Source organism: Nakamurella lactea DSM 19367 (assembly GCF_000426645.1).
GTDB lineage: Bacteria > Actinomycetota > Actinomycetes > Mycobacteriales > Nakamurellaceae > Nakamurella > Nakamurella lactea.
In genome coordinates this window covers 1-57,671 of the sequence record NZ_AUFT01000011.1, presented here as the reverse complement: position 1 = coordinate 57,671, position 57,671 = coordinate 1, and the positions used below count along the sequence as shown (strand labels likewise).

Sequence of the window (57,671 nt, the reverse complement as noted above, 5' to 3'; positions counted from 1 at the left end):
GGGGTGACAGCATCGCTACCGGCGAGTGGCTTCACCTCCCTGCTCGGACCGTCGGGATGCGGGAAGTCGACGCTGCTGCGGGTCATCGCCGACCTGTTGGATCCGAGCACCGGCGGCGTCGACGTTCTCGGCGCGACCCCGCACCAGCGGCGGTTGGGACGGGACATCGGATTCGTCTTCCAGGATGCCGCGCTGTTGCCCTGGCGCACTGCCGTCGAGAACGTCCGGCTGCCGCTGGAGGTCGGGGGCGGGGTGCCACAGGGTAGGCAGGCAAACTCGCCGGAGGACCTGCTCGCGTTGGTGGGGCTGGCCGGCCGCGAACATGCCTATCCGCACGAACTTTCCGGCGGCATGCGCCAGCGGGTGGCGATCGCGCGGGCGCTGATCTGCCAGCCAAGGGTGCTGCTGATGGACGAGCCGTTCGGCGCGTTGGACGAGATCACCCGCGACCGGCTCAACGTCGAGTTGCTGCGGATCTGGCAGGAGACGGGCACGACGGTGGTGTTCGTCACCCACTCGATTCCGGAGGCGGTGTTCCTGTCCCAGCAGGTGGTGGTGATGTCGGCACACCCGGGACGGATCCGCGAGATCGTGGATATCGACCTGCCCTACCCGCGGGGGTCCGAAACCCGCGATCTACCACAGTTTTCCGCCCTGGCCAGCCGGCTGCGGCATCTGTTGGAGCAGTCATGACGAGCGCAACCGCGGAACTCTCGCATCGATCGCCGACGTCGACGCCGCCACGGCGGCGGAACATCCTGCGCAAGGCGGTGCCACCGGTGGCCGCGATCGTCGGGCTGGTGGCGCTGTGGTGGGTGATCGTCGCGGTGTTCTCGATCCCGAAGTACATCGTTCCCTCGCCGCTGGACGTACTGGGTTCCTTCCAGGACGACTACTCGACGTTGCTGGCCAACCTCTGGCCGACGGTGCTGGAAGCGGTATTCGGGTTCCTGGCCGGCAATATCGTCGCCATCGCCCTGGCCGTGATCTTCGTGCATTGGAAGACGGCTGAGCGCGCATTCTTCCCGGTTGCGGTGTTCATTCGGACGGTCCCGATCGTGGCGATCGCTCCCATTCTGGTGGTGATCCTGGGGTACGGATACTCTCCGAAGATCATTATCGCCGCACTCATCTCATTCTTTCCGACACTGGTCAACATGGTGCGCGGGCTGCAGGCCGTCGACAAGCAATCGCTGGAGCTGCTCCGGGTGCTGTCGGCAAGTCGTCGTGAGGTGTTCTTCAAGGTGCGCATCTTCGCATCGTTGCCGTACCTCTTCTCGGCACTGAAGATTGCGGCGACCTCCTCGGTGATCGGCGCCATCGTCGCGGAATGGGTCGGATCACAGCAGGGTCTCGGCTACCTGATCATTCAGGCGACCTACAACTTCCAGGTACCGCTGCTGTGGGCAACCATGATCGTCGCGTCAATCTTCGCGACCTTGTTCTTCGCCGTCATCGGAATTATCGAAAAGCTTGTTGTGACCTGGGACGCCAAGGAGGCCGCGTGAATGCCATCACTGACGCAGACGACGTCGTGGACGAGAACACCGAGGCGGTCGCTGCCGTCACGGCGGTGACGCTGCCGTCCCGCGACGTCCCGGTGGTGGCGGAGTCGGAGGTCATCGTCGTAGGTGGCGGGCCGGCCGGGGTGAGCGCGGCCGTCGCAGCCGCCCGGTCCGGCGCCTCGGTCACCTTGCTGGAGCGCTATTCCTCGCTCGGCGGGCTGGCTTCCGGCGGCATGGTGCTGGTGCTGGACGACATGTGCAACGGCAGCGAGATCACCGTGACCGGCATCGTTGCGGAGTACGTGGAGCGGCTGGAGAAGTACGGTCTGGCGGTGAGCCCGCCCGAGTCGGAGCGGTTCTCCTCTCCGGAGATGTGGGCGAAGTGGGGCAGGTGGGGGACGTTCGACTTCCAGTCGCACGTCACCCCCAAGCCCATCTGCTACGCCGTTTCCTTCGACCCGGACGGCTGGAAGCGGGTGTCCAACGACCTCGTCCAGGACAGCGGGGTGAACCTTCGCCTGCACAGCTGGTTCTCCCAACCCATCGTCACCGATGGCCGGATGACCGGCGTGGTGGTGGAAACCAAGTCCGGGCCGCAGGCGATCCGCGGTGAGGTGGTCATCGACACGACGGGCGATATCGACGTCGCGTCGCGTTCGGGTGCGGAGTTCGTCCACGACAAGTACCTGGTGACTCTGGTTTTCCGGCTGGCGGGAGTGGACACCGACGCCGCCGAGGCCTACGAGCAGGCCAACCCCCGGGAGACCCGGGCGATCAACCGGAAGATCAAGCGGCTGCTCGGCGGGGCGTGGGAACTGTGGTGGCTCAAGACGCCGTCCCCCGGCGTGGTGTGGTGCAACTGCCCGCACCTGACCGGATTCGACGGCGCCGACCCGGTCTCGCTGACGATGGCCGAATTCGAGGCGCGGGAACGGATCGCGTCCGCCTTGGAGTTGATCCGGCAGGATCTGCCGGGATTCGAGAACTGCTACCTGCTGGATGTCGCGCAGCAGATCGGGGTCCGGCAGACCCGGTTGCTGCAGGGAGAATATGTCGTCACCAAGGAGGACATCACCACCCGGCGGCACTTCGCGGATTCGGTGGCGCGGGGCCGGGACTACTACACGCCGTACCGGGCATTGCTGCCGCGCGGTGTCGACCAGTTGCTGGTGGCCGGCCGACACTATTCGGCCTCGCCGCAGGCGCAGCGGATGTCCCGGGAGATCCCGCCCTGTATGGCCATGGGGCAGGCGGCAGGCATCGCCGGCGCCCTGGCGGTGAGCTCCGGGGACCTGGTGCGCGACGTCCCGGCATCGCTGGTCCAGGCCGGGATGCGCGAGCAGGGGGCCGACCCAGGGGATGTCCCGTCGGCCAACGCGACGATCGATGAGGAATTGGAGTTGGGTTCATGACCGAGCAGGTGCAGCCGCTGGACGGTGTCGTGGTGCTGGACTTCACCCAGGTGATGCTGGGGCCGTGCGCCACGCAGGTGCTGGGAGACTTCGGCGCCGACGTGATCAAGATCGAGAAGCCGGGAAGCGGTGACCTGTCACGCACCTCGTTCCGGGCGGACGGCGGGGAACATGATCCGATCTTCTGGTCGCTGAACCGCAACAAGCGATCCGTGGTGCTGAACACCCGCGACGAGCAGGGCAAGCAGGCCGTGCTGGCACTGGCCCGCAAGGCCGACGTGGTGGTGTCGAACTTCCGGCCCGGGGTGATGGAGCGGATGGGATTCGGCTACGAGGCGCTGGCAAAGGAGAACCCGCGGCTGATCTGGGCGCAGGGCACCGGGTTCGGCGACAGCGGGCCGTACCGGCACAAGGGCGGCCAGGACATTCTCGCTCAGGCCTATTCGGGAGTGATGTACCGCAGGCCCGACCCGGACGACGAATTCAAGATCTATGCCACCACCATGGGCGACTTCTCTGCCGGAATGCATCTGGTCCAGGGCATCCTGCTGGCACTGCTGGCCAGGGAGCGCTCCGGTCGCGGGCAGAAGGTCGACGTATCGCTGTACGACTCGATGCTTTCGGCGCAGATGCAGGAGGCCTGCATGCAGCTGAACCGAGGCTTCGAGGTGAACTGGGGAGCGATGCCGCTGTCCGGTGTGTTCCCGACGACCGACGGCGCGTTGGTGATGGTCGGTGCGTTCAAGGAGAATCCCTTGCGCGACATCAGTATTGCGCTCGAACTGACCGAGGATCTCTCGGAGCGACCGGATCTGGCGACGCTTGAGTTGCAGATCGCGGCGAAGCCGGAGTTGCAGCAGATCTTCCGCGAGCGGTTCGCTACCAACACCACCGAATACTGGATGGCGCGGCTGGAAGGGCAGGACCTTTTGTCGGCGCCGGTGCAGCAATTGGCCGAGGCGCTCGCCGACGAGCAGACAGCGGTCAACGGCATGATTGTCGAGATCGGTTCCGATCCGCAGGGTCGGCCGATGCGGGCCGTCGCCTCGCCGGTGCACCTGTCCGCCACCCCGGCCCGGGTGCGGCACCGGCCGCCGCGGCTGGGTGAGCACACCGATGAGGTGCTCGCCGAACTGCTCGGTGAGGGTGACGCTGACGGCGGCGCCGGCCCGGCCGGTGGCCGGGAACAGGTGGCCGACGCGGCGGCGCGGGTATGACGACAACCACCCCGACCGGCGTCCGGTACGTGCTGGACGGTCACGTCGCGCGCATCACGCTGGACCGACCGGCCGTGTTGAACGCCCTGGACTCGGCGGCCGAGGCGGCGCTGACGGACATCTGGCAGCAGATCGAGGGCGACCCGCAGGTGCACGTCGCCGTGCTCACCGGCGCCGGCGACCGATCGTTCTGCACCGGCGCGGACATGTCTGCGGCGGCCGTTGACCGCACCGGCCTGGAGTACTGGGCCGCCAGAAGCCCGGACGGTTTCGGTGGGCTCAGCATGCGAGAGTCGTTGCCTGTCCCGGTGATCGCCCGGGTCAACGGGTACGCCCTGGGCGGCGGGATGGAGATGGTGCTCGGCGCCGACATCGTGATCGCCGCCGACCACGCGCAGTTCGGGCTCACCGAACCGCGGGTGGGCCGGTTGCCGCTCGACGGTGGGATCGCCCAGCTGGTCCGACGGGTACCGCACACCCAGGCAATGGGCTTGCTGCTCACCGGCCGCCGGGTGCCGGCCGCGGAGATGTACCGGATGGGTCTGGTCAACGAGGTGGTGCCGGCCGCCGAGTTGGATGCGGCGGTGGATCGCTGGGTCGCCGACGTGCTTGCCTGTGCGCCCACGTCGATCCGGGCCATCAAGCACATGGTCGCGACCACCAGCCACCTGACTGCCCGGCAGGCGCAGTCGCAGCGGTCGGTGGAGCTGATGGCCGCATTGGACAGCGCGGATTCCGTTGAGGGACTGCTGGCATTCCAGCAGAAGCGTGCTCCGCAATGGACCGGCCGGTGAACGCGACAATCCAGCCGGCCGGCGAACGGAACAGACAGGTCATGACGCGAGAGGCCGTATCGATGAGGAAGAACCGATGGTGACGTCGTTGCAGCCGGGGGTGTGGGGCGTGCTCGCCACCCCGTTCACCGGCTCGGTCCTGGATCTGGACGAGTCCGGGCTGGCCAGGTTGTGCGAGCACTACCAGTCGATCGGGGTGACGGGGCTGACGGCGCTGGGCGTGTTCGGCGAGGCCGCCCGGCTGACCGAGCAGGAGCGCGCGACCGTCCTGGAGATCGTCACCGACACCTGCGAGCTGCCGATCGTGGTCGGCGCCACCAGCCTGAGCACCCGCGTCGTCATCGACGAGGTCAACCAGGCCGTCGAGATCGTCGGCGACCGGATCGCGGCGGTGATGGTGCAGGTCAATACCGCCGCCCCGAGCGCCCTGACCGATCACCTGGCCGCGGTGCACGACGCCACCGGGCTGGGCATCGTGGTGCAGGACTACCCGGCCGTCAGCGGCGTCAGCATCCGGCCGGAGTCGCTGGTCGCCGCGTTGAGAGGGCAGCCGTTCTGCGCGGCGGTCAAGGCGGAGTCCCCACCTACCGCGGTCGCGATCCACGCGCTGGCCGCCGGTCTGCAGGTCCCGGTGTTCGGCGGGTTGGGCGGCATCGGGCTGTTGGACGAACTCGCCGCCGGCGCCGCCGGCGCGATGACCGGATTCTCCGCGCCCGAGGGCCTGTTGGCCTGCGTGCGGGCCTGGGAACAGGGCGGGTACGAGGCTGCGCGAGAGGCGTGGCTGCCGTACCTGCCGCTGGCCACCTTCGAACAGCAGGTCGGCATCGCACTGGGCATTCGCAAGGAGGCACTGCGGATGCGTGGGCTGATAGCCGAATCGGGGGTGCGGCTGCCCGGCCGCGGCATGCCGGACGAGCTGTCCGAGCAATTGGGCAGGCACCTGGACGCGGCGAAATCGGCGGCCGCAGCAACGCTCTAGCAACGCCCTGACCGCCGCACCGAAATCGGAAGGAAACCCAAGGACATGACGTCAGCCGTAGAGCTCCGTCACCTGATTGGCGGGGAATGGGTCGGCGACCCGGAAGTCGAGCGCCGCAACCCCTTTGACGACTCACCGGTGGCGACGGTCGCCAGCGGCGACGCCGACACCGTCGCGGACGCCGTCGCGGCCGCCACCGCGGCGCAGCCGGGGTGGGCAGGAAAGCCATGGCCGACCCGCGGGGCGATCCTGCTCGATGCGGCGGAGATCCTTCGGTCCCGGCACCGCCCGGTCGCCGAAGATCTGGTCAGGGAGGAAGGGAAGACCCTGGCCGAGGCGATGGGCGAGGTGCGTCGGGCGATCGACGTCCTGCGCTTCTTCGGCTCGATGGGATGGCAGGCCACCGGTGACGTGCTGCCCAGCGCCACCCCGGAAACCATGGTCTACACCCGGCGGGAGCCGCTCGGCGTGGTCGGCCTCATCACGCCGTGGAACTTCCCGATCGCCATCCCGGCCTGGAAGATGGCCCCAGCACTGGTGTCCGGCAACACCGTGGTGATCAAGCCGGCCGACCTGACGCCGCTGTCGGTGCACAACCTGGTGACCGCGTTGACCGACGCCGGCCTGCCGGCCGGGGTGCTCAACATCGTCAACGGCAAGGGTTCGGTGGTCGGCGAGGCGCTGTGCGCCCATCCGGACGTGGCCGCGGTCTCGTTCACGGGTTCCACCGCGGTGGGCGAACACATCCGCAGCGTGGTGCAGTCGCGCCGCGGGCGGGTGCAACTGGAGATGGGTGGCAAGAACGCCCTGGTCGTGATGGACGACGCCGATCCTGCGGTCGCTGCCAGGGTGGCCGCGGCCGGTGGATTCGGCCTGACCGGCCAGGCCTGTACGGCGACCTCCCGGGTGCTCGCAATGCCCGGGGTTCACGACGAATTCGTTGCGGCACTGGGCAAAATCGCCGCCGGCATCACGCCCGGTGACGGGCTGGCCGAGGGAACCGCGATGGGTCCGGTGGTCTCGGACGCGCAGTTGGCCACCGACCTGAAGGCGCTGGACCGAGCCCGTGCGGACGGCACCCTGACCGGCGGGGACGGCGACGGGCGACTGCTGCGGCCGGCGGTGGTGACCGGGCTGACGGCGGATCATCCGATCGTCACCGACGAGGTCTTCGGCCCGCTGATCGCGGTGTTGCCCACGGAGGGGTTGGACGGGGCGATCGAGTCGGTGAACAGCTCGGTGTACGGGCTGGCCGCGGGCATCTGCACCACCTCGCTGGCATCCGCCCAGCACTTCGCGGCCCGGGTCCAGGCCGGTGTGGTCAAGGTCAACCGGCCCACCACCGGGCTGGATCTGAACGTGCCGTTCGGCGGTGTGAAAGCCTCCAGCACCAACACGTTCCGCGAGCAGGGTGCCTCGGCGCTCGAGTTCTACACCTGGTCCAAGTCGGTGTACCTCGGCCATGACCTCTAACGGCCCGGCACGCGCCGAGTTGCACCTGCACCTGGAGGCGTGTCTGCGTCCGGCAACCGCGCGCGAACTCGCCGAGCGCAGTGGGCTGCCGCTCCCGAAACAGGCGCCGTACCAGGACTTTGCGGAATTCTCGCCGCAATACGAGGCGGCCCGCGACCTCGTCCTTGACCTGTCCGTGCTGCACCGGGTGGCGGCGGAGTTGGTGGCCGACCAGGATGCCCGCGGAGTCACCTTCTCCGAGGTGAACCTGTGTCCGGCGTCCTACGGCGGCCGGATCGGCGCCGATGAGGAACTGGTGGACGCGGTGCTGGATGCGCTGCCGCGGGACAGGTGTGGGTTGATCCTGGGGATCCAACGGGCCGAGGGGCCGCAGGCCGGCTGGCGAACGGCGTCGCTGGCCATCCGATACGCCGGCCGCGGCGTCACCGGGCTGGGTCTGGTCGGGCCGGAGCCACCGGGACCGGCGCACTGGTACGCCGATCACTTCGCGGCCGCCCGGGACGCCGGGCTGATGTCCGTCCCGCACGCGGGAGAGACCAGCGGTGCGGAATCCGTCCGCGCCACGCTGGATCATTTGCAGCCGCACCGAATCCTGCACGGCGTGCGGGCGATCGAGGATCCGGCTGTGGTCGCCGACCTCGCCGACCGCCGGATCTGCCTGGACGTCTGCCCGACCAGCAACGTCAACGTCGGCGTCGCGCCGGACTACGCCGCCCACCCGCTGGCCGCGCTGGTTCGCGCGGGCGTGCCGGTTTCCCTTGCCAGCGACGGAACCTACCTGTTCGACACGGACCTGGACGCCGAGTACCGGCACGCAGCCGATGACTGCGGTCTCACCGTCGCCGAGTTGGAGTCGGTGGCCGCCACGTCGATGGAGTTCTCTGCGCACGGTTGAGCTCGCGCTCGGCCGCGTGCCGATCGGAACGGCGGCCGCGTTCTCCATCGCCTGCGCAACCCACCTGATCGGGTCATTCCTTTCGGGTGAGGTGAACGTTGGTGAGGCGGGCTTCGATGATCTTCATGAGCGACATTGATGCCGTCACCGGTCCCTACTCGTTCACCGGTGGATTCCCGGATGAACAGACGATCCAGCGCGCTTACGACGACGCCGATCTGAACCGGGCGGTTCAGGCGTACCGGTTCTTCTTCCCTACCGTGTCGGGGGCGGCGATGTTCCGCGGCAACGAGCAGGTCGGGGTCTACCTCAACAAGTCCTTCGGGGTGCTGGACACCCAGCCGCGTCAGGTCGGCTTCACCCTGAACTCCGATACCCCTTACGGGCCGGTGGGACTGGACCTTCGACCGGGCCCGCTGGTTGTCGAACTGCCACCGGGGCCGCTGCTGGGTGCGGCGATGGACATCAACCAACGGTGGATCGCTGATCTCGGCGTGCCCGGCCCCGACGCCGGTAACGGCGGGAAGCACCTGCTGCTGCCCCCGGGCTGGGACGGCGACGTTCCGGACGGCTATTTCGTGGCTCGTGCGACCAGCTATCGGGTCATTGTCGGGGTGCGGTCGCTGCCGGTGGGTGGCGATATGGCCGGGGCCAACGAGCGGCTGCAGACCATCGTGGTGCATCCGCTGGATCCCGACCAGGACTGGACCCCTCCGACGTGGGTGGACTTCACCGACCTTGACCAGGACATCACCCCGCTGACGTGGGAGACCAACCTTGGCTATTGGCGGGCGCTGCACCAAGTGGTCGATACCGAGCCGCATCTGGAGGCCTTCGGTCCGCTGTACGGCGAGCTCGCGGTGCTGGGCATCGCCAAAGGCCGGCCGTTCGAACCGGACGAGCGGCAGACCCGGATCCTCGAGCAGGCGGCTGTGCTCGGCAGCGGTCAGATGCGGGTTCAGGCGTTCGCCGACCGCCGCCCCGACCGAGTGGTCTGGGACGACTCCCAGTGGCAGTGGGCGGGACTGCGGCCGGAGAACGGTGACTTCTACACACCCGACTACCTGGACGTTGATGCCCGCGAGAAGTGGTTCTACCAAGCCATTGCCGCCTCGCCGGCCATGTTCCGCCGCCAAGAAGGCGCCGGCTCGCTCTACTGGCTGGGACTACGCGACTCCACGGGCAGCTACCTGGACGGATCCCGCGCCTACCGGCTGCTGGTACCGCAACCCGTTCCCGCCCGGCTGTTCTGGTCGATCACCGTCTATGACGCAGAGACCCGCAGCCAGATCGCCACCGATCAGAATCGGGCAGCGCTACGGTCGCTGTTCGAGCTGGCCGACGTCGACCCCGACCGGCCCGTCGAGTTGAGGTTCGGACCCGACCGAGGGGACGGCTTCGAAGGACGCTGGATCCAGACCATCCCTGGCAAGGGCTGGTTCGTCTACTTCCGGATCTACGGACCTCAAGGGCCGGCGTTCAACGGAGACTGGGCCCTCCCGGACTTCCAGCAGGTCTAGCCGGATCAGGTGCAATGACGGCGAATCCGCGACCGGAATTCGGATGACAGCCGGCAATTCGGCTACCAGACTCTCCGGGTGAATCCTGACAAGCCGGGGACACCGGCCGACCTGATCCGGCCCGAGCGCTACCCGCGTTCCTCGACCTACGACCCTGCATGGTTGATGTCGTTGGACATGGGTCCCAACCCGCTCTGGCAACTGGAAGACCTGCTTCCCGACCTGGCGCTCCAACCCGGGCAAAGGGTGTTGGACCTGGGTTCCGGAAAGGGCGCGACCTCCGTGTTTCTGGCACGAGAGTGCGGAGCGACGGTGGTTGCGGCCGATCTGTGGGTGAGCGCGGCAGAAGCCACCGACAACTTCGTGGCGGCCGGGGTCAGCGACCTGGTGACTGCGGTCAATGCGGACGTGCGCAGCCTGCCCTTCGCCGACGGCGAGTTCGACGCCGTGGTCAGCATCGACGCGTTCGAGTATTTCGGCACCGACGTCCATCTGTTGCCAACCTTGCTGCGGGTGCTCAAACCCGGTGGTCGCCTGGCGATGTCAACGCCCGGTCTGGCCACCGACCCGTACGACGGACCGCTGCCCGACTACGTGCGGGAACTCGCCGGCTGGGAGGCTGCCTGCTGGCACTCACCGCAATGGTGGCACCGTCATTGGGAACTCAGCGGCCTGGTCGGCAACATCCGGAGTCGCTGGCAATCCGGTGGACGTGATGACTGGCTGCTGTGGGCGCGATCAGGCGGCGAGAAACATGGCCCGGTCGGCGCGGATCCGGTGATCCGCATGCTCGAGCAGGACGTCGACGAGCAGCTCGGCTTCACCCTCATCAGCGCGACGAAGAACTAGCCGCGGATGGTGCGACCGCGCCACCGAAGGCCGACGACGACCCCGGAGGCTCTGCGGACCAGTGAGACATTGTGCCGTTGCCCGTGGTCGAATGTCCGGGTGCCGTCGCCGACGGACGGAGCATGGGCCGGACGCTGGAATCCTGCCAGGTCAGTGGCCGTGCGGGCCTCGGGCTCGGCCGGGGTTTTGTGAGCCCGGGAGGCTGGTGGCGAGGTAGCCGAGGACGTCGTCGGTCGCGGGTACCGGACCGAAGTTGAGTCCGTTCCAGGACACGTGGTCGCCGAAATCCCAGATCGCGGTGCCGATGTAGCGCGGGTCCCGTGGCGCATTGGTCGCCTGGATAGCTGCGACTGCCGCTCTGGTGTAGCTGATCATCGGATAACCGCTCGCGCCGGTGCTGTCCGGGATGCAACTGCCGATCGCGTCCGCGTCGGCCGAGCAGGTAGTGAACTCGTGCGCCGATGCCGAGGCCGGAATGCCGTAGCCGTAACGGATGTGCAGCCGGTTGGCCCACAGCTTGGCATTCCCTGCTTCACGCCGGACGGCGTCGGTGTAGCTGTCGAGGCCGTTGAGGGTGCCGGCCGGCGCGCTGCTGAGGTCGTACAGCGAGTCCAGGAGGTAGCCGTTGTTGTACGCGTTGAGGATGTCTCGCACGTTCCCGGCCGACGGGGTGCCGGGCCGGATCGCCTCGGCAAAGGTGAACACCGAGTAGAACCTGCCGCGAGGATGTGTGGCATCGATGCAGTCGTACGGGTCATGCGCCGGGTTGCCGGTGTGCTGCCCCGCGAAGTTCTTCGCCAACTGCAGGTAGAAGTGGTATTGCCCGTTCTTGCTGGACACGTCGAAAGGCTCGAGGTCGAACTGGATGCCGTCGATGTGCGGGTCGGCGCAGACCTGCGCGGCCACCTTGTCGGCGAACCCCGCAGCCAGGGCCGGGCTGAGCTCGTTGAAGCCCTGCAGGTAGCCCTGGGAATCGGTGCGCCCGTCGATGATCGGCGCGATGGTGAAGGCGCCGGGATCGGCGGCGACGAACGCGTCGTAATACGCGGCAGTCCTGTCCCAGCCGCTGCTCCCAGGGGTGTAGAACGAGTACAGATCGTCTGCCGTGCACCGTGTCCCGTCGTTGTCGGGGCAGTACATCTCCATATCCGTGGCATAGCTGTACACCTGGTTGAGTTCGTGCCCCGGAGTCGCCGCTGCGTTGTAGGCAGCGATCGCGTCCACCCAGGTGCCGGGCGTCGCGGTGTCGTACACCCACGCCGAATTCGCCTTCGGTGGGAACGCCCCGTCCGGATCCGCATGCGCTACGGCTGACGACATGCTCGTCGCGAGCGCCAGTGTCAGGGTGGCTGCGCCAGCCAGCGCCAGCATTCGTCCACGGCGATTCTTGCGTCCGATCAACATGCCGGCACTCCTTATCCTGGTCACAGGACTCAGGCATACCAGAGCTTTTGCCGGACGGACAAGACCACCTCGACTTATTCCTGATCGCGGCTGAACGCCGGCGGCGTCGGGATCCGCCCCAACTGCGACGCCGTCATCCTCCTGATCGGCGCTGTCCTTGCCGAGCAACACGGGCGTTTCGTCGTTGCTCTCCCCGGGGATGACGAAACGGCTACGCCTGCAACGGTTCCGGTGCCCTCCGGGTAGCGGTGCCGTCTGTTGCGACGGTGGCGTCCACGGCGGGTGCTGCTGCCGCGGCATCGTCGGCGTCCCCGGATCGCAGCGCCGCCGACCGGGCGAGCGTCCAGGACAGCACGCCGCCGAGGACCAGCACCGCGGCGGCAACCAGGCCGGCCCAGGGCTCGGTGCTCCATCGTCCCTCGAGCAACAGCAGTGCGGTGACTGTGCACGACGGCACGCCGAGAAGCACCAGGAACCAGCCGGTGAACCGGCTGAGTTCGCTGCGCCCCAACGCCATCAGGGCGAAGAACAGCGACCACATGATCGCCCAGGTCAGCCACATCACGGCGAACACCGGGTCGCTTCCGACGCTGCTGATCGCCTGGTACAGCACGATCACCGCGACGAACGAGCTGAACCAGCCGAAGCCCTCCGGCTCCAGGTTCAGGTAGATGCCAAGGCCGTAGTACAGATAGGTCATGCCGAACAGGTATGACGGCCAGGTGGCGTTGAGCACCGCCGGATCGGTGCCGCCTTGGATCAGGATGATCGTCGGCAGCACGACCTGGGCCGTCCCGACGAAGATATTCAGCATGGCAGCGCTGCGTGGCGGCACCACGTTCAGGATCACCAGGCCGTTCACCAACAGCACGGCACCGACGAGGAGCAGTCCGACGTTCCCCATCAGTCGGTCCCGAGCAGTTCGAGGAACGTGTGCGAGGAGATGACCGGGGCGAAGAAGTTGTTGATCCGCTCGAAGGCAGCCGGCTCCTGTTCCGGTCGCTGGGCGCCGGTGGCATCGCCGATGACGATCGGCAGCAGGCCGTGATCGCGGGCTGCCCTGGCGTTGCCCTCGATGCACCAGTCCAGGTGGATCCCGGTCAGGATCAGCACCTCGACCTTCTTGCGGGCCAAGGTGATCGGCAGATCCGTTCCGGTGAAGGCGGTCTGCAGTGCCCGTTCGTTGAACTCGCTGTCGCCGGGCTCGACCAGTTCCTTCAGCTCGTCGACCAACGAGTCGTCCCAATCCCGCTGCGCCGAGGTGGCGTCGATGTGCCCGGTCCAGGAGTTGTACTGGGCGGCGTCGAAGGCGGTCTGCGGGTACTGATCCCGGAACACGCTGTAACCGATCCAGTTGAACGACACGAAGTTCGGCGCGGATCGCGCTGCCTTCGCCACCCGAACGGTGGCGTCCAGGCTGCCGCGATGCGCATGCCCCTCGGCGTACTGCACACCGCCCTTGCGGTACAGCGAGTTGGACTGGCTGATCGACAGGAATGCGGCCGGCCGACGCAGGATCTCGCGCAGGTCCAGGCTCTGCCAGTGCGGCGCCAACGGCGGGATGACGTCGAGGTTGTTGGCCGGGTAGTCGCTCGGATCGAGGTCGATCGGCGGCAACGGACTCGGCCGTTCGGACGTGGTGGTTTCCAGCTGGATCGTCATGAGGTTCCTTGATGGTCGGGAGGCAACCCCGGCCGTGCCGGGGGAGGGAAACCGTCCGCGGATTGCGGATGGGTAGGAGAAAGCCGAGCGTTGGGGTGTCGGCCCCTCGGCTGGGGACGTGGCCGGGTGAACCGGTCGGATCGCTGAGCAGTGCCGGAGGACCAGGGGTCGGTCAGCCGGCGTGACTACACGCCATGGATCGCACGAGGCAGTTGTCGATGTGTCGCCGAGAAGCCCATTGTTGGGTCAGTGCCCGGCAGTGGCTCCGTGCGCGCGAAGCGGGATCCATCGTTGGTCCTCTCATCGTCCCCGGCATTAGCACCCGCGTCCGCAATGGACAGGTTGCTGCGGCGTCGACGAGCCAGGACTCTCGGCCGCTCTTGATGAACAGGTGGAGGCTAACACCGCTGGGTGGCGGGTGTGGATGCGGGCCGGCCCCGGTTCGCGCACCCCGCCATTGACGGTCCCGCCCGGCGGCACTGCAGGGCCACCGGGCGGCGTCCGAATCGGCCGCAATGGTCGTGAGTCGAGGGCTGTCGTCGGCCGGGCGCAGCGAGTGGTCGGACGGCCCGACGTCGCGCTTTGCGTCGCGGGCTCGCCGCCAGGTATCGTTGGCTCTCGGTAGCCTCCTCACGGTGGCACTGGGTTGAAGCATGACCCGAGGAAGCGTGCCAGAGCGGCCGAATGGGACACACTGCTAATGTGTTGTGCTCGCAAGGGTACCGAGGGTTCAAATCCCTCCGCTTCCGCGCTGGACCTGCGGCCAGTCATGGCCGCGGGACCAACGAGCAGTACAACTGAATAGCACGCGCCCGTAGCTCAACGGATAGAGCATCTGACTACGGATCAGAAGGTTGGGGGTTCGAATCCCTCCGGGCGCACCACGTGATCAGAGCCCCCGAACGGTGTATGCCGGCGGGGGCTTTGACGTGCCTGGACTGCATCGCGCATGAGGTCGACAACATCGATTCCGAGCAGATCGCAGATCGCGCTGAGCTCATCGACGTCGAATGGGACTGCACCCGTGAGTCTGCGGCTGACCCACGGTTGCGGCTTTCCCAGGTGACGTGCAAGGGCCGCTCCGCTGAGCCGAACCCGTGCGGTCGCCGCGCGAACTTCTTCGGCGATCGCTTCACTCATGGTCAGCTCGATGAGCTGTTCAGGCATTGCCATGCCGCTCATCGTATGGATGTCGAGGCCGGTAGGTCAAGTACCGACTCAGCGACACGCTAATTCGCTCATCGACTAGCTGATGCTTGACATCGTTGGCCCAAGGCCGCTAGAACATGAGTATGGACGATCAATCAATCGATGAGCGAATAGCTTCACGCGTGCGGCAAGCGATGGCCGCCCGGCGGATGAGCCAGAAGGACCTCGGAAACCGGTTTGGCCAGTCCCAGGCCTGGATCAGCCGCAGGGTTCGGGGCCAAGTCCCGTTCAGCGTCGCAGAGCTTGCGACGGTCGCGCGGGTGCTCGCGGTTCCATTGGAGTTCCTCGTCGGCGCGGTCGGCGTGGCCTCTACGGACCTCACTCCGGTGGTTGCGTCATGACCGCCTTGGACATGAAGTGGCCCGCCGCGTCCTTAGCTTGGAGGCAACAGACGCGGCGGGCCGGGGCCGAAGGCGTCGGGGGGGACGCGCCATCGGACACATCAGTGTCGCACGCACTCCCCCGTTGGTCGAGGGTTGGCGTGCGCGAATTGTTCGCCAAGCTCGACCTGGATCCTGCTGGTTGGAACGGCGCGGCCGGTCGTGAGGCAGTCGCGATCATCACCCGGCTCTGTCGTGCGGAGGCCGGGAACTGGGTGCGGCGCGCCGGTCACCTCGGCGACGTCGGTGTGGGTCCGGCATGGGAAGCCATGGATGCCTGGCGCCGCACCGATCGGTCTGTCGATCCGATGGCGATTCTGCGGCGGACGATCCAGCGTGTGTATGCAGCGGAGGCCGGCGCGGTCGAACTCGGCGCGGGCGACCCGGTGCGCCGGCCGAAGGAGATCGTTCGAGCCGTACGAGAGCCACACGCCTTGCGTCGCGCGGACGTTGATCTGAGCCTGCGGCCCGTCGCCGACGATTCGGAATCCCTTGCGGGACCGGAGGATCGGCCCGCATGGCTCCAGGTCACGGCCGCATTGCTGGTCGCGGCAGGTTGGCAGTGGCCGCAGCCGGCGGGCGAGTGCCTGGCCGCGATGGCCGCCGAGACGAGTCAGTCCGGACGACGGTCGGCGACCACGCTGGCGCGCCGCGCGACCGGAGTGCCGCCGGCCACCTGGTCCGCGTTGGCGCTGCTCGCCGCGGGGTCTGGTCCCGGTTGCGCGCCGGAGCGCATGTGGCCGGGGGTCCCGGCCATTCACCGAATCGGCGGTGCCGAGGCTGTCCGGGAGAACCTCGAGGTGCGCCGCATTGTGCGTGGGGCGGTCGCCGGTCGGCCGGTGCGCTCGGGCCGGGCTTGGCTGGTGTCCTCATGACGGAGCCGCTGGTCGAAGTTGGTGTGCGGGTGACCACGGCGGACGGCAGGTCAACCTCATTGATCGCCTCGAACATGCAGCTTGCGGCGACCGGCTCGGATGACGGGCCGAGCGCGCTTACCCGGGCTGAGGCCGCGGAGCTGACCGCGCGGATTACGAACTCCCTGGACCACGCGGAGGTGTTGATCGCGCAGGCGTACCTGCGTCGGGCGTGGGAGCCGTTGGGCTTGCCGTCGTGGAACGCCTACGTAGAAGCCCATTTCGGTGATCGGCCCCTTCTCACCGTGCCGCGCCAGGATCGACGGGAGGTCGTTCGATCGCTCAGCGAGTCCGGTCTGCCCGGGCGTGCGATCGCCCGAGCGATCGGCGTCAGTGAGGGCACCGTGAGGAACGATCTCAGCGAGGACGGTGCGCAAAATTGCGCACCCGAGGACGCAGCGGATGATCTCGTCGAGGTGCTGTGCCCGACCTGCGGGGAGTCGCATCCGGCCGACGTTGGGACCTGCCCATACCTGGATGACGCGTTCGGCACCATCATCGACCTTGACGCCAACGCCAACCCGGACAGGCGGTTCGGCCCCGGACCGAGCGCCGGCGGCGGCTCGGACGTGGCCGAGGATCGGGAATCCGAGCCGGACCCCGCCGACGACATCGACAGCGAGAACGATCCGCTGCCCGAGGAAGACCCGGCCCCCGGACGTGATGCAGAGGCGTCACGACGAGCACGACGGATCCGCAACGCGATAGAACGCATCGCGGTGCTTCGAGACGACCTCGACGAACTGGATGGCCTCCTGCGTGGCATGGATCGAGATCTGGGCGATTGGCCTGAGGGTGCCTCGACCACACCGCCAGCCGATCTGGCCGAGCGACTGCGAGTGCAGGTCGCCGCGATTCGCCTTGTTCTGCCGGACCTTCCTGGCCGTCTGGCATCTGCCGAGCACCTGTCCGCTGTCCTGGAAGGGACGCGGCGGTGACCACATCCCGCCAGCCCCTGTCCGAGTCCTCCGCCGTTCTTGTGAGCCGCGGCCGGGTGCCGTTCGCGATGATGCCGAAAGCATTGCTGCGACAGTCCGGTCTGTCGGCGCAGGCGGTGAGGCTGTGGGCCGTCCTGAACAGCTACACCTACGACGACGAAGCCGCGCCAGCTCCATCCAGAGCGCAGCTCGCCGCGGACTGTGACGTCCGATCAGTCCGTTCGATCGCGCTGTACTTGAGGGAGCTCCAGGACTCTGGCTGGCTAACGATCGAGCACCAATTTCGCACTGCGGGAGGCGGACAGGCAGCGAGCCGGTACTACCTGGAGTGGGTGCGAAATGAGAAGGTGCGGTCGCCGGATCGTCCGGATCCGGACCCTACGGCGGTCGACATTTCCCCAGGTCAGCACGGTAGGCAAGATTCTGCCCACCGTGCAGCAAGCGAGGAATCGGCGGTTGTGGATAACTCCGTAATCGCAGGTCAGCACGGTAGGCAAGATTCTGCCCACCGTGACGGGGGGAAAGATATTGCCTACCCCCCCAGGAAAGATTCTGCCCACCCTAATAGGAACGAGAATCTAACCACCAAGAAAACATCCACCACCATGGGTCCAACGCCCACCGGCGATTCCGGTGGAATCGCCCCGAGCGTCGATGGTGGTGGTGGATCTGATGCCGACCCGGTGCGGGAGCTGATCCGGGCGGTGCGCGAGTCGCTGCCCGATGACGTCGCAAGGCAGCTCACGTCGTCGGTGCTGCACCGGCGGTGCCGGCTGCTGGTCGGTGCCGGCTGGGATCCGAAAGCCGTCCGGTCGGCGGTTGCCGCGCGATCCTGGTCCGGAGCTGGACCGGGCGCGGTGATCCTGCACCTGGACGCGATGCGCACCGATGGCCCACCGGACGCCGAGTCGCCGATCCGCAGCCGGAGGCTGCCGTGGTGCGGGACCTGTGATGACGAGCGGACCCGGCACATCCGCCTGGAGGACGGCCGGATGGGCCGCTGCCCACGTTGTCACCCGCTGAACGTCGCCACGGGCCCGGCAAACGGCCGAGAGCCGCACCATCCGATATCAGAGAACGCCGGCGCCAGCTCCGGCGCGACAACGAAAGCGAGTTCGTGAAATGGGACGGCTGACGGAGGTCCGGGCGCAGTTGGACGAGTTGTGCGCGGTGTCGACGCCCGGCGGCTCGTGCCGGATCGTGGTGTGGGGCCCGAAGGGCGGCTCGACCAAGACCACGACGGCCGCGGCATTGCTGAACGAGCTGTCCGGACGGTTGGCGGGGTTGCTCGTCGGGGTCGACGCGAATCCGGATTTGCGGAACCTGACCCAGCGTCTCGGGATGCAGCAGTCGCGCGTGCCTGGTCGGCTGTACACGCTGGCCCAAGACCCGTCCGCCATCCGCTATCTGGCGGACTGGGCGCCATACCTGGACCGAGTCGGCCGAATCCACCTGTTGCACAACGACAACGTGCCGAATAGGGAAGTGCAGGCGCTCACCGAGGCGCAGTACACGGCCGCGTTCGACCTACTGGCCAGGTACGCCGAGGTGCAGATCATCGACCTTGGGCAGAGCGGCTGCCACCCCTCCTCCACGGCGGCCTTTCGCAGCGCGGACCAATTGTTGATCGCCCTACCGGCCGATGCGGGAGTACTGCGATTGGCGACGAACGCGCTCACAGAGTTGGTCGACGCCGGCCATGGCGAACTACTCTCCCGTGCAACGGTTGTGCTGACGGTGACCCAGCCGAGATTCCAGAAGGATCTCTACAGGGCTGCCGACCAGTACTTGAACGGCCGCGTGGGCGACATCCTGGTTGTTCCATACGACCGTCACGTTGGCGCGAGATGCGAGACCAGCGTCTTCGACAAGCTCACTGCCCCAACGAGACTCGCCTACGCAGCAATGACACGGCATGTTCTGGCCAGCATCCGTCAGCACGGCGCGACCGATCGCCTGGTCGATACAGCCGGCGCACCCAATGCGCACTCGACAGCCACCGGATGCGTACCAGAGTGGAAACAAGGATGGTCCGTGCCCATAGCCGCGCCTGTACGCGCTCGACACGAGCTCGCGGCCACCGGGCGCTCTGAAATGCAGCCCGGCGTTGCCCCGTCGCTATCTCCGGAACCTTTGCCCACGTGGGTTACTCGCACAAAACTCCCGGGCGCGGGCCGATGATCGCCATCGGCACCGATTCAGTCCTCAGGGCACCGCGGCGGATACAGCTATCCCGTGCACGAGGCTGGCGCATGCCTGGCGGTGCTCGAAAGGTGGATCGAACGACACGATGGGGAAATCCGTGGCGGATATGGCAGGACCCCATTGATAGGCTCTGGCGCCTCGACTATGGGCCACTCGACGGTGGGGTGCTTGCGTTTCGAACCCGCAACTTTGCCGCAGAAGAGGCTGTCCGACTCTATCGTCTGTGGGTCATCGGTCGAGGCATCGACTACACGCCTCTAGCCGGCTGGAACCTCGCATGCTGGTGTCTGCTGCCGGAACTTGGCTATCCTGACCGGTGTCACGCGGCGGTCCTGCTTGAACTGGCGAATCCGACGTAATGGAAGCTCCGCGTTGCTGGCGTGATCTGTCCACGGGCCGGTTCCGATCGGAGTCGCAGTTTCAGATCATGGAGTGATGCCTACGCCTGGCCGACTGTTCAGGTTCTGGATGTTCGCCTGCATGCGGGTTGTAACGTGGTGCAGGACCGTCGCCTGGTTCGGCAATGCGTAGACATCCCAGTTGAAGTCCAGATTCGGCCATGCATCTTCGGCATCTTCAAGAACACACTCGGCGTTCAATGTAGGGTCCAGGTCTCCGCAGATGACGATCTGGGCTTCGGCTCGAAGCGTGGCATCCGCTACGGCCATCTCCTGGAGAATGAGCAGCAAGTTGTTGGTGTGAAGTTGACGGGGCCTGTGCAAGTTGAAGGCCAAGGTCTCCGGCACGGCCATTCCGGCGAAACTTTGGAAGACTTCAGCAGTGTCTGCGCGGACTACGACGACGAATCCGTGGGTTCCGTATCTGATCCGTACCAAGCACCCGGCGGCTCGCCCCGCATTGACCGCAGCGGCGAGGTGCCCCCCGGTCGCGGTGACGGAGCCTCCGTCGTTGCGGGCCGCTGCCCCATGAGCAACTGGCGCACCACCCGCCGTGAACAGATCTGTGAGCGCGGCCGCCGTCTGCAGGCAGGACGCGACAGCGTCGGGGGTCTGCAGGTAGAACTGAAGAATCTGATCTTCAGCGAAGTCGCCATCGGCGAAGACCGTCTGGATCGCCGCCGACAGCACCGTGTCGTTCGTGAAGCCGAGTTGTGCGGCACGAGCTAGCAGGATTGTGGCGAAGCTCTGCGCCGGGGGGGCCGCCACCTCCTCCATGATCTCTGCGGCTCCGTGTAATTTGAGGTCATTGTTGCCGTCAAACGTGTACCAACCCCCGGCCTTCTGGGTGAGTCGACCTTCCCGGAGGCCGCGCAGGCGATATCGGTAATACCTGCCTTGGTGGACCTGGTTTGCGGGCATGCGTCGGATGGTCGGCTCAGGAGAGCGGCGCAGGGCCGGCGGGACCGAGCAGGAACGTGTATCACCGGTGGCGTCGGTGGACGTTCCAGGCAGTCCGAGGTGTCCCATCTGCCGCCGCTGTGGATCCACCCAGCGGCGCAGCGCATCCAGAGGATGGAGTTGAACAGCTTCACCACTGCGTGACTCCGGGGCGATCCGGCGGCAGGGCGCATCTGCATGCCCGTGCACCAATCCCGGGACAGCCACCGAGTACGAAGCTTCACCAACATTCTTGTCGCTCATCCGGTTGACCGGCGGTGAGGCACGGTCAACCGTCGACCTCACGATAAGTGCCGGTTCGGTCACCCTCCGAGTATGACATCGATCCACCGGCCGAGCTCAGGTCTGGGCGGGTCCGATGTTGTGCCAGGGGATTCGCGAGGCGTGTCCGGCTCCGCTGACTTCGATGGCCCCGCAGCTGAGCAGGGTGGCCACCTCGATGGCCAACACCCGGTACCGAATGCCACCGACGACGATCTGACGGCTGCACCGCGCACCGTGGGAGCCCGTTGGCTCGACGATCTGCCGGAAGGCCTCGAACACCGACCCCAGCGACCCCGGCACCTCGACGATGGAACAGCTGGCGAGGGATCGCCCCTTCGGCGGGCACGTCAATGACGTGCGCCAGCGGCTTTGTCCCCAGCTATAGGTGGCAGGGAAGGGCCAACGCGTCGGGTGCGGCGTGCTCGGGCCGCAATGCTGTTGGTCAGTCGTCTGAGATCAACCCAGCATGCCACCAGCATCGATGCACGCGAGGACTGCGCGATAGTCAGCAGTCACGGGGGCTGTGGGTTCGTAGGCGGGAAGTGGGGTGCGGGCCGCGTAGGCCTCGGGGACCCGCACCGAGTCACGGACGCTCGGGGTCACCCGGTCTCCCCACTGCTTGTGCAGCAGCTCAAGTGCCTCGGTGTAGAGCCGGCCGCGGGTGCGGGGCGGCACCTTGCAGGGAAGGACCCCGACGAGTCGGAGCCTGGGCCGGTAGGCGAGGCGGACCTGCTCGATGACACCCTCGATGCGAGGCAGCCCGGCAAGTTCTTTGACCGTCGGCATGGCGACGGTGAAAGCCGCATCGGACGCGACCAGGGCGGTCACAGTCAGGAGTCCGATCGAGCCTGGGCAGTCGATGATCGTCACGTCGACCGGGACCGCAGACTCGAGCGCGAGTCGTAGCCGCTGCTCGGCGCCGACGGTGCGGGACAGCGTGGTCTCGATGCCTTCCAGGGTGGCGGACTGAGCAGGGACAACCGTCAGCCCGGGAACAACGGTGTCCAGCTCGGCGTCGGTGATCGTCCGGGTACCGCTCAGGATGTCGGCGATCGTGGGGCCACCAGCGGGCACGATCGCGCCGGTGGCGTGTGTGGCGTTGCCTTGCGGGTCGCAGTCGATGATGCGGGCGGTGCGGCCGCTTTGTGCGATGAGGGCGCCGAGCGCGACGGCAGTCGTGGTTTTGCCGGCGGATCCGGCGGCGTTGGCGATGGACAAGGTACTCATGACAGGTGCTCCCGGGTGAGTGCTCGGGGTGGAGGTGATTCCGGCGGAATCACTCGGTGCTGGAGCCGGCCGGTTCGGATGTGTAGCCGAGGTGGTCGACGAGCAGCTCGAGGTATCGCTGGCCGGCGGCGAGGTCGGTGTCAGAGACGAAGGAGCCGTCACCGCAGATGGCCTCGAGGTTTTCGGCCCGGGCGAACTGCCGGGCGAGCGCGAGACCGATAGCGGAGCGCGGGGTGGTGGCGACAGCAATACCGGCTGCCATGTACGCGTCCCAGTCGAGTTCGTCTGCGTTCAGTAATACGGCCGTGAGCCGTTCGTCGTCGGCGGTTTCGGCGGTCAGCAGGCTGAGCCCGGCGAGCAGCGCGAGCTGCCGTGTGGGAGGACCCGGCCGGTCGAGGTAGGCGCTGATCGCCGTCCGACGGGCCTGGGATTCCGTCGTGCGGCGCGAGGTTTCCTGTTCAGCTGCCTCCGCTTGGCGCTTGCGGTCGGCACCAGGGCCGGCGCATCGATCCGAGTCGAAGTCTGGGGACGGGGACCAGGGCCACGGTTTCGGAGTAGTGGCGTAGTACTCGGCGCGGCCGTGCTCGACGACGGCAACACAGACAGCGGACTCCTTGGCCTGCTCGATGTCGTCGGGGGCGTACAGGTGGTGGGCGTAGCTGTTGCCGCCGAACTCTTCCCGGGCGTCGGCGACGATGCGGATGCCCTCGGCGGTAAGTCGCTTGACCAGCTCGGCGTCGCGGGCTTCGATGTCGAGCCGGTTCTGGGTGAGCCGGATCGCCTGGTCCAGGCCGTACCCCTGATCCTTGGTGACTTGGTAGACGCTGTCGTGCAAGGTGGCGGGCAGCTCGAGGAGCCGCAGCGCATCGGTGACGGTCAGTTCGCCGGCGGTCATGTCGACCTTCGCGGCATCGGGAAGCTTCAGCAAGGACAACCGCTTCGAGATCTTCGGCTGGCTGATCCCCGTCACTTTCGCCAGCTGCCGTTGTGACAGGCCGCCGGCGAGCAGCTCGTCGAGCGCGGCTGCTTCCTCGAGCGGGGCCAGGTCCTGGCGGTGGATGTTCTCGATCAGTGCGGACCGGGTTGTCGCGTCAGCCAGGTCGTCACGAACGGTGATGGGCAGGGCGTCCACGCCGGCCAGCTCGGCGGCGGCGAGGCGGCGGTGTCCGGCGATCAGCACCCATGGTTTCCCATGCAGCGCCTCGGCGTGATCGGGGTGCTTGGTGTGCCAGGCGGAAGCGCTCGCGACGATCAGTGGCTGTACCAGTCCGGATTCGACGATGGACGCGGCGAGCTCGGTGAGGTCGCCCATGTCGCTGCGCGGATTCGTCGGGTTACCGGCGATGTCCGCCAGCAGGGCCGCGGTCGTCTGCTGCTCACTGGCCGCGGCTTTGCTGAGGGCACCAACGATGCCGAGGGTCGGCCGGGCCGCGGCCGGAGGTTCCGTGCCGGTGACGGCCGGCCTGGCGAGGCCGGTATCGGCGAGGCTGAGGGGGGTGCGCTTGGGAGCCATCGGGCGGATTCCATTCTGGAAAGCCTTGTGGTGGGTGTTTGCAGGTCAGGTGAGCCGGCATGCCCGAGCCGGGTAGTTCGAGGCCGCCGAGGTAGCGATTCAGAAGGTCGGGCCCGCAGGCTCGGGGACTTGCGAATGTTGTTCGGGTTCATCGGCGCCGGTTCCGGTCGGCGAGTTCCGGGTGATGGTGGCGGTGGCCAGGGCGAGGGAGGCGCCGACGTGGTCGGCGATGATTTCGCGGCTGCCGCGAACGTTTCCGTCGCTGTCGCGGTATCCCTTGGTGGTGACGGTGCCGGCTACGACGACCCGGTTGCCCTTGTGGAGGGTGTCGGTGATGTTCTCGGCGAGGCGGCGGAATGCGGTGACTTGGTAGGGCACCGGGGGTCCGTCGATCCAGATGCCGTCGCGGTCCTTGTAGCGGTCGTTGGTGATGACCCGGATTCGGGTCCAGGTGGTGCCGGACTCGGCGACGGCGGTCTCGGGCTCGGCGGCCAGGTCGCCCTCGATGATGTTGTAGCTCATGGGATTCGACCTTCCTTTGGAGTGGCTGGTACCGGTGAAATGGATGGGTTCCAAGCGACGTCAGTCGTCGGTAGTGGCCGGCCAGGGGTGCAGGCTCGGCTCGCGGTGAAACCCCGTCGGGACGCCCTGGGCGTCGAAGACTGGTTCGCTCTGTTCGTGGCTGCCAGCAGCGTGCGCCATTGCGGCGAGGACGAGCTCGAGCAGGCCGCGGTCCAGGTGTAGGTCGTCGTGGAGGTTCACCGGCAGCCCGCCGCCGATCGATGCTGTGATGCCCAGGTAGCGGCGTTCACCGCCAGAGAGGGGGCCGACGGTGTCGGGTGTGATGGCGTCCCAGTCGATCCAGGATGTGCCCGGTCCGGCGGGCTTGATCCAGGGCTGGCCGAGTTCGGCGAATCGTCCGCGGAACCCGCGGATGAGCAGTTCGGTGGCCGCCTCGTCCGTGTAGCTGCCGCGCGCCCATTCGCGCAGGGTGTCGAAGTGTTGGATTGCGAGAAACTCCATGGGAGGGGCTGCCTTTCGGTGGACGTCGAGTGGTGGTGGTCTGCTCGATGGCGAGCTATCGGCGGTCGAAGTGATTCCGCCGGAATCACGTCCTGGCTGCGGCCAGTGCGGCGAGTGCCGCTTCGCGGGTCGGAAACCAGAGTTTGATCGAGCCGACCGGGTTGCCGCAGAAGATCTTCTGGATTGTGGATAGATCCCGGGGGTGTCCGTTGCGGAAGTTATGGTGGGCGTGCAGGGACGGGCACCAGCGGCCGTAGTTCGGGTGCTCGCCGTCGTCCCAACCGTGGATGCCGTGGCGCCAGCTGCCGTCTGGCAGCTTGTGCAGGTTCCGGACGTCGACGCCGTGGGTCAGGCTCAGGATGTACGCGGACGCTTCGCCGATGCCGCAATACGGGCAGACCCACGCGTCGTGGGTGGCGCCGTCGGGGCCAGCCAGCAGCACGCCGTACTGAACCCATTGCCGGAACACAGCTTCGGCCTCGATGAGTAGGTCCGCGGCAGCCTGCTCGGCTTCGCGGGCGGCGATGGTCTCGGGGAGGAGGTCGAACAGGCTGTCGGTCATGGGCGGGCTCCTTCTGAAGTGATTCCGGTGGAATCAGTCGGCGAGGATGGTGAGTCGGTGGCCGACCGGGTAGTGGTGGAGCTCGGTGCTGTCGGCGTAGCCGATGACGGCGTAGGGGTGGGCGCCCTCGAGGCGCGCGGTGACGATCTGGTGGCGGACGCCGTGGTCGATGACGGTGTCTCCGAGACGTAGGTCCAGGGCCGGCACCTGCCGGACGGTGCACGCTGTCGGGTCTTGGCTGCTGGTGGTCATGCCGCTCCTCCGTGGGTCGGTGGTCTGTTCAGCGGTGGTCGTTGCTGACCGTTTTTCTTTCCCGCTGGCGAAGAACCGAAGGTTGGGCCGGAGAGGGGGTTCCGTCAGCCCCGAAGAGCGGAGCCTGCGGAGCGTGGGTTGACGGGTTCCCCGCGGCCCGACAATCGGTGGCCCGCGGGGAAGAAACTTCCCCGCCTCCGGGCGGGTGTCTGGACGTGATGGTGCGCCGCTGCCGCGGCGAAGTTCCCATGTCGAGCGGGCGCGCCAGCCCGGGTTGTGTCGGTGTTGTCTTGCCGTCGCTGCGTCGGCGGCCGCATTGTCGATTCGCGGTTACGTGTCGGTCGGTGACCCAAGTGGGTGCATGGATGGGATCGAGCGCGCCGCAGGCGGGACCCGCCCACCAGGTCGGGCCGCCGGGGGCAACCTGCACGATGCGGCTTCCCAACCGTCGAACGTCGGATGGGGTGCATTGCCGGTGCCGGTGCGGTCGATGGCAGGTTCCCCGGTGCGTGCATCCGTGCGGCCGGTAGCGGCCGCGCCCTACGCGGAGCCGTTGCCCAATCCGGTCGCGGAGCTGTTGTCGGCGCGGGGTTCGGCGGTGAAGGCGCAGACGTCCCGGTTACTGGCGGGCGGTTTGTCGGCTGCCGAGGGCGGCCGGCTGGTAGCCGTGGGCTCGCTGAGCGGTGGCACTGGCGCATCCACGGTCGCGGCATTGCTCTGGCAGGCGTGGTCGGCCCGCGGCGTTCCCGGCGTGCTGCTGGACGCTGCGGGAGGTTGGCGGCCAGGTCTGGCCGACAGGATCGATCCTGCCGAGTTGATCGCCCGGGCACAGTGGTCGGACTTTCTGGGCCGGGGCGATCAGCAGCTGACCAAGGAGTTCGATGCGGTGCGAGCCGCCGCCGGTGCTCGGTCGGTTCTGGTGGTACGGGATGGGCGGCCTTCCGGGCAGCTGCTCCCGCCGCAGCGGCCGCTGCACTCGGATGTACGAGAGGTGGGCCGGGCTGCGTCCCGGTCCTGGCCACTCGTCATTCACGGTCTGGGGCACGGTACCGACAGCCAGGCAGGCGAGCTGGTCGGACAGTTGTCACCGGGCGATGAGATAGGTGATGACCCGCCGGGGAACGCAGCCCGCCGCCGTTCGTCGGCGCCTGACCTGGTCGTCGTGGTGTGCCGGTTCTCGGCGGTGGAACTGCGCGACGTGGCCGAAGTGCTGCGTCTCGGACACCGGATCGATCCGCGGCAACGCGTGGTCATCGCGGCCTGCGGGCAAGCGTCCGAGTGGACACCGGCGGTCGCCGCGGCGGTCGCCGCCACCACCGACGCGGCGGCGGGCGTGGTCCGCATCGACCATGTGCGCGGCCTACGGGATCGCACCGCATACGTGCATCGGCGGCACGTCGGTCACGGAATCACCCGGCTGGCCGCAGGTATCGCAGCAACACCAACTACTCAAAGGGGAACCAGATGAGCATCACCGTCACCGCGACCATGGGCCGGATCGGGGCGTGGCTGACCGAAGGACAAGGCGCCGCAGTCACCCCTACTCCGGGGGATCCAAACCCGAACGGTGGCCATATCAGCATCCCGGACATCAGCCCGAATTTTGATGCGCCCGGCGTTCACGGGCTGACCACGCTCGGCGGCATGGTCGCTGCGGTCGTGCTGGTGATCGCCGTGCTGGCCATCCTGTTCGGCGTGCTGCTGGCGGTGTTCGGGCCGCGCCTGGGTTTCCACGGCGCGAAGGGCTTAGGGATGGGCGGCATCATCGGCGGTTTCACAGTCGGCGCGGTGGTCGCCATGGCCACACCCGGGGTGGAAACCATTTACCACTGGTTCGCCTGACCCGTTCGGTGAGCACGCTTCGCTGAACGCCGAAACACTGGGTGGCGATCACTGTGGAACTGCCGTCGGGAGGGAATCGCAATGTCTGACTGGAACCGAGCCCCGAGAGGTGCCGGACCCCGCACCGCGCTCATTGCTGCCGCAGCCGTGGTGTTACTGGCCGGAGCGTTCATCATCGGGCGGGTGAGCGCACCGACCGCGGCCGGCGGCACCGCCGGAACCGCAGACTCGGGTGCGCAGCCGACGGCGGACTCGGCGACAGTGCCGTGGAAGGGGGGACCTGGGCTCGGGGCTCCCGCGGACGCCCGGGATGACGGCAAAGGCTGGCGAGTGCCGGCGGTGTCGGCGAAGTCCGGGCCGACCGCGGTCACCGACGCGGGGGTGCCGCACGGCTACACCCGCAGCAGCGACGGGGTGCTGTTGGCCGCAATCAATGCATCGGTCGCCACGAACTGGATGCGCTATACCTACCCAGACCCATGGGCCGCGCTGGGTGTGCTGGTGGCGTCCACTCCGCTGGCTCAGGAGGGTAAAGAGGCGCTGCAGGCCAGATTCAGCGTGAAGCGCTATGCGGATCCGAACGCCCCGGTCGGCCAGACTCCGTCCGCGTCGAAGCCGAAGACATCGGCCCGGCCGTGTTCCTGCGGCCTGGCGGTGCTCGGCGCCAAACTCCAGGACGGTGATCCGACCACCGCCGACATGGTCACGGTGGCTGTCGAGTTCGTCGACTTCAGCACCGCCCGGGGCGACGACGCGCCGACGATGACGCTGCGGGTGCAGACGTTCGGCATGGCATGGGATGACGGCGACTGGAAGGTCGCGACTATGGCCGACCAGGCGGACGGCATTCCGGTCGTCGCCGCGCAGGTCCCGGCGGCTGTTCCACTGCCGGCCGAGCAGTGGCGGCGGTGATCGAATGCGGGGGCAGTTGCTGAGTGTGACCGGCCTGACGCTGGGTCTGCTGGCCGGCCTGGCGGCACCGGGCACGGCAGCAGCGACCCCGCCACCGGCCGTAGCTGCGGTGGACCCGGCGGCGCCCGATACGCCGGCGCCGGAGATCGACGCCTCGAGGTTTCCAAAGACCTTGAACCGGTATGTGCAGGGCACCAAGGAGTTTCAGGACGCCTACACCAACATCGCAGACAGCCGAGACGCGATTGCCTGCAGCAAGGGGTTCGGCGGCGGGAGCGTCGGCAGGTACGTCGACGACTTCACCCACAACTTCGGCACCATTATGGCGGCGACCTCCAAGGCGACCGGGCAGCCGATGCTGACCATGGACGGCGATCCGGACCATCCGGTGCCGACAACGCCGTGGGACTGGCCTGCCGATAGCAGCGTGCTCGGCCCGTACGCCCCCGACACTCCCGCGCCGGGTGAGGGCGACTCGATTGCCCAGCTCGACGGGGAACGAAATGGCTCCCCGATCTACGCCAGCGCTGGCGCGCGGATTGCGCCGGCCCGGATGGGCCGGCCTGGCCATCAGGAGCCTTGCGCGAAGGACTATGCGCCGTACGGCAAGGCCGACGAGAACGCGCCGTTCGGGTTCGCTTTCTACCCGGCTCCGGACGAGGGATCGATCAGCTACTTCACCGCGGCGATCGCCAAACAAGGAGCCGCCGGGCTGGACCCGAACGGCTACGACCTGGAGCCGCCGTCCGCGTACTGGTCGGACCGGAACCCGATGTCGCGGTGGGATTACTCACCGCTGGACTTCCGCGACTACTGCAGCGAGGGAAACCCGCTGTGCATGACTGCGACGTTCCTGCACTGCCCGGCGACCGCGGCTGCTGGGAAGGAAGCGGCGGTGGAGAACTGCCGTATCTGGAATGCGAACACCATCCTGCGGCAGAACCAGTTGGCCATGCACCTGGGCCGGCCTGGTGTGGGTACCCCCGCCGACGGTTCGCCGCTGAAGGTCGAGGCGCAGAAGCTGCTGACCCAGCAGGGTTCTCAGGCGCCGCTGGACACCTGGTACGGGCTGATGTTCGCCGGGAAGAAGATGGCCAACGGGCTCAAGTGGGCCAACATCCTCGGCAACATCCTGGTCGCCGGGATCGCGGTCGTCCTGGTCGCCGGCGGCTTCATGACCGGCGGCCTCCTGGGCGCGCTGGTCGCCGCCGGTGTCGTGGTGATCAGCCTGGCCGGCGGCCCGGAAGCGTGGAAGAAGATGTGGGGGGTCGTGGCTTGCGGCAGCGAACCCGACAAGTGCGCCGCACAGATGGCTGCGAAGGCGATGGCGTTCTCGGCGTCGCTGGTCCAGGATGCGGCTACTCACACGGCGTATCCACAGATGACGCAACCCACAATGCACGTGCTGGGTCGCATTGCCGGTCTGTCCGGGGTCCTGATGATGATCCTGTTCTTGCTGGCCCTGTCCTGGGCACTGTTCACGGGCAAGGTCGGCCAGATCATCCCGTCGTCGCTGGGACTGTTGCGCTGGGGCATCGCGATGGGTTGCGGCGCAACGCTACTTACCCTGGCGTTCACCGCCTCCGACCTGGTCGCCACCGCGATCGCCGGTTCGGACACCGGCGGCCCGGCCGCGTCGCTGGGCACGCTCGGGGAGACGGCAACGCGGATCGCGATGACAATCGGCGCCCGCGCCGGCTTCCTGCAATGGTTGGTCGTCGCCCTGGTCTGCCTGGTCGGCGCGATCTGCGCACTGATCGTCAAGGTCGTGGTGTATCTGACCTCGCAGTTCATTCCGTTCGTGCTGTGCGTGTTCTTGCTCCAGTACGCCGGGACCGCCGGCTCGGAGAAGGCCCGCAGCTGGGCCGGCATCGGTTGGGGCCTGCTGTGGACGATCCTGCTGCTGCGCCCGATCATCGCGCTGATCGGCAAGATGGCCGAGCTGAACTCGATGGAAGAGGGCATGCAGGGCCTGATCACGGTCACGACGATGTTCGTGATCGCCGCGCTGGCACCGGGTCTGGTCGCACGCTGGTTTCCGTCGGCAGCGGCGGCGAGCATGGGCATCCTGCAGCGCCTCGGCGGCGCCATGCAGGACATCGACGCCGGCAGCCGAGTGGCGCGGCGGATGGGGCATGCAGCGGTCGGTGGGGCATCCCGCGCAGCGATGCTCGGCCGGATGATCTCCAACGACTCCTCCGGGTTGGGGGGCCCTGGGGGCGGCGCCGGCTCGGTGCGTAAAGCGCCCACCGGCCCACCCACACCCGTCGGCAGCGGGGGAGCTGCGGGCACCGGCGGCAGCGGACAAGGCGGTGGGGGCGCGTCCGGCGGCGAGAACAAGTCGACGGGCCATGCGGCCGCTGGGACGGGGAACGCAGGAAGCACCGACGGAGGCGAGCGAACCGGCTGGGCATCACCCGAACCGGGTTCGGCGCAGATGGATCTACCGGGACCGGACGTGGACGTCCCGTCCGGGGCACCAGGTGGCGGTGCGGCGGAACGCGGCGGTTCGGGTGGCGGGGGCAGGCCCATCGGGGAACCGGTGACGGCGCTCCCCGCATCGGCCACTGCGGCTGCCGGGTCCGCAATCGGCGGTGGGCCGGCCGAAGCAGACGCATTCCGGAAGCCGCCGACCGACGCCGCGAGCGGTGGGCGCGAACGTCCGGGTGATTCCGGCGGATTCACCGGTGGAGCGACTCGCGGGTCTGCTGGCGGGCAGGGACGGACGGTCGGCCCGGCGGGTGCGCAGGCGCCGCACGTCCCTGCCCCGCTACCTCCCCGGCACGCGGCGACGTCCGGAGATGGAACGGATGGCGGGCGAACGTCCACCAAATCCGAGGCAGCCCTGCCGCCGACGCGGCCCGAACCGGACGCCGGGGGGACCGCCACCTCCACAGCGGGCCGGCCGAGCAGCCCAGCTCCCGGTGGACCTGCCGACGCTGCCAAGCCCGTACCGGCAACGCCTCACGCACCGCAGCCCGCTAGGCCGCAAACAGCATCCCCATCCATGGCAGCGGGTTCGACCCCCGAGGCCGCTCCCGCCGGTCGATTCCCGGGTGACGAGCGGCTGATGCCGACCCTGGCCCAGAGGGACCCGGCAGACCCGCCGGTGCGTGGCGACCTGGGCACCTGGGCGCCGCGGCTGGACGGCGAACGTGGACAACCAGACAACCAGCGCCGCCCGCAGCGGCGCCCGGATAAGGAAGGACAAGACCGGTGACGACGACAGATGAAAAGCCGCGGGAGATGCGGGTCATGTTCTCGGCCCGCAAGGATCCCGCGCTGGTGATGGGTCGCACCCTGCCGCAGCTGGTGTTCCTGGTGATCGCCGGAGTGTTCGTGGTGCTGTTCCTGCGGAACCTGCCGGGCGGGCCGCAATGGTGGATGCTGATCACCGCCGCGGCGCTCGCGCCGGTGGGGTTTCTGCGGATCCGCGGCCGCGGCGTCGCCGACGTCGGCCCGGCATTACTGGCCGACGCCGTGCTGCGTCTGCTGCGGCAGCGCGAGTTTCGCGGCGGTCCGCACCGGCGCAGCGGCAAGGACACCGCACTGACCCTGCGGGATCAGCCGCGGCTGCCCGGCACCCTCAAGCACCTGGAATTCTTCGGCTTCCTGATCGGTGACAACGCCGAGGAACGTGGCGTGGTCTTCGACCGGTCCGACGGCACCGTCACAGTGGTGATGGAGGTGACGGGCAAGACCTACCCACTGCTGGATTCTCGAGAGGCGAACGCATATGCGCTGGGATTCCAGCGGTTGCAGGATGGCCTGGCCCGTCGCGGCTCCCCGGTGGTGGGCATCCAGTGCCTGGAACGGGTCATCCCTGACCTGGGCGAGGAAGCGTCACGGGAGTGGCAGCGTCGCGGCGGCCGCGGCGCCCGGTTCTCCCGATCGGCGAATCAGCAGCTGCTGCAATCCGAAGCTGGGCGCGGCATCTCGCACCAGTCGCTGATTGCGGTGCGGGTCGATCCGCGGCGGGCTCGCAATCAGGTGAAGGAGTTCGGCGGTGGCGACGAGGGTAAGGCCGCGTTGGCGCTGAAGGTGACCGCCGGCATCCAGAAGGATCTGGAGGCATCGGGGGTGACGGTGCTGGGCTGGCTCCCGCCGCGGGGTATCGCCGCGGTGGTCCGGTCGGCACTGGACCCGGCTGCCGAAGGCATGGTCGCCCGCCGCGGCGGCGGCATCGGTGACGATGCGGGCGGCGACGCGGGTCTCGCGTCCGGTGTTTCGCCGGTGTCGATGGAGCCGATGAGCGTCGTCCCGGCCCGTTCTTACGTCTGGCACGAGGACCACGTTTCCCGCACCTGGTGGATCGAGGAATACCCCCGCTCCACCGCGGGGGTTCCGGTCGGCTTCCTGCAACCGATGCTGCTGGAGGTGCCGTGGCGGCATTCGGTGACGATCCTGCTGCAGCCGCTGGAGCGGCGGCAGGCGCAACGGCAGATCACCGAGCAGGCATCGACAACGGAGGCCACGAACAAGATCGACCGGAAGATGGGCCGCCGCAAGAGCCGGGCCAAGGAACGCGAAGAGGCCGACATGGACCGCCGGGAGGTCGAGCTCGTCGAGGGCTTTGCCAACTACCGCATCGTCACCCTGGTCACCGCGACGGCCCGCAGCGCGCAGGAACTGGAACTCATCTCGGCGGACGTCGAGGCCGCCATCAACTCCTGCTCGATGGAGGGCCACGTCTGGTACATGGAGACCGAACAGGCTCTGTACATGGGGGCACTGCCCCTGGGACGAGGACTGCTGTGAACCGCAACCTGCACCACTACCCGACGTCCGCTGGCATGTCTGAGTCGCACCGCGACCTGCCGACCTCGGCGACGCTGCGAACGCGGAGTGCGTGGTGAGCGCGCCGATCCCCGCGTCGGAGGCCGTGACCCGCGCAGACCGTAAGGCGCTGCGGGAGCTGGAGCGCGCCGGGCAGCCGAAAGCTCGGGAGGCCAGGGGACTGCCTCGCTGGGGCCGTTGGGGTGGAACGTTGTTCGCCGGGCAGCCCGGAAAGTACCCAGGCCGGGTCCCCTGGGAGATCCGCATTCCGCGGCAGATCGAATCGACGGCGGCGACCCGTGGCCTCTATCCATGGCTGGCCGGCCGGCCGTTGCCGGCCCGCGGGCCGATCTTCGGCCGGGAGATTCTGTCCGGCGGGTTGTGGCACATCGATCCGTGGGAGCACCGCAAGCTGCAGCGAGTCGGCGACTGCGGGATCTTCATTTCCGGAGTGATCGGCTCCGGCAAGTCGGCGGCGGCGAAGTCGTTGGTGTTGCGGCACGGTGGGTTCGGCCGCCCGTTCGTGGTGCCGGCGGACCTGCGGGGCGAGTGGGTGCCGGTCGCCGAGGCTGTAGGCGGGAAGGTGATGCGGTTGGGCCCCGGGATGCCCGAGCGGCTCAATGCCCTAGCCATGCCCGCCCTACCCCCGGGGCAGGACCCGCGCATTTGGTGGCTGACGGTGCGGACGCACTGGCAGGAGCTGCTGGAGAACCTGGGTCGCACGATCCTGGAGGACGAGCGAGCTCTGACCCCGGAAGAGAAGACCGGGATTGAGGTGGCGCTGACCGAGGCCACCGGCTACGACGAGGCATCCGGCCAACTGGACCGGCTACGGCCGATCACCCTGCACTCGGTGGTGGACATGCTCCGCAACCCCACACAGCGGATGGCTGATGTCGTCGGCATGCCCGTGGACGAGCTGCGGCACACGTTGCGGCCCTTGGGATTGTCGCTGCGCCAGCTCACCGAGGGTGCGCTGCAAGGTCTGGTCGACGGGGAAGGCCAGGGAGACTTGATCGACCCGAGCCGACCGGCGACGGTGGTCGACATCTCCCGAGTGCAGACCTCGGACGCGGCCATCGCCCTGGTGATGGCGTGCACCCAGTCGGTGATCGAGCTGGCGTTCGTGCACCAGGTGCAGCAGTGGTGGATCGTCTACGACGAGCTGTGGCGGCTGATGCGGTTCGCCGCCCTGCTGCGCCGCTTGGATGGCGGCCAACGTCGCTCCCGCGGCTCGGGCGCTGGCACCATCTTGCTGTCCCACCGGGTCACCGACGCCCAACTCGGCGGCGAAGAGGCGCGGCGTGCGGCGGCGGATCTGATCGCCGACTGTGCCACGAAGATCATCTACCGGCAGCGGGCAGACACGATCGCCGGAACCCTGGAGATGGTGACGCTGACGGACATGATCGCCGCGCAGCTGCCCACCCTGCCGCGCGGCCGGGCCGTCCACGTCGTCGACGGCGAACCGTTTCTGGTCGATCACCTGTTGCCGCCGAAACTGCCCGGCGAACCGGCTACCGATCCGGTGACGGGCCGGACGCTGTACCGCGACGAGTGGGACGTGATCGAGACCGACCAGGTGTTGTCCGACAGCTACCGCACCCTCGCAGGTGTCGAGGATGACGTGCTGTTCGACGGGGTTCGCTAATGCGGCATCCGTGGCAGTCCCCGATCCGAATCGTTGGTGCGGCACTCGTCCTGGTCGCTGTCGCCGCATGCGGGAACAGCCCGTCCGGAACCGTTGGCGGCGAGCCTCCCTCGGCCACGCCCACAGCAGCCAGCGCTACCGGTATTCCGTCGAGCGTCGCGACCGCGACGACGGCCAGCAGCACCATCACCGCGTCAGCGGACAGTTCGTCGATTACAGCGTCGCGACCCGCTGGCCGCACGCCAGTGACGGTCACGGCCGGCTCGGACATTGAGCAGCACCTGGCCACCCTGTCGGTGCCGCCCACCACCTTGTCGGTGGTTGCGGTGTCGCGTCGTTCATCTAGCCGAACGAAGCTGACCACTGCGCTGGCCAGCACTGCAACGGTGCCGCAGCCTGCAGCAACGGCCAGCACCGCGGCCAGGTCCCTGGCCGGCCACCCACTCCCACGGCTGACGCCCGAGACAGCAGATTTCATCGGGCCGGAAGCCGTTGCCGCGCAGTATCTGTCGGCCTGGTGTTACATGCCGGTCGACGGCCCGGCGAACCTGAACATTGCCCACGTCGCGGGCTGGGTCACCGCGGCCGGCTGGGACGACGACAAGTCTCGAGCGATCGGCGACGGGACCTGGGCGCAGATCCAAGACGAAGGCGTCAGCACCCTGTGCGGGCCGGTCGACACCGAGCTGAACCACCAAGGCCCAGAAACCGCGCGCCGCAAATTCGTCATGCTGTACGCCACCCGCTACCGAATCGCCGGCGGCCAGGTCATCGACAGCGACGAGATCGCTACCCAGCGCCGGGTTCTGCGGGCCGGCGACGGCCGCTGGCTGGTCGACGTCCAGGTGCTGGCCGGATGAGGATCGGGATTGTCAAGGCGAGTGGCGCTTTCATCGGGGTGGCAACCGCCGGGCTACTTCTGGTCACCATGCTCGGCGCCAGTCCGCAGCCGATCCCGGCCGCGTCCAAGACACACTGCCCGGACCTGGTCTCCACCGCGGCGGACGCCGGCAGCGTCCCGACCACCGCGGCAGGCACGGCAGCGCCGCCGACTGTGCAGGCTCTACGTGCTCCGGGCGCCGCCATCAGCACGCCAAGCACCGCGCCATCCGTGGGTGCGGCGTCGGGCGGCCGGCAGGAGATGCCGTACCCGCTGCCGACCCGGCACGGCAAAACGGGCCGTGAAGAACCGGTCGACGACCTGGGCCGGGTTCCCTCTACCGGGATGGGCGTCACCTGGGCCGCCCACGCCGCGCTCGGCGCGGCCTATCGGGACTACTACGTCACCATGCTGTGGGAGTACGCGGCGTGGGACTTCAACGGCCACGCCCGCGACATCGACCAGTCCCAGTTCGACTGGTTCGCCGTCCGGCCTCGCCTGGTGCTGGTCACCAATCCCCGCACGCACAAGTCGATCATCGCGGCCGCGATCGAGGCCGGTCCCGGCCCCTGGGTGTCCTTCGGTGGGGACCGCGACGGCCCGGCGCACGGCTGGAACGGCTACCAGCGGGGTGTCCCAGCCGGCTTCGACGGCATCGTGTCCGGCTTTCCGCCGACCGCGCTGGCGGCGCTGGATGCCCGCACCGGGTACCGCGGCGAAACCGGCGACGACTTGATCTACCAATGGGCGCCCGACCAGAACGCGATCCCCGGCCCAACGACGCTCACTGCCAGCACCGGCGGCAACGACACAGTGGTGCCCGCGGCGAATCAGGTCGGCGGCACCGCAGGGTCCACCTGCGCACCACCCGATGGCGCCACCGGCAAAGGCGGCGGGACAACGACTGGTCAGGTGGTGTTCGACGGATCGACCGTCACCATCCCTGTCCACCCGAACGCCGTCTACCAGGGCCGCGACTACGGCGGCACCACCATCGCCGCGCCGAACGCGGGCGTGGCCAAGGCAATTGCCGCCGGCATGGCCTACCTCGGCACGCCGTACGTGTGGGGCGGCGGCGGACCGGCCGGCCCCGACAACGGCTGCCGGCGGGCCTCCTGCCTGCCGCTGACCGGCTTCGACTGCTCCGGGCTGACCGCCTACATGATGGCAGTCGGGGACTACTCGATCCCCGGCAACTCGGCCGCGCAGCGGGACCGGGCGAAAGCGATCCCGTGGTCGCAGGCGCTGCCCGGCGATCTGATCGGCTACCCCGGGCACATCTCCGTGTACCTGGGCACCATCGACGGGCAGAGACTGCAGATCGAAGCGCCGCACACCGGCGACGTTGTCAAGATCTCCACCGTGCACCGCACCGACGTCGACGACGTGGTTTACCGCTGGTGGGGCACCGCGAGAGCGTGAACGAACTCGCCGATGGTGTACGCCGTAGGGCGGAGCGTGGAGGACTGGTCACCGAGTCGAGGGTGCCTCGATGGCCAACTGACAGCGACGGTCACTTCAGTGACTGTGACAGGTTGGGGTGGCCCCACCGTGACGGTCTGATCTGGCCCCACGGGCGACGCGCCGGGGTGGTTGTGACGGTTTGATCTGGCCCCACTTGAACCTTGGTCTCATGACTGACTCAACGTGGTTGTCGGTGGCCGGGATGGGATCTCGGGTGGAGCTGTTCGCTGCGATTCGTCGGGACGCCCGGGTCGAGGAGCTTTCGATCCGGGCGCTGGCAACTCGCCATGGCGTGCACCGCCGAACGGTGCGACAAGCGCTGGCGTCGGCGACGCCGCCGGCCCGGAAACCGCCGACCAGGTCGGCACCCAGGTTGGATCCTTTCAAAGATGCGATCGACGGGATGCTGCGGGCGGATCTGGACGCGCCACGCAAGCAACGGCATACCGCGACGAGGATCTTGGCCCGGCTGATCGACGAACACGCCGCGACGGACCTGTCGTATTCAACAGTCCGCGACTACGTACGGATCCGCCGCGCCCAGATCGATCTGGAAGCAGGCCGGAGGGTCGAGGACGTGTTCATCGCCCAGGACCACGCACCCGGTCAGGAGGCCGAGGTCGACTTCGGCGAGGTCTACGTGATGTTGGGTGGCGTGAAGACGAAGTGTCACATGTTCGTGTTCTGGCTGTCCCATTCGGGTAAGGCGATCCATCGGGTGTACCCGACCCAGGGTCAGGAAGCGTTCCTGGAAGGGCATATCGAGGCGTTCGAGGCCATCGGCGGTGTCCCGACCAAGCACATCAAGTACGACAACCTCACCGCCGCGGTCGCGGCGGTGTTGCACGGGCGGGACCGCCAGCGGGATGAGAACGCCCGATGGGTGCTGTTCCGTTCGCACTACGGGTTCGACCCGTTCTACTGCCAGCCCGGCATCACCGGCGCGCACGAAAAGGGCGGCGTGGAGGGCGCTGTCGGCTGGTTCCGCCGCAACCACCTCACCCCGATGCCTCAGGTCGACACCCTGGATGAGCTGAACGAGCAGATCAAAGTCTGGGAGGCCGCCGACGAGCAGCGGCGGATCACCGGGCACCTGAACAGGATCGGCGACGATTTCGCCGCCGAGCAGCTCCTGTTGCGGCCGCTGCCGGTCGAGGCGTTCGACCCCGGTCTGGTGCTGCATCCGCGGGTGGATCGCTCGTCGATGGTCACGGTGCGGATGGTCCGCTACTCCGTGCCCGCCCGACTGATCGGCCACCGGGTCCGGGTCTCGTTGCGGGCCTCGGAGGTGGTGGTATTCGATGGGCGAAGGGTGGTGGCCGTCCATCCGCGGATCGCTGCTCGCGCGGGCTGTCAGCTGGTCCTGGATCACTACCTGGAGGTGTTGCGGTACAAACCCGGTGCGTTGCCCGGGTCGACCGCGTTGGCCCAGGCTCGCTCGGCCGGCGTGTTCACCTCTGAGCACGAGGCGTTCTGGGCCGCGTCCCGGAAAGTCAACGGCGATACCGAGGGCACCCGCGAGCTGGTCGACGTATTGCTGCTGCACCGGTCGATGACCGCCGATCAAGTGACGGCCGGGATCACCGCGGCACTGTCCGTGGGGGCGGTCACCGCCGACGTGGTCGCCGTCGAGGCCCGCCGCCACGCCACGGCAACAACCGGCGATGGTGGTGGGGCCGGCCTGGACCGTCATCCTGCTGAACACGGCGCCGTACGTGAGCAGCGGGTTGTCAGCCTCACCCAACGCCGGCTGACCGACCCGGCCGCGGTGATCGCCGGTCTCCCACCGGACACCAGGCCCATCCCGTCCGTGGCCGCATACGACGAGCTACTCCCACGGCGACGCACCGAAGTACAAGTGAAAGCGAGCACCAGCTGATGAGCCCCAGCGCACCCGCAACCTCGATCACCCCGACGCTGCGGCGCCGGCGTGGGCTGACCGAGGAGGCCGCGATCGCGGCCGTTGATCAGGCCTGCCGGCGACTACGCCTGCCCACCATCCGGGCACTGGTCGGCGAAGCGCTGACCGTGGCGACGAAGGAGCAGCTGACCTACCAGGGGTTCCTGGCCGAACTGCTGCTGGCCGAGGTCGACGACCGGGACCGCCGTTCCAGCATTCGCCGGGTCAAAGCAGCTGGGTTCCCCCGCGACAAATGGCTCGGCGACTTCGACTTCGACGCCAACGAGGCCATCAACCCCGCCACCGTGCACGAACTCGCCAAGGGCGACTGGATCCGCAAAGGCGACCCGCTGTGTCTGATCGGCGACTCCGGAACCGGCAAATCACACCTGCTCATCGCCCTCGGCACTGCGGCCGCGGAACAAGGCTACCGGGTCCGCTACACCCTGGCCACGAAACTGGTCAACGAGCTCGTCGAAGCCGCCGACGATAAGCAACTCGCCAAGACCATCGCCCGGTACGGCCGCGTCGACCTGCTCATGATCGACGAACTCGGCTACATGGAACTGGACCGTCGCGGCGCCGAACTGCTGTTCCAGGTGTTGACCGAACGCGAAGAGAAGAACTCGATCGCCATCGCGTCGAATCAGTCGTTCTCTGGGTGGACCGACACCTTCACCGATCCCCGCCTCTGCGCCGCCATCGTCGACCGCCTCACCTACCACGGCACCATCATCGAAACCGGCACCCACTCCTACCGCCTCGCACACACCAAAGCGGCTACGCCATAACTGATTCCAGTCCGATAGCCCTTAGCTCAACCACTTCGAAGAGGCTTCACGAACCTTGACCTACGCACTGAAGCTTGCCGATCCCCACAAAACGCAGCGGTGGGGCCTTGCTGTTGGCAGGCCCACCGCTGCGTTGCTGGGTGTGTCGGCGCGCGAGGTGCTACTTCGTTACGCCGTATTCCTCGATGAGGTCGGCTTGCGGGATCGGGACACCTTCTTGGCCCACGACCTCCCGTTTCCCGTCGGGGCCGACCTGCGTCAGCGCCTTCCCCTGCGGGTAGCGATCCTTGAACGGATCATCCGCTGTGGGGTCAAGCAGCCGGCGCGCGTCCAAGAGGACTGGGTTGCCGTTCTTGTCGACGACGATGTCGCCGTTGGCGTCGACCATGGTCATCGTGTCCGGGATCTTGCTCATGTCCACGGTGCCGTCTTCGTTCACGTAGTCGTCTGAACCTGTAGAGCTGGCCATGGCTACCGCAACGCCTCCAGACAGGCCGAGGCCGATCACGACGCCGGCAACTACTAGGTGTAGAGCACGTATCTGCATGTTCATCGTCCCCGATCAGAATAGGTGGTTCGTGGATGAGAGGTCGCCGCCGTACCAAGAGTTGCCGTTTCGGATCGCACCGATGGTCAGGGTCCGGTACGACCCTGCGCCGCACGGTCTGACGCCGGCGAAGTTCGAGATGCGGTAGTTGTCGGTCTGCACGGGGCTGTACACGTAGTTGTACGTGATGCAGTTCGAGTACGACGACGGGTTGCTGATGTTCTGCTTCTGCAGGACGTACGCGACTCTGATGTAGTTGATCGGACGTGTCCAGTCGACAGTGCAGTTCGCGCCGAATGCGTTGTCTCGCAATGCCTGTACGTCGCCTCGAAGGTAGATGTTGGATTGCCCGTCCTCGTGACCGATCTCCGAGCGGAGTTCAGTGCACGGCAGTTCACTTTCGTAGACCAGAGCGATCTGATGAGGGTTGTGTGCAGCTGCCACACCCGTTCCCAACCCGAACAGCAGTAAGACGATCAAGCCGACGACGCTCCCGCGGCGCCCGAGTCTGCGTGGTCGCCGCCGCGTCATGCGAACCTCCCCCGCTGGTTGTGCAGTTACACCTGTGGAACCGCGTCTTCTTTCCATGCAGCCGTTCCCTTCTGTCCCGCCGAGTGCAGCTCGTGCGCTGCGCGCTCGGGCACTTCAGGTTCGGTGACGGCCGCGGAATGAGTTGCCGTGGGCATCGGCGCCAGTCACCGCTCGAATGGTCTGACTCGCCCCCTTTACATGAGTTGCCCCGCCTGAACGAAATCTACAGCGCGAAGTGTGACGGAGACAACACGCATACCGCCTATCACTCGCATACGCACCATCGATGGGCCAGAAGCTGATTCGACCACTTTCCGTAGTCGAACACCGCACCGCGGAGTGCTCTGTGCCCCACTTTCTGCGGCAAGTGGGCGGAGCAAAAGAGTCGGCCGTCGAGCAGTCGGGGTCACGGACCGGCGTAGCTCAATCAACAACTGACGAACAAGCCATCGAGCATTGCAGGCCGTCTGCCGACGAGTGTCTGCCCGGCAGCACTCGGGCGTCTGGATAGACGATCCACCACCGGGGCCAGATCAACTCGTCACCCTGGGGCCAGATCGAGTTGACAGAGTCACTTCAGTGCCCGAAACCCATCCAATCGCCTCCGTTGTGGTCCAATCACCCGGGTCACCTTCAGTTTGGATTAGGAGCGATAGTGGACGGTGTGGGGCGGGTCGTCGCGCTGGCTGTAGCAGTTGCAGCAGTGGTGGTCCTGACGGGTTGTTCAAACGGGACTTCAACTGGACAGGCGATGCGTGTCGCTGCTCCGCCCGTCGTGATGGGCAACGTCGCTGCCCTCACAATGCAAAGCGGCTACACGTTCGACTTGAAGTTTGCTGTTTCGATGACCGGCGGCCCCTCGACTTCGCTGGCCGACGCGCGTCCAGGTACGGCCGATGTCTCCAAGCAGCATTTCGGCGGGACGGCAACCCTCACCAACACCGACGAACAGCGGAACCTACCTGGCGACGAACTACCGCAGCTCGTTGTTAAGGCACTGTGGAAGAAGGGGTCGGAGATCTGTACAGCCGATGGAGCCCTGAAAGGTGAACTCTTCCAGTACCACCCATATGCACAACTTGAGCGTGGAGGCTGCTCGGCTGATGTCCTCATGATCAGTTGGGAGGATGGAACCGTGTCCCCAGGCTCATCGAGCGAGGCCATCGTTATCGAGTCGCCTACCTGGCAACTGCGCTGGGGAGTGCCCGAAAACCTCGCACCTGTGATCGCCGAAGCTGCAGCCAAACCAGACGGATACCTCATTGAGGCATACTTGGATCCGGTGTCGCTCGACACGACGTCGTATAACGACGTCCAGTCGCCGGACCTGCTGCGCTGCGACACCCCAGCGGGAGTACCTGGTACACCGGTCATTTGGGCATCTGCGCGCGTCATGTGCAGCCCGGTCGGAAACTGAACTTCGCTACGACTGTCAGATCCCAAAGCGCCACCCACCTTATTTCCAGGAACTTTGCCGCGACAATTGGGCGTGATACCGGAAAGCCCGTACTCCAGATTCCGTGATCGATGCGGTTATCGCCGTGGCATGAGGCACCGCAGCGTAGCGATTGCGTTTTCGCCGTTCTGGCACACAGATCGACCCACGTCACTCAGCGGGCTGAGGTTCAGATGATCGATCGTCCTCCAGCTTAACCGCCGATTGTCGTACCCCGCCGATACGGTGCGCTCACAGCCCGCACCAACGCGGGAAGGGAGACCGAGATGAGCGGCAGTGATCTGCCCGGCGTCATCGTGGTCCTGGTGGTGTTCGGGATCATCGCGCTGATCGGCGCCCTGGCGATCGCGGGGGACCGAGCCAAGTACGAAACCCAGGCAACCCGCGCTGACCTGTACTACCGGCAGGTCCGCGCCGAACAACAGCTGCGCGAACAAGCCGCCCGGCTACCCGTGCAGCCGCGGTGGGCGTCGCCTGCACCCGGCTCGGCGGTCGCGTACTGGCCCGAACCGGACGGATACGCAGGAGTCTGCGACCCTGTGCGGGAACTGGCTTACACCCGGCAGGCGCTGGCCGACCTGGATCTCGCCGAGCAGCGCAAGGAGCTACGCAAGCTGCGGGCCGGGTCACTGGACTGGTAGCTGATTCCGCCGGAATCACCACCATCCGAGACAGTGCAGCCAGCGCGCTAACTGCCGCGGGCCGTACCCAGTAGCGGGTATGACACACGACTTCTCGACGGTCCAGGCTTGGCACCGTGCGTTCCTCCCGGTCGACCTGGGAGTGGTTGGAGGACAGCGGTGACCGGCCCGGGCGCATCGGACAGCGCCCTGCACGCCGCTGTCCGACGGCAGATGTTGCAGCTGCACCCAGGTGATCAGCTTCAGGTCAGCGGGCCTGACCGCGACGGCATGGGCTCGGTAGTAGCGATCCAGGCCGATTCCGAGGGCGATCCGCTTGTCGTGTTGGTGGGCTCCAGCGGACGGCGCTCGACCATCAGCTTCGAATTCGCCTGCCGGCCGGCCGTGGAACTCCATCGCATCCACCAGCACGACCCGGAGGCCGTGGCCGATCGCGGCAGCATCGAGCTGGACACGGATCGCGGGTGGGCCCGGTGACCGGTACCCGCAACGGCGAGCTGATCCACGCCGTGACCCGATGGACGGCCGGCACCATCACAGCCGACCGCGACGGGATCGCGGATGTAGTGGCCGGCTTGGGCCGCCAATACGGCTGGCCCTGGTGGAACGTGCTGCTCGCCCAGCCTGCCCTCCGCCAGCTCGGCCGGGGCGAGTTCGCGGTCGCCGCGACTGCGGACGTCTGGTCGTTGATCGGACACACCCCGGCAGCCGGACCGATCGACTGGCTCACTCCTTCAATCACCCTGACGCGCAGCCACGGGCCCGCTCGGCCGGCGATGCCGCGCGGCGCCGGAGCCCCGGGCGGGCTGCGGTCCTGGCGCCGCCGAACCCCTGGCGATCTCGCCGGCAGTCAGGTTTGGATCGAGGCCACCCACGCGCCCGATCCGCGGCCGTATGTGGCCGGGCAGCTCGTCGAGCGTGCCCGCGAGGCCGCCCGCATCGAGTCCGTGCTGCTCCCCCGCTCCGCGCAGCCCTTCGAGATCATCACCCGCACCGCACTGCAACTGCTCGCGTCCGGCGTTGGGGATCCCGAGCACTGCCCGGCCCCGGTTCTTGTCGGGCTCCCGCAGGTCCGACCGGCCCCCGCGACGGCGGTAGCCGCCGCCGCGGCCTGGGCAGTCCTGGCCGCGCACCGGGTGACGCTGCCGCTGCTGCCCGCCGGCACTCCGGACGACATCGCGGCCGCGTTCGCCGTCGCCGTGCAGCCACTGGACTGGGCACAATCGGCCGCCCTCGGTGCCCGGACCCTGCACTCGATCAGCGAACTACTGCAGACCCTGCTCGGCATGCTCGGCCGTCCCCCTTGGAACGGCGGTCTGCTGACCCTCGCCTCGACCGGTGACGGCCGGATCCCGGCGCCGAGGCTGTCCGACCCCACGTCCACCAGGAGTGAGACCTGATGCGCCGCGACCATAAAACCGAGCCGCTCGCCGACGGTCAGCAGGCCGCGCTGCTGGCACTGCTGGTGTTCATCGCTCTCACGGTGTTGTCGTTGTGGGCCGGCGGGCAGGCGACGAGCCTGCTCACCGGCCACGGGCCGGCCAGCGGCAGCATCCTGTCCGGGCTGGCCGCCCTTGGCGGACCCGAGAACGCGTGGGACACACCGATGCCCTCCTCCGGCGTGTACTGGGCCATCGCCGGCACCGTCACCGTCGTGCTGCTCGCCGGGGCCATCGCCGGTTTCCTGTGGATCCGCGCCAAGTTCGATGACCGGCCGCGGAACAAGCCCAGTGAACTCGCCAAACGGCCCGGCATGGCCCAAGCCCGCGACATCCGCGAGCGGATGGGCACCCAGGCGCTCCAGCAGCGGGCCCAGTCTCTGCGCCCGGCGACGCACACGGCCGCAGGCTCCTTCGACCCCGGGCACTACGGGTGGTGCTGGGGCGATGCCGCCGACCAGCCGGTGTGGACTTCGGTCCGCGACGCCGTGGTGATCCTCGGCCCGTCTGGCGCCGGCAAGACTGCTTACATCGTGGTTCCCCGGATCCTGGACGCACCCGGCGCCCTGATCGTGACGTCCATCCGTCCCGATGTCCTCACCCCCACCTACGAAGTCCGACGGCGCAAAGGGCCGGTCGCGGTGCTGGCAGCGGACGGCTCCGTCACCGGGCTGCCCTCGGTCATCGCTTGGTCGCCGATCCGCGGCTGCGTCGACGGCGACACCGCGACCGCCCGGGCGCACGTGCTGGCGGCGGGCACCTCCAGAGGCGTGGAGAACGGCTCCTTCTGGGAGGCGAAGACCGAGGAGGTCCTCAAGTCACTGCTGCACGCCGCGGCCCTGGACAATCGGACCATCCACGAGTTCTGGCGCTGGTCCCTGACCCCGGACACCGCCCGGCCCGCCATCGACATCCTGGAGAACGACGACCGCGCCGAACCTGAATGGGCCGGCATGCTCGCCGGCGTCATCAACGGCGACGACCGGATGCGCGACAACACCTGGTCCGGAGTGCGAGTCGCGATGGCCGGCCTGGACGTTGCCGCGGTGCGGAAACGGTTCGAGCCGAAGCCCGGACAGAACTTCGACATCGTCGACTTCCTCCGCCGATCCGGCACCCTGTACCTGCTCGCCCGGGACAACGACCCGGCCGGCCGGATGCTTTCGGCGCTGATCGCCGACGTCACCCGGATCGCGAAAATGCTCGGCGACGCCTCACCCGGCGGGCGCCTGGACCCGCCGCTGAGCCTGATGCTCGACGAGATCGCGAACTTCTCACCGCTGCCGGACCTGCCCGAATACATCTCCGGATTCGGCGGCTCCGGCATCGTCACCTTCGTCGTCTTCCAGGACGTCGCCCAGGTGGAAGCCAAGTGGGGCAAGGACATCGCTGCTGCCATGTGGGGCGCCGCCACCATCACCATGGTCCTTGGCGGCGTGAAGTCCGGTGACACGCTGCGGGATCTGATGCTGCTTACCGGCGAACGCGACGAGGAGACGTGGTCCACGTCCCGGTCCGGTGTCTCCCAACACACGGTGTCCTCGACCGTGCGGCTGCGCCCGGTGTTGGATGCCGGCGAGATCCGCGGCATCCCCGAAGGCCTCGGCCTGATGCTGTTCAAGGGCAACCCACCGGCGCTGGTCACCATGACCCCCTACTTCCGGCGGCCGGAAGCGGCCGAACTCGAGGAACACCGCGCTCGCTGGGAAGCGGTCATCGCCGCACAGGCCGCCGCGCGGGTCGCGCTGATGGCTGGTGGCGCCGAGCCGGCTGTCGTTGACGAGTGAGCGACAGCGACTGGGAAGACTGGCTCAGACGATGGTGGCGGGCGCAGTGGGACATGCGCAACGCCGATCCACCGGCCTGCCAGATCTGCGATATGCCCGACGACCTGGTGATGGTCCGCCGCACCCCAGCGGGTCCACCGATGATCTACGAGGACGTCATCGCTCTCTGCCAGCGGTGCGCAACACGCACACTCCAGCTCGTCGCCGAACGATCGCTGCCCGGGTCACGCTGGGCCGGCATGCCCCGCGAAATCGCCATCGACACTGCCGTCTACGAACTCACCGCCGGCACCACCCCGCTCGAACCGGACAGCGGTGAATGACCAGTGCGCACACCCCGAACCGGTGCCCGCTGGACACCACAACGGCTCGCCAGTCGAGCCGCCTACGCCGACTACATGGCTTCCGCCGCCTGGCTGCGCCGCCGAGCCCGGTGGTTCCGCGAACATCGACAGCGCACCGACACCGACACCGACCCGGCCTGCGCAGTCTGCGGCACGTGCGACGGCCTTGAGCTGCACCACCACGAGTACACCCGCCTCGGACACGAGGACTACGACGACCTGACCCCGCTGTGCCAACTGCATCATCGGCGACTTCACGACGTCTATGACGCGTCCAAACAATGGCGCAGCATCGGCCGCCGAGCGGCCTCCGTCGGAATCATCGCCGCCATGCGCCACGCGTGATCGGGCCGATAACAGCAACCCCTTATGATCATCGCTACTCCGGCGGTGGGTTGTTCAACAGCCGTGTCGCGTCCTGGTGCCTAGCCAGGACCGCGGCCGCCGAACCACCATCTGCGGCCGAGGAACGCCCAACTGCTGCATCCACGGCTGCCGAGGCAGAGCTGACCTGCTCAAGCTGCTCCACCCACAAATGGACCAAGGCAGGGTCGGCCACCACGGTGCGCGCGTCTTCGGCCCGTCCTGCGGCCACTACCAGGGCAGCGATGGCATCCGCGAGTCCATCTCGCGCCGCATCGAGAACATCCTCGTCCGTGGACGCGGCCAGCAGGTCGCGACGAGCGCGCAGAGCTTTCTTGGCCTGCTCTTCGGCGTCCTCGACGGCGGCGTTGGCGGATCGAGTTACCAACTCGATCGCACGGACTCGTTCCGCCGGCGTGGGGCGGGCCGGGTCGGCAGCCGAGTCGGCGAGAGCCTCAGCCGATGCCACATCGCGCAGCTCGGCCGACGCGAGTACCGCCAATACGGCGCGCTCCGCAGCCGCGCTGATTCCGGCGGAATCACGCGTTTCCCGCTGCTGCCGGACGTGATCGGCCAACAGCTCGACTTGTTCGGCCGGCCACTGCCGCGGCTTGCGGTCGCGGTGCCCAACGCTGGGACTGCAGCCCGCCGCCGACGTCATGGACTTGCAACGGACGAGCGTCGCATCCCGATGCCGGTCCCAGTCCAGACCGATCGCGCCCACGCCGGCTTGCGGATGACGGGTCATCGACCATCCTGTCCGGAGGTGTCCCAACTCCTCGCGAAGATCAGTGTGGAGGAACCAGCAGTTCGGGAGCGCCGCAGCATCGACGACGTACGTTTCACACAGCCACCGAACCCACCGGTCCAACTCACGGAGCTGTCCGTCGTAGCTGCTGGCGTCCAAGCCCTCCCACGCCACCACCATCGGCAGCGGGACGTCGTCGTCTCCACCAGGGAAATCGTCGTCGTCGGAAGGAGTCGTAGTCAGATCCTCGTCACCGATACCGCCAACTTCTAGGGGCTCGTCAAAGGCTGCCATGGCCTAGGGTGGGTCGCTCGCGCGATCGTAACCTCGAAGCGTTATCTAGCCCGAGGCGCGAAACGACCGTCCTCGAGCTGCTGGGCTGTCCGGCGGGCGGACGGTCCCCGGACGGCGCCCGGCTGCTGGCTTGCCTCACCGGAACGCCGGGACTGTCAGGACCCCGTCCGTCCCGGGCGCCCGATTCGCCGCCACTGGCGCCCGGCTGGCCGAGGTGGTCGGGGCCAAGCAGCTGACGCTGGCCGGGATCGGCGACGATCTGACCGTGTAGGCGCCTAGTCCCGCGATAATCTTGGGGACAGTTCACGGGATGACCCACATAGTCAGCGTCGCCTAGTCACGCCCAGGAGCGGCTCAGCGATCCTTATGAGCGTTGTCGTTGACACCCTGCAGGGTCTCGACATCGATGGGCGAGAAAGCCAGCTGATGGTCATCGTTCCTGAGGCCGACAGGACCGCGGAACTACTGCCCGGTCGCTGGGGTGATCGCAGGTACACCGCAACGCCCCATCGAACGCAAATACGTCTTCGTCGCCGACGAGATCGGCGATGGAGTCGTCGAGTTCTCCGCCGATTCTCACCCTGGGGGTGGAACCTTGATCCTCATCGGTGCGCTGCGGGCACGACTCTGGCTCATGTTCGGCAACTCATGGTCAAGAATGAAACAGTGCCCGCAACCGACAGCCTGCCCTACAAGGTCGTGAAGCTCGCGACAGACATGTTCGCCAGGGAGACAGGCTTTAGCGGACCCGAACTGCACTCCATCTTCGCCGAGTACACCGACGTGCTCGGCCCCTACCAGGGCTGGGGTGGTGGAGGCATGTCGCGGTGGCAGGTGTTCGACACGGGGCTTGCCGCACTGCCTCTGGAGCAGCAGCGAGCGTTCTTGTTCGAACTGTGCAACTACGACGGCCCCATCAGGCACGGAATGCCCACAGAGAGGCAAGTCGAGCGGTTGCGATCGCTCCTGCTGGCCGACGGGACCCCAGGTGCCGCAGCGGCGGGCGAAGGCCTGGCCAAATTGGAGGATTGGCAGGCGGTGGCTAAGTCCTGGGGAGCGGCGCTGACCAAGGTGACCACTGATCCGGACGGAGCAATCACGGCAACCCGCACGACCTTAGAGAGCATCTGCAAGCACATCTGCGACGAGCGGTCGGTGGCGTACGAGGATGCATGGGATCTAGCCCGGCTGTACAAGACCGCCGCCGCGGCGATGGAGATCTCACCTGATCAGCACACCGAGCAAATCATCAAGCAGATCCTCAGTGGAGCCGCGACCGTCGTGAGCGGGCTCGCTGGGATGCGTAACGCCCTCAGCGATGCGCACGGCCGCGGCAAGGGCTCAGCCGGCCCGGCACCACGACATGCGAAACTCGCCGTCAACACGGGGTTCGCGATCGCTGGCTTCCTCATTGACACCCATATTGAGAAGCCAGCTCGCCCGGCTTAGCCAAGTGGGCTCGCGGCCTCGGGCGACTCTTGCTGTCAAGCCAAGCGGGACAGTCCCGTGGTGAGACGGCGCCATGACAGGTCGTGCAGCACTCAGCCGTCTCCTGGCGCTCGCCATCGGATCTGGACTGGTGGCCGCGGCAGGATGCGGTGCCTCCGTCGCGGAAACCACAGCTAGTGTCGCGGCTTGATAAGGCCCGGGAGGGGCGCGGGGTGTCCGGGTCCGCCAACCCGGTGCGCTGCAAGGGGGCTCAGACCATCACCTGGCCGAAGCCACCGCGAGGAACGCTTCGGACGAATGAAGCTCTCGACTGAATTCAGAGATGACTACGCTTCCTTCTCGATGCTAACCGCGGTTCCGTTGGCGGTCACCCCGAAGACGTAGGGCAGGTAGACCACGCCGCCGTTGGAACCCGCTGTCTCCGGCGCTAGGTTCAGGTAGTCGAAGTCGACGCCGATGATGGCGTTGCAGCCCTGCTGAACGGCTTCGACCTTCATCTCGATGAGTGCGTTCTGCCTGATTTGACCCATCGAGTTCATCAGGGCCGCACCAGGATCGGTAGCCGAGGAGAAGATCCCATAGGTTCCCCGGTCAACCTGGACTGCGCTGTCGCCGGAGATGTAGCCGGCGTACCGGGTGATGCGGTACCCCTCGAAGCTGAATCCGGTGGTGATCTGCATTTCCGAGATTGCTTGCCAGATTCGGGCTTGCTCCTGCTCCTGATCGGCCTCCTGTTGGGTGCGCTGGCTGGCTTGTTCCGATTGGTGGGTGCGGAAAGCCGCCACGACGTCGTCGACACTGACCGAAGAATCGACCTCCAAACCACCCATCATCAGTGTGCGGTGCGGATAACCGGACTGGCTGAACCAGGCGTCGAATTCCCGGCCGTCAAAACCTTGCTGCCGGGCGATGTCTTTGGTCTTCACTGCTTCCCCCTCGAGGCTGTGCCGATGAATCAATGATTCGTGGGAGCCTAGTTGACCTGGCGTGTCCGGAGACTCCGGACACGCCGGAAGATTCAGGTCCGGCTTCGGTTTGCGAACCAATACCCGAACGAAATGTGCTGCGGTACTACGTATTTAACCATCTAGTTGATGGGATCAATGGCGACGCCGCAGACATCCTGAAGGCAGTCCGCGCGCTCGTGGCTGAGCGATATCGCAATAAGCCTGCGGGTGATCAGGCGCTGACCGGCTTGTCGATCGCAGTTTCGTAGAAGGCATCGGCGAGCGCCAGGACGACTCCGGTGACGCCGGGGCCGTCGCTGAAGAAGTAGTCGGCCATGGTGTTGTGGGCGCCTTGGTTGTCAGCGATTGCTTCGATGACGGCGGTCCGGAAGTCCTGCGACTCGATGAACTGCTTCTTGGAGTTCACGCGTGTCTGCTTCACCAGGTCGGGGTCGGCCTGCAAACGCATCAGCAGTCCCTGCAGGAACTCTTCGACCTGAGACTGGGCGAATGCCTCGGCCCCGAAGAGGTCGTTCATCTTGTCGATGACTACCTGCAAGGCGACGTACTTCGCTTCCTTGTTCGTCCCGGTTCCGGCACCGCTGATGCCCTTGAGCTCGCCGTCACCAGTCAACGCGATGTCGACCGCAGTTGCCTTGCTGTGCTTCACCCCGACGAGGACGACGTCGGACAGGTCGACTTCGGCCGCCCAGGCCGTCGCTGCGATGACCTTTTCGAGAAGCCGCAGGAAGATGGACAGCATCTCCAAGCGCGGGTCACCGTAGTCGACGATCTGACTCATGAAGTCATAGAGCCGAACGTAGGTGGCGACGTCCTTGCGGAACAGGTCGAGGGTGTTGAGCGTGACCTTGTCGTCGGCCTCGATCGCTTGGGCGTAGCGCTTCTTGAAGGCGTGCTGGGCGGGGCTGATCGCCGCCGACAGCGCGTTGTTGCCCTTGCGGGCGACCCACAGTTCGGCGACCTTGCGGACGTCGTCGTCACTGTAGATCCCGGCCTGAGCGAGCTTGGTGGCCAGGTGGATGACGACGTACGGGTCGGTCTCGGTCTCCAGAGTGGCGTTCTTGAAGTACGGCTCGAAGGAGGTCCTGATGTCCTCGGGCTTGTTAACGAAGTCGATGACGAACGTCTTGCGCTTGCGCTCCCCACTTGCGGCGCGGTGCGTCCGGTTGAGCCGCGAGAGCGTCTGCACGGCGGTGACGCCGGAGAGCTTCTTGTCGACGTACATCGCCGAGAGCAAGGGCTGGTCAAAGCCGGTCTGGAACTTGTTGGCGACCAGCATGATCTTGTACGTCTCACCCTTGAACGCGGCCGCCAGATCCGCGCCGGCACCGGGGTTCATATTGCCCTCGGTGAACTCGTCATCCTTTGTCGGCGCGGGCCCCCAGTCCTGGCCCCACTCCTCATCCTCGTCCATCGACACCGAACCGGAGAACGCAACGAGCGTCCGGTAGTTGTATGACGCGTCGTCGGCCACCCGCTTGGCGATGTAGGCATCGATCGCCTTCTTGTACTTCACCGCCGCCTTGCGCGAGCCGGTCACAACCATCGCCTTCGCCTTGCCCTCCAGCAGGTGCGCAACATTGGCGTGGAAGTGCTCGATGATGATCTGGATCTTCTGACTGATGTTTGTCGGGTGCAGCTGCACCCATCGCATCAGGCCCTTGCGGGCGGCTGCCTCGTCAACGTCCTTGTCGCCAGATGCAGCGTTCCCCGCGATCTGCAGAGCGGTGTCGTAGGACTGGTACCCCTTCAGGACGTCCAGGATGTACTCCTCCTCGATCGCCTGCTTCATCGAGTAGAGGTGGAAGTCGGCCGGCTTGCCGTCAGGGCCCTTGCGGCCGAACAGCTCGAGCGTCTTGTTCTTCGGAGTCGCCGTGAACGCAAGGTAGGAGATGTTCTGCGACTCGGCCCGATCGGTCATCTCCGAGGCCAGGATCGACTCGACATCGACCTCGCCGCCCTCCTCGATCTCCTTGACCTCTTCGGCCGTCAGGACCTGCTTGAGCTTCGAGGAGATCTGCCCCGACTGTGAGGAGTGCGCTTCGTCGGCGATCACGGCGAACCGCTTGCCCTTCAAACCCTCGTCCGCGCGGATCTCATCCAGCGCGAACGGGAACGTCTGCACGGTCACAGCGATGATCAACTCGCCGTTCTTCAACGCGGTCGCCAACAGGCTGGACTTGGACTTCGCACCAGCCTTACGGACATCCTCCGGGCTGATCGTCGCCACGATCTTCCCGGAGCCGTCGATCTGCCGAATCGCGTCCTGCAGTTGCCCATCAAGCACCGTGCGGTCCACGACCACAATGACCGAGTCGAAGACCTTCTTGTCCGCGATATGCAGCCGCGCCAGACGGTGCGCGGTCCAGGCGATGGTGTTCGTCTTCCCCGAGCCAGCCGAGTGCTCGATCAAGTAGCGCTGGCCCACGCCCTCCTCGGTGACGGCCGCGACGATGTTTGTCACGGCCTCCCACTGGTGGAAGCGTGGAAACAGCATGCTCATCCGCCGCGTCGACGTCCCCGTGGCGATGTCCCACTCTTCCCTGGTCTCCACGATCATCAGTCGGCCGATGATGTTGAGCCAAGAGTCCTTTTCCCAGACTCGCTCCCACAGGTACGCCGTCGCTGACTTCCCGTCTGCTCCCGGCGGGTTGCCCTTGCCGCTGTCGAAGCCGACGTTGAACGGCAAGAAGTGGGTCTTTTCTCCTTCGAGCTTGGTGGTCATCGCGGCCAGGTCGTTCGACACGGCGAAGTGCACCAGTGCCCGGTGTCCGAACGACAGCAGCGGCTCCGTGCGGCCGTTGGTGATCGGGTTGCGGTCCTTCTTGTACTGGTTGATCGCCTCGTCCAGCGACTGGGTGAAGTCGGTCTTCAGCTCGACCGTGGCCACCGGGATGCCGTTGACGAAGAAGACCAGGTCGATGCTGCGCTTGTCGGCGGTGGAGAAGTGCACCTGCCGCATCACCCGGACCCGCATCGCCGCGTATTCGGCGTTCGTCGTCTCGTTCAGGCTGGTCTCCGGACGGAACTGGGCCATCTTCAACCGGCCACCACCGATGTACTGCACCCCATTGCGCAAGATGTTCAACGTCCCGCCACCATGCTCGAGCGGTTTATCGAGCGCAGCAACCAGGACGTCGAGGAACTTCGCCTGCGACCCCGCAGCCTTCAAAGCCTTCGCGTATGCCGCCTGTTGCGTCTCGTCCAACCAGGCGAACAGATCGTCCGGGAACAGGGCGCGCTCCCTGTCATAGTCGGCGTCGTTTGCCGAGTACAGCCAACCGTGGGCCTCGAGGTGCGCGCAGATCTCGGTCTCGAAGACGACTTCGTTGTGATCCGCCATCACGCCACTCCCCGTACGTCGATCTGACCGGTCACAGCAGCGGTGATGATGGCTGACCGGCGCTCTCGGGCGAGTCCTAAGAATCTTTCGGTCTCTTCGATGAGGGTGTCAATCTTTCCAGTCTCGCCGTCGAGGTAATCCAGAATCTCCTGCCACTCTTCTGGAGGTGGGAATGAGAGTCGCATGCCTTTAAGTGCACCCGCGGTGAACTTTGGTTGACGAGATCCCGAGAGATACGGCGCAACGTCCTCGACTTCGATTCTCGCTGCCAGAAGGGGCGCGGGGACATCGTTGGCTCTCAACACATGCGCATGGTTGTTCACCCATATCTTCCCGTCAACGGCGACAGCAATCGGTTTAGATCGGAACAAAAGACCGAATCCATCCTCGGCCACGAGTACGAGCGGTTCGTCGAACAGGAAATCATCAACACGGTCGATGATTGCGGTCGCACCGTAGTACGGATACGGACCTTGCCGGAGGGCTCGATCTTCGGCGCTGAGGGGGATTCGAGCGCCGTCGAGCGAAGTTGCAAGGCGGCGAAGCGGGAACGCCTGCCAGCCCTCTGGAATCGACCCGATGGACGGATCATCATGGGGTCGAAGACGTAAGTTCCCGCGGATCCCTTGACGAACCGCACGATTCATGACGGCGACGCGCCGCTCGTCGAGCATCTCGATCAGGCGTTGCTGCTCCTTGATGAGCGTGTCGATGCGGGCCGTCTCGCGGTCGAGGTAGTCGGCAATCGCGCGCTGCTCCTCTTCCGACACTAGAGGAGCATTCATCGATTGCAGGTCGCTGACGTTCAGACGAGGAGTCCGGACGTTCCCAGCCTCCGTGCCACCGATGCCGCGCACTATGCTGGCCATGGTTGAAACGGTCGATCCGCTGGAGAGGTAATAGTTCAGCCACCGTTTGTCGACCTTCGGGTCGACTCGCAACACGGCATAGTCCGGGCTCACGACCCCGTCTTCCGGGGCGATACCGAGCGCGCCCTGGAACGCGCGCATTCGGTTGATGACGAGGTCACCCGCGCGACAGACTTTGTAGTTGGATAGATCCTCCGACGCAGCTCGCGTGGTCCCGTCTGACGCCTCGCGACGCCGGACACCCCAGCTGATCGAGACCGACAGCAACGGCAACGTCTCCGCAGCCGTCTTCGCCCTCACATCGGACTCCGAGAGCAGCCATTTGAGGCGTACTGAGCCGGTCATCCCTCTACCTTATGGAGCAGGTCGAGGATCTTGGCGACCTGCTTTTCGAGATCGGCGTCGATCTCGGCGAGGGGGCGGGGTGGGGCGTATTTGTAGAAGTGGCGGGTGAAGGGGATCTCGTAGCCGGTCTTGACCTTGGCCCAGTCGATCCAGGCGTCAGGGGCGTACGGCTTCACCTCGGCGTCGAAATAGGCCTGGATCACCTCGAGCTGCGCCGAGGCGCCGGCGGCCGAGCCCCCGTAGGTGAACGGGACGTTCTCGGTGTCGCGCTTCTTGGCGTCGGCCTTCGGCTTGCCCTTGCGATCAACCACGGGCTTGCCGTCGTCCTCCAGCAGAGGCCACTCGACGGTGATGGTCCAGTAGCCGAATTCGTTGTTGCGTAGCACCTTTGAGAAATCCGGGTCGGCATCGGTGAAATCGGCGTACAAGCGCACCACTTGGGTGCGGTCGTCGTCGCTGATCTCGCGGCCCTTTGACCCGAGGTTCTTGCGCATCTTGGTCCAGAATGACGTGCCATCGATCAGTTGCACCTTGCCCTTGCGGTCCTGGTGTTTCGAGTTATCGAGGATCCAGATGTAGGTAGCGATGCCAGTGTTGAAGAACATGTTGGTCGGCAGCGCGACGATCGCCTCGACAAGGTCGTTCTCCAGCAGCCACCTGCGGATGTTGGACGGTCCCGACTCGGCTCCGCCGTTGAACAGCGGCGAACCGTTCATCACGATGCCGACGCGACCTCCGCCATCCTCGGGCGCGCGCATCTTGTGGGCGAGGTGCAGCAGGAAGAGCATCTGCCCATCTGAGGTCGCCGGAAGGCCTGGCGCGAAGCGTCCGTAGGGGCCCGCTTCGTTGCGTTCCTTCGTGACCGTCTTGGCGTACTGCTTCCAATCGACGCCGTAGGGCGGGTTCGACATACAGAAGTCGAACTGGCGACCCTTGAACGCGTCATCGGTGAGCGTGTTGCCGAACGCAATGTTGGTTGCGTCATTGCCCTTGGCGAGCATGTCGGACTTGCAGATCGCGTAGGACTGCGGGTTGTACTCCTGGCCAAACAGGCTGAGCCGCGCATCCGGGTTCTGCGCGAGCAGGTGCTCCTCGGCCAGGGAGAGCATGCCGCCGGTGCCTGCGGTCGGGTCATACAGCGACCGGACGATGCCGGGCTCGCTCAGACCGGCGTCCTCCTCGGCGAAGAGCAGGTCGACCAGCAGCCGGATCGCGTCACGTGGCGTGTAGTGGTCACCAGATGTCTCGTTCGCGGCCTCGTTGAACTTCCGGATGATGTACTCGAACGCGTCCCCCATGTCCGAGTTGGACACCGCTTTGGGGTGTAGGTCGACCGCCCCGAACGCCTTGACGATCTCGCGCAGGAGTCCGGCCTTCTCGAGCGCCAGGATCTCCTTCTTGAAGTCGAAGTACTCGAACACGTCGACGTCGGCGGAGAAGCGATCGAGGTAGTCCGTGAGGTTGTCAGCTAGACCATCAGCGTCGGCTAGGAGATTGGTGAACGAGTAGTTCGACGTGTTGTAGAACGGCCGCCCGGTGGCCTTGGCCACCTCAACCTTGAGTCGGTTGGGGTTCTTGTACTTAGCGGCAAGCTCGCGGACGGCGTCCCGGTCGGGTTCGAGGATGCAGTCGAGGCGTCGCAGGATCGTGAACGGGAGGATCACCGCTCCGTACTGGTTGGGGCGATAAGGCCCCCGGAGCTGGTCAGCGATCGACCAGATGAAGCTACCGAGTGTGCTCACGTTGTTCCTTTACGAGACTCGAAGGTGGAGCTCAGTCTGCCGAACATGGCGTTGCGTGTCCCGCAGTCAGAGCCGCGCGTCGCCGCCGAGCGGCGGCTCTGCGCTTCTGCCAACTCTGGCGCTGCCGGTCTGTCGCCTTCGCGCCCGCACCGCTCCTCCAGCGGCGTCGCGAGGGACGACTCAGCATTGCTCGCGCCCGCCCGAGGGTCGTAACTGCTGAGGACTTCGTGGACCGTGCCCGCCATCAGAGACCCCTCACCTCAGCGCCGCTTTCGTCCACCGGAGTCTCACACACTCCTCGACGCTCCTCTCGGCCGCGCGACGACAGCTTCATCCAATACTTGAGGTCTGGGGAGCGTCAGGGGGCCGGCCCGGCGCCTGCCTGCCTGCCTGTAGTTGATGCTGTCGTGTAAGGCCGATGCCCGCAAGTTTGTCGCCGGGGCACTTTCAGAATTCCAGGCCTTGTTCTGACTCGGTGCGGTCGGTGGATACGCACTCGGGTGTGTACCTCGATGCTGCAGGCATGCGTGGGTGCGGTGGCCGCTGTTGCTGTTGCCCCGCAGTGGCGCGGCAGCAGCCGTCAAACGATGACGTGGCCGGGCTGGCATTGGTGACCACCGGGGCAAGTCGGGGGGGAACCTGCAGGTGCTGCGGAAGTCGATCTCCGCAGCTGGTGGCGGCCGTCGCACTGAATGCCACCGCCGACGCAGGTCCTGGTGGCGTCGCGAGTGGAAACGAGCGCGGAGAGTTGCCGGTGCTGGGCTATGCGGTGCTGCTTTGACAGTGAGGATGGTGGTGCTGCCGCGCTGGTCCGGTCTGACTCTTGCTCTGACTGACCGTGGTGTCCTGAACGGGATGTGTCGTCCGGGCTGGTGTGGTGGCGTATTCGGCACCTGCCGGACGGGCGTCGTGACCTTATAGGAGCCTGGCCAGAGGCCCCGTCACTGTCTTGTCCGCCCGCCCGACCGGCGCGTGCCGCCCTTCCCGGTTCAGCGATAGGACGGCAGGTATTCACGATGACATCGACAGCAGAC

At 66.9% G+C, this 57,671-nt stretch carries 54 protein-coding genes, 2 tRNA genes and 1 riboswitch (1 of these 57 running past the window's edge); of the genes, 37 read left to right on the top strand and 19 right to left on the bottom strand.

All coding sequences use genetic code 11. The features are described 5' to 3' along the window. The 10 genes from K340_RS0112235 to K340_RS0112190 form a co-directional block, all read left to right on the top strand. On the top strand, nucleotides 1-693 hold the 3' portion of the coding sequence (locus tag K340_RS0112235) for an ABC transporter ATP-binding protein (protein WP_029136918.1). Its footprint begins 99 nt before the window's first position; only the last 693 of its 792 coding nucleotides appear in the window; its start codon lies beyond the left edge, outside the window; its stop codon occupies nucleotides 691-693. Further along, nucleotides 690-1,508 (top strand): ABC transporter permease, encoded by an 819-nt coding sequence (locus K340_RS0112230; RefSeq protein ID WP_029136917.1) that lies wholly within the window; start codon nucleotides 690-692, stop codon nucleotides 1,506-1,508. Before K340_RS0112235 ends, K340_RS0112230 begins: the two co-directional genes overlap by 4 nt. A 92-nt stretch (nucleotides 1,509-1,600) precedes the next feature. Next, nucleotides 1,601-2,917, top strand: a complete 1,317-nt coding sequence (locus K340_RS0112225) for an FAD-dependent oxidoreductase (RefSeq protein ID WP_084614389.1) — start codon at nucleotides 1,601-1,603, stop codon at nucleotides 2,915-2,917. Next, a complete protein-coding gene (locus K340_RS29620; RefSeq protein WP_084614335.1) occupies nucleotides 2,914-4,134 on the top strand; it encodes a CaiB/BaiF CoA transferase family protein in 1,221 nt (406 codons plus the stop codon). Before K340_RS0112225 ends, K340_RS29620 begins: the two co-directional genes overlap by 4 nt. Further along, nucleotides 4,131-4,928, top strand: a complete 798-nt coding sequence (locus K340_RS0112215) for an enoyl-CoA hydratase-related protein (RefSeq protein ID WP_029136915.1) — start codon at nucleotides 4,131-4,133, stop codon at nucleotides 4,926-4,928. Before K340_RS29620 ends, K340_RS0112215 begins: the two co-directional genes overlap by 4 nt. A 76-nt stretch (nucleotides 4,929-5,004) precedes the next feature. Then, nucleotides 5,005-5,907: a dihydrodipicolinate synthase family protein gene (locus K340_RS0112210; protein WP_029136914.1), complete on the top strand. Its 903-nt coding sequence runs from the start codon at nucleotides 5,005-5,007 to the stop codon at nucleotides 5,905-5,907. A gap of 45 nt (nucleotides 5,908-5,952) precedes the next feature. Next, nucleotides 5,953-7,380, top strand: a complete 1,428-nt coding sequence (locus K340_RS0112205) for an aldehyde dehydrogenase family protein (RefSeq protein ID WP_029136913.1) — start codon at nucleotides 5,953-5,955, stop codon at nucleotides 7,378-7,380. Beyond that, on the top strand, nucleotides 7,370-8,275 hold the full coding sequence (locus K340_RS29615; protein ID WP_084614333.1) for an adenosine deaminase family protein: 906 nt from the start codon (nucleotides 7,370-7,372) through the stop codon (nucleotides 8,273-8,275). Before K340_RS0112205 ends, K340_RS29615 begins: the two co-directional genes overlap by 11 nt. A gap of 125 nt (nucleotides 8,276-8,400) precedes the next feature. Continuing rightward, on the top strand, nucleotides 8,401-9,795 hold the full coding sequence (locus K340_RS0112195; protein WP_051266171.1) for a DUF1254 domain-containing protein: 1,395 nt from the start codon (nucleotides 8,401-8,403) through the stop codon (nucleotides 9,793-9,795). Between the two features lie 78 nt (nucleotides 9,796-9,873). Further along, the gene (locus tag K340_RS0112190; RefSeq protein WP_037364413.1) at nucleotides 9,874-10,644 is read left to right on the top strand and encodes a methyltransferase domain-containing protein; all 771 of its coding nucleotides are present in this window, start codon (nucleotides 9,874-9,876) and stop codon (nucleotides 10,642-10,644) included. 150 nt (nucleotides 10,645-10,794) lie between these two features. Here K340_RS0112190 and K340_RS0112185 read toward each other — a convergent pair whose 3' ends face one another. The 3 genes from K340_RS0112185 to K340_RS0112175 form a co-directional block, all read right to left on the bottom strand. After that, on the bottom strand, nucleotides 10,795-12,048 hold the full coding sequence (locus tag K340_RS0112185; protein WP_154674225.1) for a hypothetical protein: 1,254 nt from the start codon (nucleotides 12,046-12,048) through the stop codon (nucleotides 10,795-10,797). A 211-nt stretch (nucleotides 12,049-12,259) separates the two neighbouring features. Beyond that, entirely contained in the window at nucleotides 12,260-12,952 is a 693-nt protein-coding gene (locus tag K340_RS29610) for an AmiS/UreI family transporter (RefSeq protein ID WP_051266043.1), read from the bottom strand. Then, the gene (locus tag K340_RS0112175) at nucleotides 12,952-13,710 is read right to left on the bottom strand and encodes a cysteine hydrolase (RefSeq protein ID WP_029136909.1); all 759 of its coding nucleotides are present in this window, start codon (nucleotides 13,708-13,710) and stop codon (nucleotides 12,952-12,954) included. The genes K340_RS29610 and K340_RS0112175 overlap by 1 nt, the downstream gene beginning before the upstream one ends. Nucleotides 13,711-13,992: 282 nt before the next feature. Continuing rightward, a riboswitch (SAM riboswitch) is annotated at nucleotides 13,993-14,100 on the bottom strand. Between the two features lie 272 nt (nucleotides 14,101-14,372). On the opposite strand from K340_RS0112175, the gene K340_RS0112170 reads away from it, so the two are divergent. Both K340_RS0112170 and K340_RS0112165 read left to right on the top strand, forming a co-directional pair. Next, nucleotides 14,373-14,459 (top strand) — tRNA-Ser (locus K340_RS0112170). A 59-nt stretch (nucleotides 14,460-14,518) separates the two neighbouring features. After that, nucleotides 14,519-14,594 (top strand) — tRNA-Arg (locus tag K340_RS0112165). On the opposite strand, the gene K340_RS37515 is transcribed toward K340_RS0112165, so the two are convergent. Continuing rightward, a complete protein-coding gene (locus K340_RS37515; protein WP_407662224.1) occupies nucleotides 14,557-14,850 on the bottom strand; it encodes a helix-turn-helix domain-containing protein in 294 nt (97 codons plus the stop codon). The two genes, K340_RS0112165 and K340_RS37515, sit on opposite strands and share 38 nt — an antisense overlap. A gap of 146 nt (nucleotides 14,851-14,996) precedes the next feature. On the opposite strand from K340_RS37515, the gene K340_RS37510 reads away from it, so the two are divergent. The 6 genes from K340_RS37510 to K340_RS37505 all read left to right on the top strand — a co-directional run bounded on the left by K340_RS37510 (nucleotide 14,997) and on the right by K340_RS37505 (nucleotide 19,715). Further along, complete coding sequence (locus K340_RS37510) at nucleotides 14,997-15,260, top strand: helix-turn-helix domain-containing protein (protein ID WP_084614331.1); 264 nt, start codon at nucleotides 14,997-14,999, stop codon at nucleotides 15,258-15,260. 140 nt (nucleotides 15,261-15,400) lie between these two features. After that, nucleotides 15,401-16,174: a hypothetical protein gene (locus tag K340_RS34280; protein ID WP_029136907.1), complete on the top strand. Its 774-nt coding sequence runs from the start codon at nucleotides 15,401-15,403 to the stop codon at nucleotides 16,172-16,174. Then, nucleotides 16,171-17,151, top strand: a complete 981-nt coding sequence (locus K340_RS34275; protein ID WP_029136906.1) for a helix-turn-helix domain-containing protein — start codon at nucleotides 16,171-16,173, stop codon at nucleotides 17,149-17,151. The genes K340_RS34280 and K340_RS34275 overlap by 4 nt, the downstream gene beginning before the upstream one ends. A gap of 605 nt (nucleotides 17,152-17,756) precedes the next feature. Further along, nucleotides 17,757-18,272, top strand: a complete 516-nt coding sequence (locus tag K340_RS34270) for a hypothetical protein (RefSeq protein ID WP_154674224.1) — start codon at nucleotides 17,757-17,759, stop codon at nucleotides 18,270-18,272. Between the two features lies 1 nt (nucleotide 18,273). Then, nucleotides 18,274-19,332, top strand: a complete 1,059-nt coding sequence (locus K340_RS0112135; protein ID WP_029136904.1) for a hypothetical protein — start codon at nucleotides 18,274-18,276, stop codon at nucleotides 19,330-19,332. Then, nucleotides 19,329-19,715: a DUF4326 domain-containing protein gene (locus tag K340_RS37505; protein ID WP_084614327.1), complete on the top strand. Its 387-nt coding sequence runs from the start codon at nucleotides 19,329-19,331 to the stop codon at nucleotides 19,713-19,715. Before K340_RS0112135 ends, K340_RS37505 begins: the two co-directional genes overlap by 4 nt. Before the next feature lie 66 nt (nucleotides 19,716-19,781). On the opposite strand, the gene K340_RS0112130 is transcribed toward K340_RS37505, so the two are convergent. The 8 genes from K340_RS0112130 to K340_RS0112095 form a co-directional block, all read right to left on the bottom strand. Then, nucleotides 19,782-21,020, bottom strand: a complete 1,239-nt coding sequence (locus K340_RS0112130; protein WP_154674223.1) for a hypothetical protein — start codon at nucleotides 21,018-21,020, stop codon at nucleotides 19,782-19,784. A 33-nt stretch (nucleotides 21,021-21,053) separates the two neighbouring features. Further along, entirely contained in the window at nucleotides 21,054-21,278 is a 225-nt protein-coding gene (locus K340_RS0112125; RefSeq protein ID WP_029136902.1) for a hypothetical protein, read from the bottom strand. Nucleotides 21,279-21,434: 156 nt separating this feature from the next. Further along, a complete protein-coding gene (locus K340_RS29580) occupies nucleotides 21,435-22,205 on the bottom strand; it encodes a ParA family protein (protein ID WP_051266037.1) in 771 nt (256 codons plus the stop codon). Nucleotides 22,206-22,254: 49 nt separating this feature from the next. Beyond that, entirely contained in the window at nucleotides 22,255-23,718 is a 1,464-nt protein-coding gene (locus K340_RS34265; RefSeq protein WP_051266034.1) for a ParB/RepB/Spo0J family partition protein, read from the bottom strand. 99 nt (nucleotides 23,719-23,817) lie between these two features. Further along, nucleotides 23,818-24,240, bottom strand: a complete 423-nt coding sequence (locus K340_RS34260) for a single-stranded DNA-binding protein (protein ID WP_051266031.1) — start codon at nucleotides 24,238-24,240, stop codon at nucleotides 23,818-23,820. Between the two features lie 60 nt (nucleotides 24,241-24,300). After that, nucleotides 24,301-24,741, bottom strand: coding sequence for a hypothetical protein (locus K340_RS0112105; protein WP_037364403.1), 441 nt, complete (start codon nucleotides 24,739-24,741; stop codon nucleotides 24,301-24,303). An 85-nt stretch (nucleotides 24,742-24,826) separates the two neighbouring features. Then, complete coding sequence (locus tag K340_RS0112100) at nucleotides 24,827-25,303, bottom strand: hypothetical protein (RefSeq protein WP_029136900.1); 477 nt, start codon at nucleotides 25,301-25,303, stop codon at nucleotides 24,827-24,829. Between the two features lie 33 nt (nucleotides 25,304-25,336). Continuing rightward, complete coding sequence (locus K340_RS0112095) at nucleotides 25,337-25,555, bottom strand: hypothetical protein (protein ID WP_029136899.1); 219 nt, start codon at nucleotides 25,553-25,555, stop codon at nucleotides 25,337-25,339. A gap of 505 nt (nucleotides 25,556-26,060) precedes the next feature. On the opposite strand from K340_RS0112095, the gene K340_RS0112090 reads away from it, so the two are divergent. From K340_RS0112090 to istB, 10 genes are all read left to right on the top strand, one after another. Further along, nucleotides 26,061-27,023, top strand: coding sequence for a hypothetical protein (locus K340_RS0112090; protein ID WP_154674222.1), 963 nt, complete (start codon nucleotides 26,061-26,063; stop codon nucleotides 27,021-27,023). Continuing rightward, nucleotides 27,020-27,397, top strand: a complete 378-nt coding sequence (locus K340_RS0112085; RefSeq protein WP_029136897.1) for a hypothetical protein — start codon at nucleotides 27,020-27,022, stop codon at nucleotides 27,395-27,397. Before K340_RS0112090 ends, K340_RS0112085 begins: the two co-directional genes overlap by 4 nt. Before the next feature lie 81 nt (nucleotides 27,398-27,478). Beyond that, entirely contained in the window at nucleotides 27,479-28,309 is an 831-nt protein-coding gene (locus K340_RS0112080; RefSeq protein ID WP_154674221.1) for a hypothetical protein, read from the top strand. A gap of 4 nt (nucleotides 28,310-28,313) precedes the next feature. Further along, entirely contained in the window at nucleotides 28,314-31,529 is a 3,216-nt protein-coding gene (locus K340_RS0112075) for a hypothetical protein (protein WP_154674220.1), read from the top strand. Beyond that, the gene (locus K340_RS0112070) at nucleotides 31,526-33,067 is read left to right on the top strand and encodes an SCO6880 family protein (protein WP_154674219.1); all 1,542 of its coding nucleotides are present in this window, start codon (nucleotides 31,526-31,528) and stop codon (nucleotides 33,065-33,067) included. The genes K340_RS0112075 and K340_RS0112070 overlap by 4 nt, the downstream gene beginning before the upstream one ends. 124 nt (nucleotides 33,068-33,191) lie before the next feature. Next, a complete protein-coding gene (locus K340_RS0112065; RefSeq protein ID WP_211229397.1) occupies nucleotides 33,192-34,736 on the top strand; it encodes a YbaK/EbsC family protein in 1,545 nt (514 codons plus the stop codon). 245 nt (nucleotides 34,737-34,981) lie between these two features. Then, nucleotides 34,982-35,596, top strand: coding sequence for a hypothetical protein (locus K340_RS0112055; protein WP_029136891.1), 615 nt, complete (start codon nucleotides 34,982-34,984; stop codon nucleotides 35,594-35,596). Next, a complete protein-coding gene (locus K340_RS34255) occupies nucleotides 35,593-37,038 on the top strand; it encodes a C40 family peptidase (RefSeq protein WP_029136890.1) in 1,446 nt (481 codons plus the stop codon). The genes K340_RS0112055 and K340_RS34255 overlap by 4 nt, the downstream gene beginning before the upstream one ends. Nucleotides 37,039-37,282: 244 nt before the next feature. Further along, nucleotides 37,283-38,959, top strand: a complete 1,677-nt coding sequence (gene istA / locus K340_RS0112045) for an IS21 family transposase (protein ID WP_029136889.1) — start codon at nucleotides 37,283-37,285, stop codon at nucleotides 38,957-38,959. After that, entirely contained in the window at nucleotides 38,959-39,771 is an 813-nt protein-coding gene (gene istB, locus K340_RS0112040; RefSeq protein ID WP_029136888.1) for an IS21-like element helper ATPase IstB, read from the top strand. Before istA ends, istB begins: the two co-directional genes overlap by 1 nt. Nucleotides 39,772-39,931: 160 nt before the next feature. Here istB and K340_RS0112035 read toward each other — a convergent pair whose 3' ends face one another. Beyond that, nucleotides 39,932-40,324, bottom strand: a complete 393-nt coding sequence (locus K340_RS0112035) for a hypothetical protein (RefSeq protein ID WP_154674217.1) — start codon at nucleotides 40,322-40,324, stop codon at nucleotides 39,932-39,934. 9 nt (nucleotides 40,325-40,333) lie between these two features. Next, nucleotides 40,334-40,762 (bottom strand): hypothetical protein, encoded by a 429-nt coding sequence (locus tag K340_RS0112030; protein ID WP_037364400.1) that lies wholly within the window; start codon nucleotides 40,760-40,762, stop codon nucleotides 40,334-40,336. Between the two features lie 742 nt (nucleotides 40,763-41,504). On the opposite strand from K340_RS0112030, the gene K340_RS35865 reads away from it, so the two are divergent. From K340_RS35865 to K340_RS29555, 7 genes are all read left to right on the top strand, one after another. Next, the gene (locus tag K340_RS35865; RefSeq protein ID WP_154674216.1) at nucleotides 41,505-42,266 is read left to right on the top strand and encodes a hypothetical protein; all 762 of its coding nucleotides are present in this window, start codon (nucleotides 41,505-41,507) and stop codon (nucleotides 42,264-42,266) included. A 305-nt stretch (nucleotides 42,267-42,571) separates the two neighbouring features. After that, the gene (locus tag K340_RS0112025) at nucleotides 42,572-42,946 is read left to right on the top strand and encodes a hypothetical protein (RefSeq protein WP_029136885.1); all 375 of its coding nucleotides are present in this window, start codon (nucleotides 42,572-42,574) and stop codon (nucleotides 42,944-42,946) included. A 159-nt stretch (nucleotides 42,947-43,105) separates the two neighbouring features. Next, entirely contained in the window at nucleotides 43,106-43,423 is a 318-nt protein-coding gene (locus K340_RS0112020; protein WP_029136884.1) for a hypothetical protein, read from the top strand. Then, complete coding sequence (locus tag K340_RS0112015) at nucleotides 43,420-44,346, top strand: hypothetical protein (protein ID WP_154674215.1); 927 nt, start codon at nucleotides 43,420-43,422, stop codon at nucleotides 44,344-44,346. The genes K340_RS0112020 and K340_RS0112015 overlap by 4 nt, the downstream gene beginning before the upstream one ends. Further along, on the top strand, nucleotides 44,346-46,172 hold the full coding sequence (locus K340_RS29560) for a type IV secretory system conjugative DNA transfer family protein (RefSeq protein ID WP_051266027.1): 1,827 nt from the start codon (nucleotides 44,346-44,348) through the stop codon (nucleotides 46,170-46,172). The genes K340_RS0112015 and K340_RS29560 overlap by 1 nt, the downstream gene beginning before the upstream one ends. Beyond that, nucleotides 46,169-46,495, top strand: coding sequence for a hypothetical protein (locus tag K340_RS0112005; protein ID WP_154674214.1), 327 nt, complete (start codon nucleotides 46,169-46,171; stop codon nucleotides 46,493-46,495). Before K340_RS29560 ends, K340_RS0112005 begins: the two co-directional genes overlap by 4 nt. Before the next feature lie 3 nt (nucleotides 46,496-46,498). Further along, on the top strand, nucleotides 46,499-46,861 hold the full coding sequence (locus K340_RS29555; protein WP_154674213.1) for a hypothetical protein: 363 nt from the start codon (nucleotides 46,499-46,501) through the stop codon (nucleotides 46,859-46,861). A gap of 34 nt (nucleotides 46,862-46,895) precedes the next feature. On the opposite strand, the gene K340_RS0111995 is transcribed toward K340_RS29555, so the two are convergent. Further along, nucleotides 46,896-47,921: a hypothetical protein gene (locus K340_RS0111995; protein WP_029136881.1), complete on the bottom strand. Its 1,026-nt coding sequence runs from the start codon at nucleotides 47,919-47,921 to the stop codon at nucleotides 46,896-46,898. Nucleotides 47,922-48,051: 130 nt separating this feature from the next. On the opposite strand from K340_RS0111995, the gene K340_RS35860 reads away from it, so the two are divergent. Beyond that, nucleotides 48,052-48,192: a hypothetical protein gene (locus tag K340_RS35860; protein WP_154674211.1), complete on the top strand. Its 141-nt coding sequence runs from the start codon at nucleotides 48,052-48,054 to the stop codon at nucleotides 48,190-48,192. 395 nt (nucleotides 48,193-48,587) lie between these two features. Further along, nucleotides 48,588-49,370, top strand: a complete 783-nt coding sequence (locus K340_RS0111985) for an abortive infection family protein (RefSeq protein WP_211229396.1) — start codon at nucleotides 48,588-48,590, stop codon at nucleotides 49,368-49,370. A 326-nt stretch (nucleotides 49,371-49,696) separates the two neighbouring features. Here K340_RS0111985 and K340_RS34250 read toward each other — a convergent pair whose 3' ends face one another. From K340_RS34250 to K340_RS0111965, 4 genes are all read right to left on the bottom strand, one after another. Further along, nucleotides 49,697-50,296, bottom strand: a complete 600-nt coding sequence (locus K340_RS34250) for a heavy metal-binding domain-containing protein (RefSeq protein ID WP_051266021.1) — start codon at nucleotides 50,294-50,296, stop codon at nucleotides 49,697-49,699. 253 nt (nucleotides 50,297-50,549) lie between these two features. Beyond that, nucleotides 50,550-53,681, bottom strand: a complete 3,132-nt coding sequence (locus K340_RS0111975; RefSeq protein ID WP_029136879.1) for a type I restriction endonuclease subunit R — start codon at nucleotides 53,679-53,681, stop codon at nucleotides 50,550-50,552. Further along, a complete protein-coding gene (locus K340_RS34245) occupies nucleotides 53,681-54,895 on the bottom strand; it encodes a restriction endonuclease subunit S (RefSeq protein WP_051266018.1) in 1,215 nt (404 codons plus the stop codon). The genes K340_RS0111975 and K340_RS34245 overlap by 1 nt, the downstream gene beginning before the upstream one ends. Continuing rightward, on the bottom strand, nucleotides 54,892-56,637 hold the full coding sequence (locus K340_RS0111965; RefSeq protein WP_029136878.1) for a type I restriction-modification system subunit M: 1,746 nt from the start codon (nucleotides 56,635-56,637) through the stop codon (nucleotides 54,892-54,894). The genes K340_RS34245 and K340_RS0111965 overlap by 4 nt, the downstream gene beginning before the upstream one ends. Nucleotides 56,638-57,671: the final 1,034 nt, after the last annotated feature.

Bases quoted from the DNA above. Each gene is read 5' to 3' on its own strand.
- K340_RS0112230 (WP_029136917.1), top strand. From the start codon at position 690: ATGACGAGCGCAACCGCGGAACTCTCGCATCGATCGCCGACGTCGACG.
- K340_RS29620 (WP_084614335.1), top strand. From the start codon at position 2,914: ATGACCGAGCAGGTGCAGCCGCTGGACGGTGTCGTGGTGCTGGACTTC.
- K340_RS0112215 (WP_029136915.1), top strand. From the start codon at position 4,131: ATGACGACAACCACCCCGACCGGCGTCCGGTACGTGCTGGACGGTCAC.
- K340_RS0112210 (WP_029136914.1), top strand. From the start codon at position 5,005: ATGGTGACGTCGTTGCAGCCGGGGGTGTGGGGCGTGCTCGCCACCCCG.
- K340_RS0112205 (WP_029136913.1), top strand. From the start codon at position 5,953: ATGACGTCAGCCGTAGAGCTCCGTCACCTGATTGGCGGGGAATGGGTC.
- K340_RS29615 (WP_084614333.1), top strand. From the start codon at position 7,370: ATGACCTCTAACGGCCCGGCACGCGCCGAGTTGCACCTGCACCTGGAG.
- K340_RS0112195 (WP_051266171.1), top strand. From the start codon at position 8,401: ATGAGCGACATTGATGCCGTCACCGGTCCCTACTCGTTCACCGGTGGA.
- K340_RS0112185 (WP_154674225.1), bottom strand. From the start codon at position 12,048: ATGTTGATCGGACGCAAGAATCGCCGTGGACGAATGCTGGCGCTGGCT.
- K340_RS29610 (WP_051266043.1), bottom strand. From the start codon at position 12,952: ATGGGGAACGTCGGACTGCTCCTCGTCGGTGCCGTGCTGTTGGTGAAC.
- K340_RS0112175 (WP_029136909.1), bottom strand. From the start codon at position 13,710: ATGACGATCCAGCTGGAAACCACCACGTCCGAACGGCCGAGTCCGTTG.
- K340_RS37515 (WP_407662224.1), bottom strand. From the start codon at position 14,850: ATGAGTGAAGCGATCGCCGAAGAAGTTCGCGCGGCGACCGCACGGGTT.
- K340_RS37510 (WP_084614331.1), top strand. From the start codon at position 14,997: ATGAGTATGGACGATCAATCAATCGATGAGCGAATAGCTTCACGCGTG.
- K340_RS34275 (WP_029136906.1), top strand. From the start codon at position 16,171: ATGACGGAGCCGCTGGTCGAAGTTGGTGTGCGGGTGACCACGGCGGAC.
- K340_RS34270 (WP_154674224.1), top strand. From the start codon at position 17,757: ATGGGTCCAACGCCCACCGGCGATTCCGGTGGAATCGCCCCGAGCGTC.
- K340_RS0112135 (WP_029136904.1), top strand. From the start codon at position 18,274: ATGGGACGGCTGACGGAGGTCCGGGCGCAGTTGGACGAGTTGTGCGCG.
- K340_RS37505 (WP_084614327.1), top strand. From the start codon at position 19,329: ATGATCGCCATCGGCACCGATTCAGTCCTCAGGGCACCGCGGCGGATA.
- K340_RS29580 (WP_051266037.1), bottom strand. From the start codon at position 22,205: ATGAGTACCTTGTCCATCGCCAACGCCGCCGGATCCGCCGGCAAAACC.
- K340_RS34265 (WP_051266034.1), bottom strand. From the start codon at position 23,718: ATGGCTCCCAAGCGCACCCCCCTCAGCCTCGCCGATACCGGCCTCGCC.
- K340_RS34260 (WP_051266031.1), bottom strand. From the start codon at position 24,240: ATGAGCTACAACATCATCGAGGGCGACCTGGCCGCCGAGCCCGAGACC.
- K340_RS0112105 (WP_037364403.1), bottom strand. From the start codon at position 24,741: ATGGAGTTTCTCGCAATCCAACACTTCGACACCCTGCGCGAATGGGCG.
- K340_RS0112100 (WP_029136900.1), bottom strand. From the start codon at position 25,303: ATGACCGACAGCCTGTTCGACCTCCTCCCCGAGACCATCGCCGCCCGC.
- K340_RS0112095 (WP_029136899.1), bottom strand. From the start codon at position 25,555: ATGACCACCAGCAGCCAAGACCCGACAGCGTGCACCGTCCGGCAGGTG.
- K340_RS0112085 (WP_029136897.1), top strand. From the start codon at position 27,020: ATGAGCATCACCGTCACCGCGACCATGGGCCGGATCGGGGCGTGGCTG.
- K340_RS0112080 (WP_154674221.1), top strand. From the start codon at position 27,479: ATGTCTGACTGGAACCGAGCCCCGAGAGGTGCCGGACCCCGCACCGCG.
- K340_RS0112075 (WP_154674220.1), top strand. From the start codon at position 28,314: ATGCGGGGGCAGTTGCTGAGTGTGACCGGCCTGACGCTGGGTCTGCTG.
- K340_RS34255 (WP_029136890.1), top strand. From the start codon at position 35,593: ATGAGGATCGGGATTGTCAAGGCGAGTGGCGCTTTCATCGGGGTGGCA.
- istA (WP_029136889.1), top strand. From the start codon at position 37,283: ATGGGATCTCGGGTGGAGCTGTTCGCTGCGATTCGTCGGGACGCCCGG.
- istB (WP_029136888.1), top strand. From the start codon at position 38,959: ATGAGCCCCAGCGCACCCGCAACCTCGATCACCCCGACGCTGCGGCGC.
- K340_RS0112035 (WP_154674217.1), bottom strand. From the start codon at position 40,324: ATGAACATGCAGATACGTGCTCTACACCTAGTAGTTGCCGGCGTCGTG.
- K340_RS0112025 (WP_029136885.1), top strand. From the start codon at position 42,572: ATGAGCGGCAGTGATCTGCCCGGCGTCATCGTGGTCCTGGTGGTGTTC.
- K340_RS29560 (WP_051266027.1), top strand. From the start codon at position 44,346: ATGCGCCGCGACCATAAAACCGAGCCGCTCGCCGACGGTCAGCAGGCC.
- K340_RS0111995 (WP_029136881.1), bottom strand. From the start codon at position 47,921: ATGGCAGCCTTTGACGAGCCCCTAGAAGTTGGCGGTATCGGTGACGAG.
- K340_RS0111975 (WP_029136879.1), bottom strand. From the start codon at position 53,681: ATGGCGGATCACAACGAAGTCGTCTTCGAGACCGAGATCTGCGCGCAC.
- K340_RS34245 (WP_051266018.1), bottom strand. From the start codon at position 54,895: ATGACCGGCTCAGTACGCCTCAAATGGCTGCTCTCGGAGTCCGATGTG.